Raw genomic sequence first — 57,671 nt, forward strand, 5'->3', positions numbered from 1 at the left:
GCGGTATTCCAGTCACATAGATGCTGGATGTACCGACGCCTTCGCGAGCAAGCCCGCTCCCACAGGGGTTATTCGGTACTGCCGAGGCCTTGCCAGTGTTTGAGGCCGATAAAGATAAAACGTAACTGCTGGGTAATTTTCGCCTGTGGCGTCAGATGCTCGGGCAGCGCCTCGGCAGGCGGATCAATGATGTCCGGCAAGGTCGCGAACACGCTTTTGACAATCAGGTCAGCCATGACGCTCAGGCCGGCGATGTCCAGGTGTTGCAGCTTCGGCATCAAGGACAAGTCGGCCGCCAGGTCCGAGCTAATGTCTTCGCGCAAGCGGCCAATGGCCTGGCGCACTGGCAACGAGCCGCCGTATTGCTCGCGAGCGAGAAACAGGAACTGCGAGCGATTGGCCGTGACCACGTCGAGAAAGATCCGCACCGAGGCGTCAATGATGCCGCCCATGACGAACTCGTTGTGGCGCACCAGGCGAATGGTTTCGCGGAAGGTCTGACCGACTTCACTCACCAGCACCAGGCCCAGTTCATCCATATCGGCGAAATGCCGGTAGAAACCGGTGGGCACGATCCCCGCGGTTCTGGCGACTTCGCGCAGGCTCAGGCTGCCGAATCCTCGGCCGCATTCCATCAAGTGGCGGGCAGCGTCCATCAGGGCGTTACGGGTCTGTTGTTTCTGTTCGGCGCGGGGCAGCATCGCAAGGGTGTTTTCTGGATAAGACAGCGGCGCACTCTAGCAAATCGGCTTTGCCGGCGTCGAATGACGATCGGGGGATCAAGCAGGGAAGTGAGGCATCTATAGCGTCAAAAGCCCAATCCGGGGATTGGGCTTTTTTTCAGGGCCGCCATGGGCTCAGCTCACAGCGCTGTTGCGTTCGATGACACGGTCACCACCACCTTCGGCCAGGGTTTGACCTTGTGGGGTGCGATCGGAACCATCGGCAGCCAGGGTTTGACCTTGTGGAGTGCGGTCGGAACCGTCAGCAGCCAGGGTTTGACCTTGTGGAGTGCGATCGGAACCGTCAGCAGCCAGGGTTTGACCTTGTGGGGTGCGATCGGAACCGTCAGCAGCCAGGGTTTGACCTTGTGGAGTGCGATCGGAACCGTCAGCAGCCAGGGTTTGGCCTTGTGGAGTGCGATCGGAACCGTCAGCAGCCAGGGTTTGACCTTGTGGAGTGCGGTCCGAGCCATCCTGGGTGATCAGGCCTTTTTCTTTCAGGCGATCATTGCCACCTTCGGCGACGGTTTGGCTGAACACCGAGTGGGTGGATTTGACTTGTGGGGTCGCCTGGTCAGCCGCTGGCAGGGCGAAAGCAGTGCTGGCCAGCATTGAGAGGGTAAGGCTAAGCAGTAATTGGCGTTTCATGATCGGGTGCTCCGTAGGAGGGCGATAAAGTGGGTACGAGGGCAATGCTACTCTTGATAAGTCGATACAAAAGTTCATAAACGCAATGGTAATAATCAACGGAATTGATTGTTCCGTGAGACAGCTCTAAATCGGGCGTTTCCGGCGGATGTTTTTGCGCTGAGATGGGTATTTTCCACTCACTTGCGCCATGTAAAAGTGCGGGGCCGGTAACGCTGGATTGGGGGGCATCCTGTCGTCGACCGATTATTTGAACGTTAAGCGGTATTTCGGTTAAACCTGCGCACCGTTTTTCAGTCGTAGATTCCATGGCAGGCCGGTTCTGGCCTAACGTTTCAAACGTGCGTCGCAGTCAGGGCGCTCAGTCGTATCAGGAGCCCTGTGCAATGAAGCGCACTCGTAAAGTTTTTATCTGGACCCTCGCCAGCCTGGTTGTCCTGCTGGCCGTATTGGTTCTGATCATCGCGTTCTTCGATTGGAACCGGATCAAACCACCGCTTAACGCCAAGGTTTCCGAAGAGCTGCACCGCCCGTTCGCCATCAACGGCAACCTCGCGGTGGTCTGGCAGCGTGAGCCCGGCGAAGGCGGCTGGCGCGCGTGGGTGCCGTGGCCGCATGTCGTGGCGCAGGACTTGAGCCTGGGCAACCCGGACTGGTCGAAGAAGCCGCAAATGGTCACCCTCAAACGCGTCGAGTTGCGCATCTCGCCCCTGGCCTTGCTGGCGCAGCGCGTGGTGATCCCGCGTATTGACCTGACCGAACCGAATGCCGACCTCCAGCGCCTGGCCGACGGCCGTGCAAACTGGACCTTCAAGTTCGACCCCAAAGACCCGAACGCCGAGCCTTCACGCTGGGTGGTGGACATCGGTGCGATCGGCTTCGACAAAGGCCACGTGATCCTCGACGACCAGAGCCTGAAGACTCAGCTCGACTTGATCATCGACCCGCTGGGCAAACCTATTCCGTTCAGTGACATCGTCGGTGACAAAGCCGCGAAAACCGCGTCGGAAAAGGGCGCCTCGCCGCAGGATTACGCGTTCGCGCTGAAGGTCAAAGGCCAGTACCACGGCCAGACACTCGCGGGCGAAGGCAAGGTCGGCGGCCTGCTGGCGTTGCAGGACGCGGCCAGACCGTTCCCGCTTCAAGCAAAAGTGAACATCGCTGACACCCGTGTCGAACTGGCCGGCACCCTCACCGATCCACTGAATCTCGGTGCCCTGGACTTGCGTCTGAAGCTGGCCGGCACCAGCCTGGGCAATCTCTACCCGCTGACCGGGGTAACCCTGCCGGACACACCGCCGTACGAAACTGACGGCCACTTGATCGCCAAGCTGCATGAAGCGGACGGTGCAGTGTTCCGTTACGAAGAATTCAACGGCAAGATCGGCCAGAGCGATATCCATGGCAGCCTGACTTATGTCGCCAGTCAGCCGCGCCCGAAGCTGAGCGGATCGCTGGTTTCCAATCAACTGCTGTTTGCCGACCTGGCTCCGCTGATCGGTGCCGATTCCAACGCCAAACAAAAGGCCCGCGGCGGCGAAAGCAACCAGCCGGCGGACAAGGTGTTGCCGGTCGAAGAGTTCAAAACCGAGCGCTGGCGCGATATGGACGCCGACGTCGAGTTCACTGGCAAGCGCATCGTCCACAGTGAAAAACTGCCGTTCAACGATCTCTACACCCACCTGATGCTCACTGATGGCGTGCTCAGCCTGGAACCCCTGCGCTTCGGTGTCGCCGGCGGTAACCTGGACGCTCAGATTCGCCTCAATGGCCGAACCGAACCGTTGGAAGGCCAGGCCAAACTCACCGCACGCAAGTTCAAACTCAAGCAGTTGTTCCCGACCTTTGAACCGATGAAAACCAGTTTCGGCGAACTCAATGGCGATGCCGACATCACCGGTCGTGGCAACTCGGTGGCCAAACTGCTGGGCACCGCCAATGGCAATCTGAAGATGCTGATCAACGATGGCGCTATCAGCCGCGAGTTGATGGAGCTGGCCGGGCTGAACGTCGGCAACTATGTGGTGGGCAAGATCTTTGGCGACAAGGAAGTGAAGATCAACTGCGCTGCCGCCGACTTCGACATCAAGACCGGACTGGCGACCACGCGTCTGTTCGTCTTCGATACCGAAAACGCGATCGTCTACATCGATGGCACCGCCGACATGGCGACTGAGCAACTGGACCTGACCATCACGCCGGAATCCAAGGGCTGGCGCGTGATTTCGTTGCGTTCGCCGCTGTATGTACGGGGCAAGTTCATCAAACCTGATGCCGGTGTGAAGGCTGTGCCGCTGATGCTGCGCGGAGCCGGAATGGTTGCACTGGGTGTGCTTGCCGCGCCTGCGGCGGGCTTGCTGGCGCTGATAGCGCCGAGCGCTGGCGAACCGAATCAGTGCGCGCCGTTGCTGGAGCAGATGAAGGCCGGCAAGGCACCCGTCACCGTCAAACCCACCCGGTAATCCGTTGGCGTCTGTTACGACGCCATCGCGGGCAAGCCATGCTCCTACAGATCTCGAGCCCGACACGAAACCTGTAGGAGCATGGCTTGCCCGCGATGGCGATTAACAGGCATTACAAATCTTTCAGAATGTCCGCCATGTCATCCGCGTCGTTCTCCTGTAGGAGCTGCCGAAGGCTGCGATCTTGGCAATAGACCAGACAATCGAGCTTCTTCCTGCAACCACGCAAAAAACGCCCGCACCGGCGGATGCCGTTCGCGCCCCGGCACGCACAGTGCAGCGTAACCGGCACCATCGACCTGAACCTCACCCTTGTAAGCCACCAGCAAACCACTGGCCACGGTCTCGGACACCAGAATATTGCTCGCCAGCACCAGGCCTTGCCCGGCAATCGCCGCTTGCAGGGCGTAATGCTCTTCGTCGTATTCACGAACCGCTGGCTGCCCGGCAAGCCAGGTCTCGCCGGATTGTGCGCACCAGGCTTCCCAGCCGTGGGCGTACAGTTTGGAGTTGTGCCAGCGCACGCTGATCAGCGTCGGCGCTTGGCTGGCGGCCAGGGCGACTTGCTCGGGCGAGCCATAGACGCCGAAGGATTCGTCGAACAGGCACAGGCCATAAAGGTTCGGGTAGTCATCGAGGCTGTAACGCACCACCAGATCGACGCTGGCGTCCTGATGCAGATCGATGACTTCGCAATGGGTATCGAGCCGCAGGCTGATGTTCGGGTGCCGGGCGTAGAACCGGCCCAGCCTGGGCACCAGCCACAAGGCAGCGAATGCGGCGGTGGTGGAGATCGTCAGGCTCGCGCCGCTGCGTTGCGGGCGCAAGGTATCGACACTTTGCGCCACTTCCAGCAAGGCACCGTGCAAGCTGTGGAACAGCCGTTCACCGCAGTCCGTCAGGCGAACTTGCCGTGGCAGTCGCTCGAACAGCGGCACACCGAGCCAGGTCTCCAGCGAGCGAATCTGATGGGAAACCGCCGTCGGTGTCACCGAGAGTTCTTCGGCGGCTGCCTTGAAGCTCAGCAGGCGCGAGGCGGATTCAAAGGCGCGCAGGGCGGTCAGCGGCAGCGAGGCAAACATTGAAAGCTCCATGGGTGAAATCAATTCATCCAGACTGATTTTTGCTCATTTGAAGAGGGGCGGCTGTGCGCTTCAAGCTGCAAGCCACCAGCAGTTTGAGTTTAGTCCTTCAGGAGATTCAGATGAGCACAATTCTTGCCATACATGCCAGCCCCCGTGGCGACCGTTCTCATTCCCGGCGCTTGGCCGAGGTGTTTCTTTCAGCTTGGCAGGCGGTCAATCCACAGTCGCACTTGACCCGTCGCGAAGTCGGTCGGGCGTTGATTCCGCCGGTCAACGAGGCGTTTGTGGCCGCCGCGTTTTACCCCGAGCCCGATGCGCGGCCGCTGTCGATGCAGGCCGACCTGGCGTTCAGCGATGAACTGGTGGGTGAATTGCTCGGTCACGATTTATTGGTGATTTCCACGCCGATGCACAACTTCAGCGTGCCCAGCGGCCTCAAGGCCTGGATCGATCAGATTGTGCGGTTGGGGCTGACCTTCAATCACACCCTGGACAATGGCGTCGCTCAATACGAGCCGCTGGTGCAGGGCAAAAAGGCGTTGATCGTCACCAGTCGCGGCGGGTTCGGTTTCGGGCCGGGTGGAGAACTTGAGGCAATGAACCATGCCGATCCGTTGTTGCGAACGGCATTGGGGTTCATCGGCATCACCGACATCACGGTCGTGGCCGCCGAAGGCGAAGAGTCCGAGGAACGCACCTTCCAGATCTCCGCCGCCGAGGCCGAGCAGCGTTTGCGGGCGCTGGCCAGGGAGTTCTAGATGGCCTGGCTGTTTTTGCTGATCGCCGCCGGCTTCGAGGTCACCTTTGCCATGGGCATGAAATACGCCGAGGGCTTCACCCGGCTCTGGCCATCGATGATCACCGTGGTGGCCGCGGTGGGCGGGATCTACTTCCTGACCCTGGCCATGCGCGAGTTGCCGGTGAGCATCGCTTACCCGATCTGGACCGCCATCGGCTCACTGGGCACGGTGTTTCTCGGGTTTGCGTTGCTCGGTGAAAGCCTGACGGCGGTCAAACTGGTGTCGGTCGGATTGATCGTGGCGGGGGTGGTGGGGCTGAAGTAGGGCGGGATGTCATAGACTGGTCGCCGAGTTGTCATCTTCGATGCCGATGCTTGGCTGATGTCTTGCATCCCGCCTGGCGTCACTTCACCGATCACAAGGATGTTCGCCCATGTCGCAAGGTTCCGCCCCGCGTTACCCGTTGGTGCTGGTCCCGGGAATGCTCGGGTTTATCCGTCTGCTGATCTATCCGTATTGGTTCGGGATCATTTCTGCGCTGCGCCGGGGTGGGGCGACGGTGATTGCGGTGCAGGTCTCGCCGATCAACTCCTGCGAAGTGCGCGGCGAGCAACTGCTGGCGCGGATCGAGGAAATCCTGCGGGAAACCGGGGCCGAGAAAGTCAACCTGATCGGCCACAGCCAAGGGGCGCTGACCGCCCGCTATGCCGCGGCCAAACGCCCGGACCGGGTCGCCTCGGTCACCTCGGTGGCAGGACCCAATCACGGCTCGGAGCTGGCGGATTACCTGCACAAACACTATCCGGGAAACAGCGCCAAGGGGCGTTTGCTCTGCGTTTTGCTGCGCTGGATCTGTGCACTGATGAGCCTGCTGGAAACCGGTTATCGCGGACCGAAATTGCCGGTTGATATCCATGCCTCCCATCATTCACTGACGACGGAAGGCGTGGCGCTGTTCAACCAGCGTTATCCACAGGGCTTGCCTGAAACCTGGGGCGGGCAGGGGCCGGAAGAGGTCAATGGCGTGCGGTATTACTCCTGGTCCGGGACCTTGCAGCCGGGCAAGACCAATCGCGGGCGAAACCTGTTCGATGGGACTAACCGCAGTTGTCGGTTGTTTGCCAGAACCTTCGTTCGAGAAGCCGGGCATTGCGACGGAATGGTCGGGCGTTACAGCTCGCATCTGGGGACAGTGATTGGGGATGAGTATCCGATGGATCACTTCGACATCGTCAATCAGTCGTTGGGTTTGGTGGGCAGGAGCGCGGAGCCGGTGCGGTTGTTTGTCGAGCATGCGGCGCGGCTGAAAGCGGCCGGGGTTTAGCCTTCAGACCGAGTTATCGTTCTTCGCGAGCAAGCCCGCTCCCACAGGGGAATGCATTCCAAATGTGGGAGCGGGCTTGCTCGCGAAGGCGCCAGATCAGGCAGCGACGACCTTACGCCCCAACACCGTGGTCCAGCGCTCCGAAAGAATCACCCCACCCAACGTCAACATCCCGCCCACCAAGTGATACATCGCCAACTGCTCATGCAGCACCACCGCCGCGATCAGCGCAGTAATCAACGGCAGCAGATTGAAAAACAGCGTAGTCCGGCTCGGCCCCAGGCGGATCACGGCCTGCATCCACGCCAATGGCGCAACCATCGAAGCCAGCAGGCAGGCGTAAAGCACCAGCGGAATGTTCTGCAGCGTCGGACCGATCTTCGGCGAAGCGAGGAACAGCGGAAACAGTACCGCCACGGCCACCCATACCTGCATGTACAGCAACACCAGCGGCGGTAAACGCAGCTGCCATTTTTTCAGCAGTGTGCTGTAGATCGCGTAGGCCAGGGTGGCGATCAGCATCATCGCGTCACCCAGGTTCACCCCGTGTTCGAGCAGCGCGCCAAGGCTGCCGGACGAGACGACCACCAATACCCCCGCGAACGACAGCACCGCACCGGCCAGTGCGCCGATGGTCAGGCGCTGGCCGAGGCTAATGATCGCCATGGCCAGCGACATCAGTGGCATCAGCGACAGGATGATGCCCATGTTGGTGGCCGAGGTCAGGCTCGCCGCGAAGTACGCCAGGCTTTGGTAAACCGCCATGCCGAGTACGCCGAGGACAAAGATCTTGCCCAGGTTCGGGCGGATCGTTGGCCAATGGGCGATCACCGGTTTGAGCATGAAGGGGGTGAACAGCAGTCCGGCAAGCAGCCAGCGGTAAAAGCCGATCTCGGCGGGGAAGATCGCCCCGGCCGACATCTTGGTGATCACGGTGTTGCCGGCCCAAATGAAAATGGCCAGCAGGGGATAAGCGTATTGCATCAGAGAAAACCAGAACGTTAATGAGGGGTGATTATCGCCTGTCTGGATACAAGCCTATACTTCGATCCAGACAACCTGCCCCTGATGACGGACAGCATGAACAGTAAACACATCGATCTGCTCGACTTCAGCGAACTGCCGGCCCCGGTGTACTTCCGTTATGCCGACTTTGATGCGCATCGTTATGCCTCGGCGCACCGTCATCCATGGGGCACGCTGGAGTATTCGGCCCACGGTGTATTGCACATGGAAATCGGTGGCAGCCGCTTCATGTCACCGCCGCAATACGCGGTATGGGTGCCGCCGCAGACCGAACACAGCTTCTATAGCCATCAGCCGATCAACTATCGCGCGGTCTGCCTGGCTCCGCCGATGTGCCAGGACCTGCCGCAACAGGCCTGCACCCTGGCCATCAGCGACATCCTTAAAGCGATCCTCAAAGACTTCGCCGGCCGCGATGTGAAGATTCCCGAGCACGAAGCCGACCAACGTCTGGCCCAGGTGTTGGTGGACCAACTGCAGCAGGCGCCGGTGCAGGAGTGTTATTTGCCCTACGCCAGCAGCCCTGGCTTGTTCGGGATACTCGAAGCCTTGCAGGCCGAGCCCGGTGATAACCGACCTTTGGCGGAGTGGGCCGCGCAGATCCATGTCAGCGAACGCACCCTGGCGCGGCGGTTCGTGCGTGAGTTGGGCATGAGTTTTGGCGAGTGGCGGCAGCGGTTGCGGTTTCTGGCAGCGATCGAAGCGCTGGACAGCCACCGCAGCATCCAGGAAATCGCCTTTGACATGGGCTACAGCACGGGCTCTGCGTTTATCGCGATGTTTCAACGCCAGGCAGGGTGCACGCCGGAACAGTATCGGCGACACCGGGGAGCCTGATGTTCCTGAGTAGTAGTGTTTCTTAAATAATACTGAATGAACGTTAATTGAATGTTGCGGTGTCGTGTGTTGTAGCGTTGTTTAGTTGACATCTGTTTTATTGCGAAGCCTCTTACAGGTTTTGTCGGAAATACACTCAATAAAATTTCTATGCTTCGCTGTATGCTCCAGTACGCATTTATTAACTTGCTTTGGAATCATCAATCATGGGGCATTCAGTTCTAGTTCGCGGACCGTCTGTATTAAGTACGCAAGAAACAAGTATTCATCATGAATTTATCAAAGAGGCTCTGCCCGCATGGGTGGCGGATGCCTCGTTGGAAAGAGTGCAGGCGCTGAAATTAGGGCTTTCCGGTATCCCTCGATGGAGTAAAGAGGCGTCTTCGGCATTGCACTCAAGTCTGAAAAAAACGATGGTGGCGAGTTGGAAAGCCCAAAATGATGTCGACCGAATGCTCGGTGAATTGCAGGATGTTTACGCGTTTGCCGAACCCTTGCTACAACAGGCATTGAAACAACAATACGGAGTCGACATCGATGTCAGAAGCACTTATTTGAAGTTGTTCTCTCCGGCAAAGTTGTCCCCGTGGGCGCATAACATTACGGGCGGTGTCAGTTCTAGAACCGTCTCCGTACTTGATGCAGCATTGCACAACTTTGCACTCAATGAAGTTCTGCTCTCTGACTCGCAGTTTATTTCCAGACCTGACGAACTGGGGCACTTTGAAGTACTGGACATCCGAAACAAGGTGTCTATCGAGCAGTTCAAAACAGTATGTCGGGAACTGGATATTGGCGCTCGATACAAAGAACACCTCGAAAGTTATTTGCGTCCCACCGATGGCCTGGCAAAAGGCGTGGTGCAGCACAGAATTATCAAAAGTCAGAAAGCCGCGCTGAGTGCCGCCATGGATTGGGCCTTGATGCGAAAAGATATCTCGGCCAACGGCTATCGGTTGGTGAAGGGCATAACCGAGGGGGTTAAAGGCCTGAAACTGGAAGGCATCCCGGTTCGTTACTATCACCTGACGATGCTGGACACACGGCTGCACGGCATTGTGCTGATCGCCGGTGATCTGGACGCTGCCGGTGCAGGGAGGCGACTCATTGCCTATGTGCCGAACGACCCTGATCATCCGTTGAAAGAGTATGCGTCGCTGGGCGAGTTCGCGCTCGAACTCACCCGCCAGTTGCGCGACGCGGGCCAGGCGCCCACGCGTGATGGCCTCCCAAACAGGCGCAGTTATCAGCAGTTCTTCAGCCGCTTTGTCGCCCATCAGCAACGCGGGCATTTCTTTGCCGAACTTAACAGCAAACTTGTCGTGATCACCCGGCATGAAAAGGAATGGGGCGTGGACCTGCCTGTCTGGCGAGAAACTGCCGTGGATAACCCACGCCTTCGTTTTGGGACCCTGAAGTTCGAAGAGGATAGCGAAACCCGTTTCAATGGCGACCTGTGGGTTTATCTCTACCAGGTCCAACAAAACAAAATCCTCAACGACGCACGGGAGATGGTGATTTCCACCGCCGATGCCGACCGCATGGAGCGTTGGGCCTGGTTCGACAATTTGGAGAAGATGCTGTCCGACGTTCTCAATGCCGCATTATTGGTCGTGACGCCGTTCGTGCCTTTTCTGGGCGAGGCCATGATGGCTTACATGGTTTATCAATTAGTCAGTGAAGTGGTCGAAGGTGTCGTTGACCTGGCCGAAGGTGTTTATCTGGAAGGGGCCGAGCACCTGATCGGCTTCGCTGAAAGTTTGATCCAGTTGGGCACGTTCGGCGCGGGCATGAAGCTCGGATCGGAGGTGGTGCTACCCAAGCTTTCTTCGTTCATCGAAGGGAGCAAGCCGGTCACCCTGGCCAACGGCGACAAGCGTCTATGGGGGCAGAACCTTGAGGCCTACCAGCGCGATCTTATGCTGTCCGCCGATTCAAAACCCGACGATCAATGGCTGCATCGGCATGAAGGCAAGCCGATCCTCAATCTCGATACGCGCTACTTCGAACTCAATAAAGACCCGCAGACTGGCAAGCACCGAGTGCAACATCCAGCCCGGCCGGACGCGTATCAACCGGTGGTCGAGAGTAACGGAGAAGGCGCCTTCGTGATTGAAGGAGAGCAGCCGCATTTGTGGGATGACGATACGTTGATGGCGCGACTCGGCCAGTCAATGAAAGGGTTGGCGGACGCATACGGCGACATTCGAACGGTCAGTCGCAGCGACGTCAACGCGATCCGCCGGATGTATGTCGACAAGGAGCGCGCTTTGCCCTTGCTGAGCGATACCGTGACGCGCTTCCGGATCGACCACGATATTCAGACATTTATTGAGCAGATTGGCAGTGATCATCCGCAAGACTATTTAAAAGCCGACCCTGCCTTTCAGTTCCGGTTGCTCGATGGCGTATGGCCCGGTAGGGCAATTGAGCTGGTGGGTGCTGACGGTCAGGTCCTTGAGGTGATTGGCCGTGCCGACGCGTCACCTGTTCGGATACGAAAGGATCGCTTGATCGACGGTGATTTGCTTAAAACGCTGTTGGCCCACCTTGATCAAGCTGAAACAAAAACACTGATGAACAACGAGTTCGGCGCACCGGTATTGGCCGCCGAGGTGAACGCGCGACAGCTGCGGCTTGAACTGGCGAAACTTGCCAAAAACAGGCGCACAGGGCTGTTCGAGGCGCGCTACCGTCAGCTTGAAAATGCCCGAAGTGCGAAGAGTGCCTTGGTGCGAAATATCCAGGACCGAGTGCCGGATTTGCCGGGCACCGTTGCGCAAGAGTTGCTGGCGATTGCCTCCCCCGAGGAGTTGCAGGATATCGCACGAGCGAAACTGTCCGACAGATTGGAAAACCTCGCGCGCTGGGCTCTTAGGGACGTACGAAGTGCCCGGGCTTATGAAGGGCTGCATCTGAAGTCAGTCGACAATCCTGATACCCGCAGGCTGGCCTTGCACTCGCTGGAAAACCTGCCCGGCTGGAATCCTGACGTGCGAATCGACGTTCACCGGTTCGAGTTGGGAGGTGCGTTGCTGGACAGCATTGGCAAGGAAGATGCCGCCATTCGACGCACCATCGTCGAACGGGAAGACCTGACCTTCCAGGCCTATGACGATGAGGGCAACGCCTTGAATGCCGGGTCGGACTTTTATTCATCGATCCTGCAGGCACTACCGGACGCCGAGCGTAATGCCCTGAACATTCACATAGGGCAAGGACGGCAACTGAAAGAGGCGATTCGTAACCGGGCATTGAAACCTTATCGGCTCCTGAAAGTCCTTACAGACCTTCCGGTGCTTGACCCGCTCACTTTCGATCCACAGGTCATGCGCCTGCGTGGTGGCGCGCCGACCGGCGAAGGTGAGGCGGTCGTGTTGCAGGCGATTGGGGATCTTTATCCGGAACATGTTGCAGGTGCGTTTGGTTCTTCCGTCTCGTCCTACGCAAAATATGACTACCTGCGTGGCTTGAAGCTGATAAAGGACAATTTCGAAGAGCACTTTTCTTCTCTTCGGCAGGCGTTGTATAACGCCAACACCGCCGAAGATGCGCAAGCCAATGCAAACGTCGTACAGAGCATCGAAGCGTTGCCGGACCTGAAGAGGCTGATGCTGGACGAGCAATTCAAGTCATTGATTGAGCAGATGTTCACCAGGGATGGCCTGATCCCGCTGCCCGAATCCGAGCGCAACCTGGCCATCAATGCCCGAAATCTGGAGCGCACCGGCCGGACGGATGAGTATCAGGCGCTGTTACGTTCAGTCCGGGAAAACGCTGTAACGCCAAGCCCTGAATTGGCCGATTTGCGCAGCTATGGCGAGTGGCTGTCCAGTGATGTCGTGACGTCCGACGAACCGATTGAGGTTTCGCCGCCAATCATGGAGAACCTGAAAATGGCACAGCGTGCAATCTGCCGCACCAAGGAGCTTATCCCCCTGTCCGGCAATCAATTGCCGAGCATGTGGGAGAAGGGCGGTTCGGCGATTGCGAAGATCAAGGGTCTTAGGGAGCTGAACCTGGAGGAAGGTGGTTTCACCGCAAAACTGACCATCGCTGAAGCGGCTCGTAAAGCCATTGAAATCAAGGGCGGCAATTGCTCGGAAAACTCGAAAGTGACGTTTTCGATCCTCGCCAGCCAGCCCCGGACATCGAGCATTCACATCGTCAAAGCCTCTGACTTCGATCATCAATATGTGGTCATAGGCGACTTGGCCAATCCCGGGACTCTGGTCGTCGCCGATTCCTGGCCGGAGTTCCCCGCGGCGCATCTGGCGAGCAAGGGCTACTTCGAGTTCGAAATGCCGCCGGTGGAGACACTGGCGCCCGGTCCGGCCGTCAGCGAATACAACTTTATCAATGAGGCGCCACCAGGCCCGGCGACGTTGCCTGTCGTTTCCGAAACGAACACGTTCAGGCAGATAAAAATGAACAAGCTGTACACATCCGGGGCGTACGCCCAATGGACATCATTAAAAGAGTTAGGCCAAACCTACCGTGTGGAGGACGGCACTCCGGTTTCATTCGAGCGATTGCCTGCCTCGGTCATTGAAAATCGGGTTGAGGCTTATCGCAACTACTTGAAAGCGTTCGACGACATCCTGCGTGCGCAGGAGGATGCTGAATAATCGCTGGCGGATGAAGCGGTAACAGGTCTTGTCTACACTTCCCTTGAGGTCGCGCCGCTCGGCGCGACAACAAGGAGAAAACTTCATGAAAATGTTGCGTGTCCCTTTGTTGATGATCGGTCTGCTGTTCTGCGCCCAGGGCTTTGCCGCCACCGAGCAACAGAACAAGATGACCACCTGCAATGCTGACGCCACCGCGAAAAGCCTCAAGGGAGACGAACGCAAAGCGTTCATGAGCAATTGCCTCAAAGCGGCCCCGGCCGCCAATGACGCAAAAACCCTTACCCCTCAGCAAGAGAAGATGAAAACCTGCAACGCCGATGCCGCCACTCAGGCGTTGAAAGGCGATGCGCGTAAAGCCTTCATGAGCGAATGCCTGAAGAAAAAATAATCATTGGGCGGCAAGATGTGGGGGCTGAGAGGGTCTCATCGCGAGCAGGCTCACTCCCACATTTGTCCTGCGGACACAGATCCATTGTGGGAGCGGGCTTGCTCGCGAAGGGGCCGGCAAGGGCACTGAAAACAGCCGCCACCGCCCCCACTAAGGTCGACCTACACAATCCCTAGTGCTGGCATCGGAACGCTGGCAGACTGCCAATCCTTTTACGCCGTTCGTTTTGAGGCTGTATGCCAACGTTTTCTCAACGCCAAGTCTTGCAACTCATCAGTTGGGTCATCATTTTCGGCGGTTTGTTGCTGGTGATCCCGCTGCGATTACTGCCGAGTTTGCTGGCCGGCCTGCTGGTGTTCGAACTGGTCAACATGCTCACCCCGCAATTGCAGCGCCTGATCGAAGGGCGGCGTGCGCGCTGGCTGGCGGTGGCGTTGTTGGGAACGCTAGTGGTCAGTGTGTTGACGCTGATCTTTGCCGGTGCTTTCAGCTTTCTGCTGCATGAAGCGGAAAACCCCGGCGCTTCTCTCGACAAATTCATGCACGTGGTTGATCGGGCGCGCGGGCAACTGCCGCCGTTCATCGACGCCTATCTGCCCGCCAGCGCCGCCGAATTCCGTGTGGCGATTGGCGAATGGGTGAGCAAGCACCTCAGCGACTTGCAACTGGTGGGCAAGGACGCGGCGCACATGTTTGTGACGCTGCTGATCGGCATGGTGCTGGGGGCGATCATTGCCTTGCAGCGCGTGCCGGACGTGACCAAGCGCAAGCCATTGGCCGCCGCGCTGTTCGAACGCTTGCACCTGCTGGTCCAGGCGTTTCGCAACATCGTGTTCGCCCAGATCAAGATTTCCCTGCTCAACACCTTCTTCACCGGGATTTTCCTGGCGGTGGTCCTGCCGACGTTCGGGATAAAGCTGCCGCTGACCAAAACCCTGATCGTACTGACATTCCTGCTCGGCCTGCTGCCGGTGATCGGCAACCTGATGTCGAACACCCTGATCACCATCGTCGGTTTGTCGCTGTCGATCTGGGTGGCCGTGGCGGCGCTGGGTTACCTGATTTTTATCCACAAGCTCGAATACTTTCTCAACGCACGCATCGTTGGCGGGCAGATCAGTGCCAAGTCGTGGGAGTTGCTGTTGGCGATGCTGGTGTTCGAGGCCGCGTTCGGCCTGCCGGGGGTGGTGGCGGGGCCGATTTATTACGCGTACCTGAAGAGTGAGTTGAAGCAGGTAGGGATGGTTTGATCCGCTGCTGATCTACTGTGGCGAGGGGATTTATCCCCGTTGGGTCGCGAAGCGGCCCCCGTTATCCAAAAAAGAAGGGGCCGCTTCGCAGCCCAACGGGGATAAATCCCCTCGCCACAGATAAATCCCCTCGCCACAGATAAATCCTCTCACCACAGGGTGTCAGGTCAGTCCATGTTGCCGTAGCGCTTCATCGCTTCAATCGCCAAGCCGCTGCCGATGCTGCCGAAGATGTTCCCTTCCACATGCCGCGCGTTCGGCAACATCGCCGAGACGCTGTTGCGCAGTGCCGGAATCCCGCTCGAACCGCCGGTGAAGAACACCGTATCGACCTGATCGACTCGCACATTGGCGTCGTTCAACAGCTGGGTCACGCTGTTACGCACGCGCTCCAGCAAGTTGTCGATAGCCGATTCGAACAGTGCCCGGCTCAGCTCCACACTCAACCCCGGTTCGATGCGGTCCAGCGGCACATGGCGGCTGTCGGCGTGGGTCAGCTGGATCTTGGTTTCTTCCACTTCCATGGCCAGCCAATGGCCGGCGCGCTGGTCGATCAGCTTGAACAGGCGATCGATGCCGCCGGTGTCTTCGATGTCGTAACGCATGCTGCCCAGCGCCAGGGTCGACTTTTGCGAGTACACCGAGTTGATGGTGTGCCAGGTCGCCAGGTTCATGTGGTGGCTGGTCGGCATGTAGGCGCCGCTCTTCATCCGGCTGCCATAGCCGAACAGCGGCATCAGGCCTTGCAGGCTCAGCTGCTTGTCGAAATCGGTCCCGCCGATGTGCACGCCGCCGGTGGCGAGGATGTCATCGTGGCGATTGTCGTGGGTACGGCGTTCAGGGGACAGACGCACCAGCGAGAAGTCCGAGGTACCACCGCCGATGTCGACGATCAGCACCAGCTCTTCTTTTTCGATGGTCGACTCATAGTCGAAGGCCGCCGCAATCGGTTCGTACTGGAACGAAACGTCCTTGAAACCGATGGCGCGGGCCACGTCCACCAGCGTGTTTTCGGCTTCCTGGTCGGCCATTTCATCGTCATCGACGAAGAACACCGGACGACCGAGCACCACTTCATCGAACTCGCGACCGGCGGCGGTTTCGGCGCGTTTCTTCAGTTGGCCGATAAACAACCCAAGTAAATCCTTGAACGGCATTGCAGTGCCGAGGACGCTGGTGTCGTGCTTGATCAGCTTGGAGCCCAGCAGGCTCTTGAGCGAGCGCATCAGCCGGCCTTCATAGCCTTCCAGGTACTCGTGCAGCGCGAGGCGGCCGTACACCGGGCGGCGTTCTTCCATGTTGAAGAAGACCACCGAAGGCAGGGTGATCTTGTCGTCCTCCAGCGCGATCAGCGTTTCCATGCCGGGGCGCAGCCAGCCGACGGTGGAGTTGGACGTGCCGAAGTCGATACCACAGGCACGGGCTGGAGATGCGTTTTTCATGTCTATCGAGTTCCGGTTAAAAAACGGCCGCGCAGTGTATGTCAGTGCGGCGCAGATTCGAAGGCCGACTATCCGCTAAATCTCCGCGATTAGCGCCTTGATAAGACGGCCAGATGCCCCAAACTTGTCTGCATTGGCCCTGGCAGCCCTCGGACGGTCGCAAGAACCGCCCACTGCTGCCGAAAAACTTCTGATGCGCTGCCACCTTGAGATCGATCAACCTGGCGGCTGCCAAAGAGCGCATGCTGCCGGTAGTGGCGCGATATCGATAACGGATGGTGATCCTTAGATGGACTTCAAAGACTATTACAAGATTCTCGGTGTGGAACCGACCGCGGACGATAAGACGATCAAGGCCGCCTATCGTAAGCTGGCGCGCAAATATCACCCGGACGTCAGCAAGGAAAAGGACGCCGAGTCCAAATTCAAAGACGCCTCGGAAGCCTATGAAGCGCTGAAAAGCGCCGACAAGCGCGCCGAATACGACGACTTGCGCAAATACGGCCAGCACGGTCAACCGTTCCAGGGCCCGCCGGGTTGGCAGGGGCGTGGCGCAGGCGGTTTCGGTGGTGGTCAGGACACGGGCGATTTTTCGGACTTCTTCAGTTCGATCTTCGGCAACCGTGGCCCTGGTTTTGGGGGTGGACATTCAGGCCGCAGCGCCGGGCGTCGAGGGCAAGACGTGGAAATGGAACTCGGGATTTTCCTGGAAGAAACCCTTTCGAGCGAATCGAAGAAGGTTACTTTCCAGGTGCCGCAGTACAACGCTGCCGGCCAGCATGTCAGCAACACCAGCAAAAGCCTGAACGTGAAGATCCCGGCCGGCGTGGCCGACGGCGAGCGCATCCGCCTCAAGGGCCAGGGTGCTCCGGGCACGGGTGGCGGGGCCAATGGCGACTTGTTCCTGATCATTCGCTTTGCGCCGCACCCCAAGTTCGACGTCGAAGGCGAGAACCTGATCATTACCTTGCCGCTGGCGCCGTGGGAGTTGGCATTAGGTACTGAGGTGGCAGTGCCTACCCTGACAGGCAAGATCAACCTCAAGATCCCGGCCGGCAGCCAGAACGGCCAGCGCATGCGCGCCAAGGGCCACGGTTTGCTGAACAAGGCCGGTCATCGCGGTTATCTGTTTGTACAGCTCAAGGCCGTCATGCCTAAAACCTCGGACGACGAGGTCAAGGCGCTGTGGCAGGAACTGGCGAAAAAAGCGGCTTTCAACCCGAGAGAAAACTTCTGATCCAAGAGACGGAGTAGCCCATCATGAGCAACCCCCTGATCGTTCAACTGGACCTGGCAGAGTTCTGCGAGGCGACCGACCTGCCGGACGTCTACGTGATCGAAATCGTCGAGCACGGCATCCTCGAACCTCAGGGCAAGCAGCCCAAGGATTGGCGTTTCAACGATTACGAGTTGGTGCTGGCCAAGCGTGCCGCCAAGCTGCGGCGCGACCTTGAACTGGAATGGGAAGGCGTCGCCCTGGCGCTGGACCTGCTGGAAGAGGTCCAGCAACTACGGGCCGAAAACCGCATGCTCAAGCAGCGGTTGGCTCGGTTGGTGATCGAGTAGTTCAACATCAAAAAATCTGGCCTTCTCGAGATTGATACTCTGTTAGTTGATGTATCGAAAAGGCGTGGCGGTATTTATATATACCCATCTCTTTAATATTCGAATGATTATTCAAGCATTGCCCGGAGCGTTCAGCAGGTTTTTAGTCTTTTGTTTTATTGGGCGGGATTTAAGCTGAGGGCTTATCAAGTTGTTTTGGATTGTCAGTTTATGGATGAGTTACAGGATGTAAGCGATGTTTCAAGTTCGCCAGTTTTACCGGCGAACAACAACGGTGTTCATTATGAACGTATCGTTCAGGCACTTCCTCCCGCTATAACAGCGACCCCGCCGGTCAGGATGTCGTTGCTCGCCAGCACCACGGTCCCGACACCGGGCTGGTACCTCAAAGCTTCCGCAATCGATCGGCAATACCTCAAGGAACTGATCGACAAACGCTGGTTGTTGCAGCGGTTGGTGGATGCACCGTTGCAAGACCTGCAACAGGACATCAGGGCCTTTGCCAAACCCTTGCTGTCGTTGTCGATGAGTTCGAACTTCAACAGCCATGAGGACGTCAGCCAACTGACCGTTAAGCTGTATGTGCCGGACCGGATCATCTTCGGTATCGATCGCGGCGCCAGCCATCTGCGCGAGTCCAGCCTCCTGGACGCGGCGCTGCATAATTTCGAGGAGCCGGAAACCGCCGCCGATTATTTCCGGACCGGCTCCGGGGTCTATCGCAGCAACTTCAGGGGAGAACCGTCGCTGATACCGTCGATGACGGTGAGTAAAATCGCCGCGCTGTGTCGTCGGCTGGACCTCGGCGGGCAGTATCAAGCGCATCTGCAAGCCCGGCTGCTGCCGGCCGATGCGCAGAAAAGGCAAACCCTGGAACGGGATGGCGCCGCCAGTGAAAAGGCGGCGTTCGAACTGGCCTCGCTGATCGCCCTGCTGAAAGACGACATCAGTTCCAACGCCTACGGGGTGCTGCGCCAGGTCCGCGAGCATACAAGCGATATCCGTTTTCACCATCGGCCGCTGCACCCGCATCGGTTGTCGCTGATGGGGTTCAAGTTGCACGGTGTGGTGTTGTTCAGCGCCGAGGGCGATGCGGGCCTGATCCAGGCGGCGGTGGAGGCCCTGGCGCCTGACGTGCGGGCTTCCTGGCTCGACTGGTCGAGCGTGTTGTCGGTGATGTCACCGGGCCTCGACCTGGACAAGTTCAAACTGCTGCAGGCGTTTTTCGCCAATGGCCCGGCCGGGGTCAGCGAAGAGATGCTGCGCCAGCGCGACATTTACCGGCAAAGCCGCTTGAGCGGCCCGGTGATTGCCTATGTGCCGGACGACCCGCAGCACCCGCTGAAAGAGTACGCCTCGCTGGCGGACTTCATGAAAACGCTGATCCGCCAACTGCGCGAGCCGGACTATCAAGCGTTCTTCAGCCGCTTCGTGGCGCACAAGGACCAGGGCCGGTTCTTTGCCCGGGTCCGCGAGCGCCTGAGCCGGATCACCTGGCAGCAGCGCGAACCGCTGGACATGGGGCCGTGGTGGCGGGAAACCGCGGTGGAGAACCCGAATGCCGAACCCGTCACCCACCGGCTGGCGGGTGAGCTGTGGCCGCAGCTGTATCGGCTCAAGCGCGACAAGGCACTCAGCGACGCGCGGGCAATTGCCGTCCCGACCGGCGATGAGGACGCCGCCACGCGCTGGAAGCGCCTGAGCAGCTACCTCGACATCGGCTGGAACGTCTTCAACTTTGCCGCGATGCTGGTGCCGGGGCTGGGCGAAGCCATGCTGGCGCTGATGGTGGCGCAGATGGCCGAAGAGTTGCTGGAAGGCATCGAAGACTGGAGCAAGGGCGACCGCGACGAGGCGTCGGCGCACATCAACGGGGTCATCATCAACTTTGCGCAACTGGCCCTGATGAGCGCCGGGCACGTGATCCCGCAGGCGGCCCGGCTCCCGGTCAAACCCAGTGCGCTGATCGACAACCTCAAACCGGTGGAGCTGCCCACGGGCAAGACCCGCCTGTGGAAACCGGACCTGACGCCGTACGAACATCCGGTGACGCTGCCGACCGAGGCCAAACCCGATGACCTGGGGCTGTATCGACACAACGATCAGCAATGGCTGCGCCTGGAACAAAAGCATTACCAGGTGCGCCAGGACTCGGCGACGGGCGAGCATCGCCTGCAACATCCGACCCGGCCCAACGCTTATCAACCGGCGGTGGAGCATAACGGCGCCGGCGCCTGGAAAGCTGAAACCGAGCAACCGCTGGCTTGGGACACGACTCGCCTGATGCGTCGACTGGACGACTCTTTGGAGGATTACTCGGCCGCCACCCTGGCCAAAATCCAGAAGGTGAGTGGCGTTGAAGAGGGCGTGTTGCGCCGGCTGCATGCCGAGCATGAAACGCCGCCGGCGCTGCTGCGCGATACCCTCAAACGCTTCAAAACCTACGCCGACGCGGAACGCTATCCCGAGCAAATCCTGGCGAATCAGGTGCCGGAGGAGATGTCCGGTTTTCTGCCGGCGACTCTGGTCGAGCTGCCACGCTGGCCGGAGTCCCGAGCCCTGGAAGTGTTCGAAGGCGATGATCGCACCGGGGTGTCCGTCAAACATGGCAACGCCATGGCCACTGGACCACAAAGCATCAAGATCAGCCGCTCGGAGTTGGTGGCCGGGAAACTGCCTGAGCGAGTGATTGACTCCCTGAACCCGACCGAGCTGCGGGAAATGCTTGGCCAGCAGGTCGCCAATGACACGCCCTCACGGATCGACGCGCTGCGCAGCCGATTGGCCATGCAGGCGCGCAAACAACACAAGCGCCTGTTCGACGCGCTATACAAGAGCCGGGATGTGTCCGACAGCGCGCAGGTGCGTTTGCTGGTGGACGATTACCCGCAACTGCCCGGCAGCGTTGCGCAAGAATTACTCGACAACGCCGAGCCCGCCGACCTGAAACACCTGGCCGAGAAACAGCGCCTGTCGCTGCGTTTGCGCCAGCAGGCACGCCGGGCCCAGGAGCGCGTGCGCTTGAACCGGGCGTATGAAGGGCTTTACCTGGATGAACTGGAAAGTACCGATACTCGCCGGCTCGAACTGGCCACGCTGGCCAGCCTGCCCGGATGGTCGACGCAAGTCCGGATCGAAATTCGTCATTTGGGATTTTCCGGGGATCTGCTCGCAAGCGTAGGGGCGGCGGATGCGCCGATCCGTAAAGTGCTGGTGCGGGACGAAGATGGCCTTTACCAGGCGCGTGACGCGAGTGATCACCACCTGCACGGCACCGACGACCTCTATGCCTCGGTGTTGCATGCCCTGCCGGATACCGAGCGCAACGCGCTGGGTTATGACATTCACGAAAGTGCACGGCTCAAGGATGCGGTGCGGCGTTCACCACTCAGCCACGAGCAATTCGAACCGATCCTGATTGAGCAGCCGATTCGTAAACCGTTGTACGACTCGCAAACCATGCGCTTGCCAGGCGGCATGTTGGGGTATTTGCGTGAACTCGCCGGCGGGCGTGGGGAGCAAAGTTCCCAGGCGCGGATCAGAAAACTCTACCCCGCTTTCACGGAGGAAGAGTCCACTGCGTTGCTGGAGCGTTTCAACCAACAAGGGATTCCGGTCGACATGCAGCTCGAAGAGCTTGAACTTGAGTTCGAACGGTTGAATTCAACGCTGAAGCGATGGGTGAATTCGCCGACCCGGGATTTTCGTTTGAGTCCCAGTGGCATCGGGGAGTGGAATGCCAGGAATCAATTCTCCCGAAAAATCAGGCAGTGCTGGCAGCGTACCGGGCCAAAACAGTTTGACTCGCTCGGCAATGTGGTTGGGCAGAAGCTCGACCTGAGCAGCTTTCCGCTGAACCTGCATTTCAAAAAAATGCCGGCGCTGGAGGGCAATTTCGACCATGTCACGTACCTGAAACTATATAACGCCGGTATTACCGATGCGGAACAGTCCTTTCTAAAGCCGTTTCGCAAGGTGCGAGCCCTGGACCTTGGTCGCAATAAACTGACCACTTTGCCGCGACACATCGCCGACATGCCGCACCTCAATTTCCTCGAACTCACGGGAAACCGGATTGTACTGAGGCCCGCCGATGTCGAAATGCTCGGCCGTTGCACGAAGCTGCAAACACTGGCGCTGGCCGGCAATCCGTTGAGTCTGCTGCCGAACATCGGTCGCATGCCCGACCTGCACACACTGCTTCTGTACGACACCGGAGCGACCACCTGGCCACCGGGGCTGTTCGACCTTCCGCGCCCCCGGCATATCTATCTGGACCTGCAGCGCAACCTGCTCACACACATACCCGAAGTCACGTCAGGTTCGGTCGACGCGGAGTTGCTGGCACGTACGTTGCTCAGCCGCCAACCGCCCTTTATGTCCCCCGAAAACCTGGAGCTGCTCAAGGAATACATCAGGTCAACAGGACTGGACCCTGACCGCCCGTATCCACCCCGGGGCGTGCGTGACACCCTGGACTGGCAGCAAGGTATTACCTTTGACGAGTGGGTAGAGAAACAAAAGCTCTGGGATGCGCTTGAAGACGAGTTCAACTCGACCGGTTTCTTCGACGAGATCAGGCGCCTGACCCAATCGGCGGACTTCACCGCCGGTGGCGCCTATCGAACCGATCTGACGGCCAAGATGTGGCGGATGATCGAGACCATGGCCAGGGACGCTGAACTGCGCACGAAGTTTTTCACCGAAGCTTCGATGCGCACCCAATGCGTGGATGGCGCGACCCAGCTATTCAATGTTCTGGGGGTTGATGTGCTGGTCCAGGAAGCCCTTGAACTGGGCAACCCCAGTTTGACTGAAGCGCAGTTGATCGAGTTGGCCAGGGGTAAGAGCCGCCTGGATGAAATCGAGCGAGTCGCCCGTCGCCATATCATCGACCGCGAGGCCGCGGGTGAACGTTTTCGACGCGTCGACGGCCAAGGCAATGTCAGCGGAACCATTGACGAGGTCGAGGTTCACCTCGCGTTCATGACGGACCTGGCAGAACGGCTTGACCTGCCCTGGCAGGCGCGTGGAATGCAGTTTCGCCAGATCGCGGGCGTTACCGGCGAAATGATCGAAAACGCCTATCAGCGGGTCTTGGGGCTGGAGGAGGGTGATCTGCTGCGTGATTCGATTGCCGAGCAGCCATTTTGGCGGACCTATGTGCAGCGTTCGAATCGCGCACGTTTCAGGGCGTTTGATCGCAAGACGGTAGCGACGACCGAGTTCAAGGTTGCTCTTGACGAACGAGCCTCCCGCACGGACCTGACACTGGAAGAGCGAGAGAAGCTGAAGGAAGAAATAAGGATACTGGCCGCCGAACTCGGTAAACCTGAAAGTGCCTTTGCGCCGGGGCAAGTCGTGACCGATGAAGCGTTTGCCGCCGAGCTTGACCTGATCAAGGAGGAGCGTGAAACCCTTCTCAAACAACTGACTCAGCAAGCCATGGACCGGGCAAAACTGCAACGGGTTGAACCTCCGCTCTTTACGGTGGACACCAAGAGCTGACCAGCTGCTGGCTGAAACCCCCGCTTCAAGAAACGGGTGATACAACAGAAAAACCCTGAATGCGTGTTGGCGCACTCAGGGTTTTTTCTTGTGCCTTGAACCTTCAGAACAGGAAATAGCGCTGCGCCATGGGCAACACGTCAGCCGGTTCACACCACAGCAGAACCCCGTCGGCCTTGACTTGATAAGTCTGCGGATCGACGTCGATGTTCGGCAGGTAATCGTTGTGGATCAGGTCGGTTTTCTGCACCTCGCGACAGCCTTTGACCACGGCGATTCTTTTCTTCAATCCCAGCGCTTCGGGCAATCCGGCGTCTTGTGCCGCCTGGCTGATGAAGGTCAGGCTGGTGGCATGCAATGAGCCGCCGTAGCTGGCGAACATCGGGCGGTAGTGCACCGGTTGCGGTGTGGGGATCGACGCGTTCGCATCGCCCATCAGGCTGGCGGCGATGGCACCACCCTTGAGGATCAGCGTCGGTTTGACGCCGAAAAACGCCGGACGCCAGAGCACCAGATCGGCCCATTTGCCCACTTCCACCGAACCCACTTCATGGCTGATGCCGTGGGTGATTGCCGGGTTGATCGTGTACTTGGCGATGTAGCGTTTGGCGCGGAAGTTGTCGTTGCCTTCACCATCACCGGGCAACGGGCCGCGCTGTTTTTTCATCTTGTCGGCGGTCTGCCAGGTGCGGGTGATCACCTCGCCAACGCGGCCCATGGCCTGGCTGTCGGAGCTGATCATCGAGAACGCACCGAGGTCGTGGAGGATGTCTTCGGCGGCGATGGTTTCGCGACGGATGCGGCTTTCAGCGAAGGCCACGTCTTCGGCAATGCTTGGGTCCAGGTGATGGCAGACCATCAGCATGTCGAGGTGTTCGTCGATGGTGTTGCGGGTGAACGGCCGGGTCGGGTTGGTGGAACTCGGCAGCACGTTGGCAAAGCCGCAGGCCTTGATGATGTCCGGCGCATGACCGCCGCCCGCACCCTCGGTGTGATAGGTGTGGATGGTGCGGCCCTTGAACGCGGCGAGGGTGGTTTCGACGAAACCGGACTCGTTGAGGGTGTCGGTGTGGATGGCCACTTGTACATCGTACTGGTCGGCGACGTTCAGGCAGTTGTCGATGCTGGCCGGGGTGGTGCCCCAGTCTTCGTGCAACTTGAGGCCGATGGCACCGGCCTTGACCTGTTCGATCAACGGCTCCGGCAGGCTGGCGTTGCCCTTGCCGGTGAAGCCAATGTTCATCGGGAACGCATCGGCGGCCTGGAGCATGCGCGCCAGGTGCCACGGGCCGGACGTGCAGGTGGTTGCATTGGTGCCCGTGGCCGGGCCGGTGCCGCCGCCGATCATGGTGGTGACGCCGCTCATCAAGGCTTCTTCGATCTGTTGCGGGCAGATGAAATGGATGTGCGTGTCGATGCCACCCGCAGTAAGGATCATGCCTTCACCGGCGATGACTTCGGTGCTGGCGCCGACGGCGATGGTCACGTTCGGCTGGATGTCCGGGTTGCCGGCCTTGCCGATGGCGGCGATGCGCCCGTCCTTGAGGCCGACATCGGCCTTGACGATGCCCCAGTGGTCGATGATCAGCGCGTTGGTGATCAGCGTATCCACGACCTCTGCAGCGAGCAATTGGCTTTGACCCTGGCCGTCGCGGATGACTTTGCCGCCGCCGAATTTCACTTCTTCACCGTAGGTGGTGAAGTCTTTCTCGACTTCGATCCACAGCTCAGTGTCGGCCAGACGGACCTTGTCACCGACGGTGGGGCCGAACATGTCGGCGTAGGCCTGACGGGAAATCTTCATTCGTTCGCCTTGAGATTCAATTGAATTTGAGACTGTTCGCTTCGCTCACAGATTCGCGAGCAAGCCCGCTCCCACAGTTGACCGCATTCCCCTGTGGGAGCGGGCTTGCTCGCGAAGGGGCCAGCGCAGACACCGCATTACTTACAGGTCACCCATGATCCGCCCGGCAAACCCGAACACCCGGCGATGCCCGGCCAGGTCTACCAACTCGACCTCGCGGCTCTGCCCCGGCTCGAAGCGCACGGCGGTGCCCGCGGGGATGTTCAGGCGCATGCCGCGGCTGGCGGCGCGGTCGAAGGTCAGGGCGTCGTTGGTTTCGAAAAAATGGTAATGCGAGCCAACCTGGATCGGCCGGTCGCCGCTGTTGGCCACCTTCAGGCTGACGGTGCGGCGGCCCACGTTGAGTTCGATATCACCGGGCTGGATCTGGTATTCACCGGGAATCATCAATGGGCTCCTTGGAGAATCTTGTAGTAGAGGGCGGTCGGTTTGTACTGGCCGCTCGGGTCGCAGGCATAGTCGGGAATTTGACCGGCCTTGGTGTAACCCAGGGCTTTGTAGAAGTCTTCGGCGGGGGAGCCGGCCTCGGTGTCGAGGTAGAGCATGCCGCGCTTGTGCTGAAGGGCGGCTTGTTCCAAAGCACTCATCAACTGTTGCCCCAGGCCGCGTCGACGGGCGTGTTCACGTACCAACATTTTTTGCACTTCAGCGCGGTTCAGGCCATTGGCTTTCTGACACAGGGTCAGCTGCACACTGGCCTGCACTTGCTCGTCCTTGACCACCACCCACAGCAGCACGTTGCCCTTGTTCAGGTTGTCCTGAACATCATCGAAATAGGCACGGGCCTGGGTGGCGTCCAGATCGGCCATGAACCCGACGCTGGCGCCATAGCCGACGGCGTCGAGCAGCAGATCAATCAAACCCTGACGATAGTGCGCAAAGCTTTCAACATTGACGCGGCGCAGTTGGGCGGCGTTCATGGCAAATTACTCCTTGTTGGCGGTCGGCGGCTCCGCGCCAGGATTGAGGGTCAGTTGCATAAAAGTCAGGTCCAGCCAGCGACCGAACTTGGTGCCCACCTGGGGCATTTGGCCGGTCGTCACGAAACCGGCTCGTTCATGCAGGCGAATAGAAGCGGCGTTACCGCTTTCGATGGCGGCGACCATCACATGTTTGTCGCAGCCTTTGGCGCGCTCGATCAACGCGGTCATCAATTGCGGGCCGAGACCATTGCCACGCTGATCGCTGCGCACGTAAACCGAATGCTCGACGGTGTGACGGAACCCGTCGAACGGCCGCCAGTCACCGAATGAAGCGTAGCCCAGCACCGTGTTGTCGCCGTCGACAATCACCAGAATCGGGTAGCCCTGGGATTGGCGGGCGCTGAACCAGGCCTGGCGGTTACCCAAATCCACGGCCTGTTCGTTCCAGATGGCCGTGGTGTTGAGCACGGCGTCGTTGTAGATGTCGCGGATCGCCGGCAAGTCGGCGTGCGCTGCATCGCGGATGTGGTAAGTCATGGCGCGCCCTCAGGCGATCGGTTGGTGGACGGTGACCAGTTTGGTGCCGTCGGGAAAGGTCGCCTCGACCTGGATCTCCGGGATCATTTCCGGGATGCCTTCCATCACTTGTTCGCGGCTGAGCAGGGTGGTGCCGAAGTGCATCAACTCGGCCACGGTCTGGCCGTCGCGGGCGCCTTCGAGCAGCGCTGCGGAAATGAAGGCCATGGCTTCCGGGTAGTTGAGTTTCACGCCGCGCGCCAAACGCCGCTCGGCCACGAGGCCGGCGGTGAAGATCAACAGCTTGTCTTTTTCGCGTGGGGTCAGGTCCATCGTTTGGAATCCATATCGGCAGATAAAAAAGGTATTCGGATCTGTAAACACGAAACCCCTGTGGGAGCGAGCCTGCTCGCGATGAGGTCGTCACATCCAGTGAAGATATTGGCTTTGAGACCGCCATCGCGAGCAGGCTCGCCCCCACAGAAAAGCAATTCAGGTGCTCCATATTCTGGGGGGGACGGCTTCGCGGACGAGCAATGCCGGCCGAAGCAGTTGCCACAAATCAATCAGCCACCCCCTCGCCAACAACGCTTCACTGGCCAGGCAGCGGGCGACTAAAAGCCCGGGCAACTGGGTCAGATCTCCGCGCACGTCATGGGGCAGCGAGCGGCATTTCTCCAGTAAATCGCTATCGATGTCGCCGGTCACCAACAGGGTCGCAAACACCGGCTGCCCATCCAGGCCAATCGGCGAATCCAGCAAACCATCGCCTCCGACAATGCGCTGGCGTTCATGCCAGAGCAACTGACCGTCGCGGCGGATGTCCAGCTGCGCCTGAAAATGCCCGAGGTCGAAACGCTCGCCGCTGGCCGGGCGACCCAGCGCCACAACATCCCAGTAAAACAATCGCGCATCGCCTTCCAGATCAATCGAGGTGCTGAGCTCAGCCTGAGCGGCGCTGAAGATAATGGTTTCCTGTGGCAGCCACTCCAGTGTCGCGCCGGTGGCTACTTTCAAGTCGAGCTTCTGATAAGCGGGCCCCGCCGCGCGATACCACTTGGCCGCGCCGGGGCTGGTGATTTGCGCCCAGGCATCACGGCCGACACTGGCCGAGATGTCCAGCCGATCGCCACCGGCAATCCCGCCCGGCGGGTGCACGATGATGTGCTGGCAAACCTCGGGTCCTTCGGCATACAGATGCTTCTGCACCCGCAGCGGGCCTTTGTGCCGGCGCTGAACCGGGCGCGTGCTGTCGCCGAATCGGGCGTAGCCGAGTTCCAGCTCGGCGTGCCAGCTCGGGGTAAATACGGCAGTGGGAACAGGTAAATTCATGATGTCTAATTATCGTCGGGACGCTACAGACTAGATCGTAACCAGACCGCGCACACCCTCGGCCTCCATATTTTCCCCGCGACCCTGTTGCACGATCTCACCCCGAGACATCACCAGGTACTGATCGGCCAGTTCGGCGGCGAAATCGTAGAACTGCTCCACCAGCAAAATCGCCATATCACCACGTGCCGCAAGCTTCTTGATCACCGCGCCGATTTCCTTGATCACCGAGGGCTGGATGCCTTCGGTGGGTTCGTCGAGAATCAGCAGGCGTGGACGGCTGGCCAACGCTCGGCCGATCGCCAATTGCTGCTGTTGGCCACCGGACAAATCACCGCCGCGGCGCTGCTTCATCTGCAGCAGCACCGGAAACAGCTCGTAGATGAACGCCGGGACTTCCTTGGCTTCAGCGCCGGGGAATCGCGACAGGCCCATCAACAGGTTTTCTTCCACGGTCAGTCGGCCGAAAATTTCCCGACCCTGCGGCACGTAAGCGATCCCGGCATGAACCCGCTGGTGTGGCTTGAACGCGGTGATCGTTTTGCCTTCCCAATTCACCGCGCCTTCTTTGGCCGGCAACAAACCCATCAGGCACTTGAGCAGGGTGGTCTTGCCCACACCGTTGCGCCCGAGCAGGCAGGTGACTTCACCGACCTTCACCTCAAACGTCAGGCCCCGCAGGATGTGACTACCGCCGTAATACTGGTGCAGCTTGTCGACTTGCAGCATGTTCCAGATCTCCTCAGATCCCCTGTGGGAGCGGGCTTGCTCGCGAATGCGGACTGGCATTCAACATATTCGCTGCCTGATACACCGCTTTCGCGAGCAAGCCCGCTCCCACATTGGATAGGTATTTGCAGGTCTATCGGCCTAAATAAACCTCGATCACGCGCTCGTTGTCCTGCACCTGCTCCAGCGATCCTTCGGCCAGCACGCTGCCCTGGTGCAACACGGTGACGTGGTCGGCGATGGAGCCGACGAAGCCCATGTCGTGTTCCACCACCATCAGCGAATGCTTGCCCGCCAGGCTCTTGAACAGTTCGGCGGTGAATTCGGTTTCGGCGTCGGTCATGCCCGCCACCGGTTCGTCGAGCAGCAGCAGTTGCGGGTCCTGCATCAGCAACATGCCGATTTCCAGAAACTGCTTCTGACCGTGGGACAACAAGCCCGCCGGGCGATTGACCGAGGGGGTCAGGCGAATGGTGTCCAGCACTTCGCCGATGCGATCTTTCTGCTCGCCACTCAGGCGCGCCCGCAGGCTGGCCCACACCGATTTGTCGGTTTTCTGCGCCAGTTCCAGGTTTTCAAAAACGCTCAAGGCTTCGAACACTGTCGGCTTCTGGAACTTGCGACCGATGCCGGCCTGGGCGATTTGCACTTCGCTCATCTGCGTCAGGTCGAGGGTTTCGCCGAACCAGGCCTTGCCGTGACTGGGCCGGGTCTTGCCGGTGATCACGTCCATCAGCGTGGTCTTGCCCGCGCCGTTGGGGCCGATGATGCAGCGCAATTCGCCGACGCCGATGTACAGGTTCAGATCGTTCAGCGCCTTGAAGCCATCGAAGCTGACGCTGATGTCTTCCAGGGTCAGGATCGTGCCGTGGCGCGTGTTCAGGCCGGGGCTGGCGCGCTGGCCGAGGCCAATAGCGTCACGGCTGCTGCCGGCGTCCCGGTTGGGTTCCAGTGGTGGAAAAAACGCCGGTTCGAGCATGAATTCAGCCGTTGCAGTCACTCTCATTGCTCACCTCTTTTTTTCAGCAACCCGATCACGCCTTTGGGCAGGTACAAGGTCACGACGATGAACAGCGCGCCGAGGAAGAACAGCCAGTATTCCGGGAACGCCACGGTGAACCAGCTCTTCATGCCGTTGACCACGCCGGCACCGAGCAGCGGGCCGATCAGCGTGCCGCGACCACCCAGCGCCACCCACACGGCGGCCTCGATGGAGTTGGTCGGCGACATTTCACTTGGGTTGATGATCCCGACTTGCGGCACATACAACGCGCCGGCCAGGCCGCACAACACCGCGCTCAACACCCAGACGAACAACTTGAAACCGCGTGGATCGTAGCCGCAGAACATCAGGCGGTTTTCCGCATCGCGCAGGGCGGTCAGCACCCGGCCGAACTTGCTCTGCGCCAGCCGCCAGCCGATAAACAGGCTCGCCACCAGCAACACCACCGTGGCGAAAAACAGCACCGCGCGAGTCCCCGGTTCCGTGATGCCGAAGCCCAGAATGGTGCGGAAATTGGTGAAGCCGTTGTTACCGCCAAACCCGGTTTCGTTGCGGAAGAACAGGAGCATCCCGGCGAAGGTCAGGGCCTGGGTCATGATCGAGAAATACACGCCCTTGATCCGCGAGCGGAAGGCGAAGAAGCCGAACACCAGCGCCAGCAACCCTGGCGCCAATACCACCAGACACATCGACCAGAGGAAGCTGCTGGTGCCGGTCCAGTACCACGGCAATTCAGTCCACGACAGAAAGGTCATGAACGCTGGCAAGCCATCGCCCGAGGCCTGGCGCATCAGGTACATGCCCATCGCATAACCGCCGAGGGCAAAGAACAAACCGTGACCAAGGGATAACAGGCCGGCGTAACCCCAGACCAGATCCAGCGCGAGGGCGACGATGGCGTAGCACAGAATCTTGCCCACCAGCGTCAGCGTGTAGGCCGAGACGTGAAACGTGCTGTCCGGCGACAACAACGACAGCAGCGGCAACGCCAGCAACAGAGCGAGGATCACCGCGCCAACAGCGATCGTGACTTTGGGGCCGGCTTTTTGTGTTGCGGTAACGAGCAGGGGCTGATTCATCAGTCGATCACCCGTCCTTTCAGTGCGAAGAGGCCTTGCGGACGTTTCTGGATAAACAGAATGATCAGCGCGAGGATCAGGATCTTGCCGAGAACGGCACCGATCTGCGGTTCGAGAATCTTGTTGGCGATGCCGAGGCCGAACGCGGCCAGCACGCTACCGGCCAATTGGCCGACGCCACCGAGCACCACCACCAGGAATGAGTCGATGATGTAGCTCTGGCCGAGGTCCGGGCCGACGTTGCCGATCTGGCTGAGGGCTACGCCACCAAGGCCAGCGATGCCCGAACCGAGGCCGAAGGCGAGCATGTCCACGCGCCCGGTCGGCACGCCACAGCAGGCCGCCATGTTGCGGTTCTGGGTGACGGCACGCACGTTCAGGCCCAGGCGAGTCTTGTTCAGCAGCAGCCAGGTCAGCACCACCACAAACAGCGCGAAGGCGATGATCACGATGCGGTTGTACGGCAGCACGAGGTTGGGCAACACCTGAATCCCGCCTGACAGCCAGGCCGGGTTCGCGACTTCAACGTTCTGCGCGCCGAACACCAGTCGCACCAGCTGAATCAGCATCAGGCTGATGCCCCACGTGGCGAGCAGGGTTTCCAATGGGCGGCCGTAGAGGTGGCGAATCACCGTGCGTTCCAGCGCCATGCCGATGGCGGCGGTGACGAAAAACGCCACCGGCAACGCGATCAGCGGGTAGAACTCGATGGCTTGCGGGGCGAAGCGCTGGAATATCAGTTGCACCACGTACGTCGAGTAGGCGCCGAGCATCAGCATCTCGCCGTGAGCCATGTTGATCACGCCGAGCAGGCCGAAAGTGATTGCCAGACCGAGTGCGGCAAGCAACAGGATCGAACCCAGCGACATGCCGCTGAAGGCCTGGCCGAGGATCTCGCCGATCAGCAGTTTGCGTTTGACCTGGGCCAGACTGGTTTCGGCAGCGGTGCGTACGCCCGCGTCGGCTTCGACACCGGGTTGCAGCAGACTTTCGAGGCGGGTGCGAGCCAGCGGATCACCGGTTTCACCGAGCAGGCGCACAGCGGCGAGGCGTACGGCCGGGTCGGTGTCCACCAGTTGCAGATTGGCCAGCGCCAGGCTCAACGCGGCGTGTACGGTTTCATCTTTTTCGCCAGCCAGTTGCTGGTCGAGGAATTTCAACTGCGCCGGTTTGGCGCTTTTCTGTATTTGTTGCGCGGCGGCCAGACGGGTTTTGGCGTCGGTCGCGAGCAATTGATGGCTGGCCAGCGCGGTATCGATAAGACCCCGCAGGCGATTGTTCAGGCGCAAGGTTTTCGGTTGGCCGTCGACGCTCAACTCGCCTTGTTGCAGGGCGTTGATCAGTTCGATGCGGGCGGCATCGGGCTGCGCGGCCCAGGCTTCCAGAAGCCTGGCTTGCTGCATGGGATTGGCGACGACGAAGTCTTCGGCGTCGCCAGAATGCGCGGCCATCGGCAGTAAGAGCGCGAGGGCGAGGATGAAACGGTAAAGGGCAGTGGGCATAAAGAGTCGCCTTGCGCGGACTATGTGGGAGCGGGCTTGCTCGCGAATGCGGTGTGTCAGACACATGGATGTTGGATGTGCCGCCGTCTTCGCGAGCAAGCCCGCTCCCACAGGGATTTGTGTCGGGCCCGGGCTTGGGGCTCGGTCCGACAACCAGTGACTCAGTTGCTCTTCACCGCATAATCCGGCTTCTTGTCGTTACCCGAGATGTACGGGCTCCACGGTTGAGCACGGATCGGCCCTTCGGTCTGCCACACCACGTTGAACTGACCGTCCGCCTGAATCTCGCCGATCATCACCGGTTTGTGCAGGTGGTGGTTGGTCTTGTCCATGGTCAGCGTGTAACCCGAGGGCGCAGCAAAGGTCTGGCCGGCAAGGGCTTCGCGGACTTTGTCGACGTCGGTGGACTTGGCTTTCTCAGCCGCTTGCGCCCACATGTGGATGCCCACGTACGTGGCTTCCATCGGGTCGTTGGTCACCGCTTTGTCGGCGCCCGGCAAGTTGTGTTTCTTGGCGTAGGCTTTCCAGTCGGCGACGAATTTCTTGTTCGCCGGGTTCTCGACTGACTCGAAGTAGTTCCATGCAGCGAGGTTGCCCACCAGCGGTTTGGTGTCGATGCCGCGCAGTTCTTCTTCGCCGACCGAGAACGCCACGACCGGAACGTCGGTGGCTTTCAGGCCCTGGTTGGCCAACTCTTTATAGAACGGCACGTTGGAGTCGCCGTTGACGGTGGAGATGACCGCTGTCTTGCCACCGGCCGAGAATTTTTTGATGTTGGCCACGATGGTTTGGTAATCGCTATGACCGAACGGGGTGTAGACCTCTTCGATGTCCTTGTCCGCCACACCTTTGGAGTGCAGGAACGAGCGCAGGATTTTGTTGGTGGTGCGCGGGTAGACGTAGTCGGTTCCCAACAGGAAGTAACGCTTGGCGCTGCCGCCTTCTTCGCTCATCAGGTATTCCACCGCCGGGATCGCTTGCTGGTTCGGCGCGGCGCCGGTGTAGAACACGTTCGGCGACATCTCTTCACCTTCGTACTGCACCGGGTAGAACAGCAGGCCGTTGAGCTCCTCGAACACCGGCAACACCGATTTACGCGACACCGACGTCCAGCAACCGAACACCACGGCGACTTTGTCCTGGGTCAGCAACTGACGGCCCTTTTCGGCGAACAGCGGCCAGTTCGATGCCGGGTCGACCACCACCGGTTCCAGCATCTTGCCGTTCACGCCGCCCTTGGCGTTGATCTCATCGATGGTCATCAGCGCCATGTCTTTGAGCGAGGTTTCGGAGATCGCCATGGTCCCGGACAACGAATGCAGAATACCGACCTTGATGGTCTCGGCGGCCTGGAGGCTCCAGGTCATGCCCATCGCGGCAATGCTTGCCGAGAGTGTGAAAGCCTTGATCAAGCTGCGACGCTTCATTGTGCGATCTCCATGAACTTATGAATTTTCTTGGTTGGCAGATGCGGACTACTGAAGGGTCTTTAGCAAGGGCTGTGCCTAACACCGCAAGTGCTTTTGCGCGGGGGTGAAAACGTTCGGCGCAGCTACTTGTTGCACCGTGAACGGGCATAAAAACGCTTGCGTGCACGGCGATGCGTCCAAGTGGTGCCGAGCGCACGAAGTAGTAACTATGTACCGCCTGCGCAATACTTTGCGGTGCGAGAGTGAGGACACCCTTGAATGACTCAATGGAGTTCCACTGCATGGACGAACAACCCCAACAACTCGCGTCGACCCCGTCGGGATCGGCACTGAACCTATTGGAAAGGGCGTTTCTTTCCGCAGACGATGCCGCTCGTTATGCCCATGAGCGAATCGGCCGCCACCGTAACCGCGGGTATTACGGCTATATCCTTCAGCGAAACGATCACCGGTTTGTGCTCACCGACCTGACCGGGCATCCGGTCAGCATGACTTCCCATCACAAGGTGATCCCCGACAAGCATGTCTTGCACAGTCGTTTCTATTCGCATCCTGCGCTTTCGACGCTCGACGTCGCCAAGGTTACTCAACTGAAGTGGACTGTCGAAGATGCCGCGACCAGCCTGTTGATGTTCAGCGTTGACGAACTGCGCAACAGCCTGCGGAGCGGTCTGCCGGCTTATCTTTCAGGGGCCGAAAACAGCCTGATCGGTTTCACTCCCGACAGGCTTGGTACGTCGAGCCTGCTGGCGCAACTGGGCACCGAGGCCGCACCTGGCGTGTTTGCCCTGGGAATGAAGACGGGAGTCATCAAACCGGAGCAATTCGTCGAGGAAGCGGCGGCGGCCGGCGATTTACAAGTCCTCGTCAGCAACGGTCGCTGGCGGCCTCGGGGAAGAATAACCGGCCCTGTCGCGGCCGGTCCGTGGGAACGTAGCGTGCCGCAGCGGGTGTCGTTTGGTGCGGTTTCCCGGTCAGCCGATGAGGCGGCACTGGAGCGCTACGCCAAAGACACCGAGCTGCATGACGAAGAACGAACCTGGTTCGGATTCATCCTCAAACAACAAGGCAAGGAAGAATACATCGCCACTGAACTGGTCCCGGTCAGCGATGGGAGAGACAAGCTTTACTCGTTGCGCAGCCTGTTTGGCATTTCCCGCAAGGCCGGGGACTATGACTATCCCGAGTCATTCAAGCTCCACGCTTTTTACTATTCGCGCCAACGGGTCAAGCACGCCCGCGACCCGGCCAGGCGCTGGCTGGCGCACCACTTCATTGTGCCCAGGGATCTGTTTGTAGTGGTTTATGACTCCAACAAACGTCCGGTGCTGGACCCGGACAGGGTCATTCCTCTCTACGTCTCGACTCAGGACGGAGCCCTGCTCAAATACGTCCCGCGCAAGGGCACCAAGCTGTTCGACAACGACACCCCCGGCATGGGGCTGGAGGAGATACAGAAAAATTTGGCCAGTGGTGTGCTGACCCCGACGGGTTTTGTCCGAGTGGTCGCCAACAGCGGTGTGTTGCAGGTGATGCGCACCAATGTCTGCTGGGACAGTAAAGGGGTGGTCGACAAGTACTGGCAGTCGAGCATGAACCTGCAACGGCGCACCCTAGGCCCGGTATTTCTGACGGCTGATGATGCGGCTCTGCAGGTGCGTTCGCAAATACCGAGCGGTAGCGCCAAGGCGTTTGGCGGTGTGATCCTGAAACGAGCCGATGGTTTTTTTGTGGCCACCGATCCGATCGCTATCCTGCGAGAAGACTTTGATATCCCGTGGGTCTTCCCGGACGAAGCCGTGACGCTTGGCCAGTTTCCGGCGGGGTGTTCGATCGTTGCGCGCTATCGCTCCCGAGTGCCTCGCGAGTTGCCGGTGCTGCTGTCGAAAGTCGACAAGGAGGTGTATCTCAACATGCTCTCCGCCGATGTCGCGTACACCGCATTCACCCGGGAAGGGCAAACGTACGATGAATACTTTCTGGCGCCGGACGGCGCGACCATTCGCTATCGGGCCGGGTTATGGGCACGATTCAAAGCCGACCTGGCCATTGCCCTGGGCACTTCGGGCAAGCCGGGGCGAGAGCTGGATGCCGCATCGATCAAGGAGCAAATCTATCGGGGGCTGCTGTCACCGACAGACTGGGTAAAAAGCCTGGCGAAGTCCGGTTACCTGCAAGTGGTTTCAGGGAGCCCGCTATGGGGCCCGGCTCGTACAGTGACAGAATTCGAAGCCTATCCCCCGGCCGCCTCGGTAACTTCCGGCTATGCACGAGCGGTTGCCGAGCCGGCCTGCAGCCCGATGTACCTTCGAGAACAGGATGCGGCCTGTTTCGCTCATGAACGTGCACGCAATCGTTCAGCGACAGGTTTTGGATTCATTCTGAAAAATACCCGTACCGGCGCCTTCATTGCGACTCTGCCCATTGACGTGCAAGGCACATGGTTAGCGTATGAGCGTATCTTTCCCGGTGTACTGCCTTCTTCTCACGTCAGCAGCGCGATTCACCTGTGCGCGGGGCAAGTGCCGCAAAAGCTGTCGGACGATGATTACCGGCATTTCCTTTCCCCCGTGGACGTCAGTCTGGCCCGTGACGCTGCGCGAACGCCCCATGGCTTCAGACCGATTTATTTCTCCTGCGCCGATGGTGCCTTGTTGCGATTGTTGCTCAGCCCCTTCGACCCGGACCTTTCGCGGGACAAATTCGGCCAGTACGAATTCAAGGACAATCCGTTTGCCGCGCTTGAGCACGCACAGCGTGACTGGAAGGACATCGGTGAGGGCAGGTTCAGGCTGAGCAGTTACATCCAGCGAATGGCCAAGTCCGGAGAACTGGAGGTCCTGGTGACCAGCGCCTATTGGTCCCGAAAAGGCAAAGTGGGCCAGAACTGGCGGCCCCGCATGCCTTCTGTTTCCGTCGATGAGCAGTGGGCCAACAGCCCTGCGCCAGCCTTGGGGCCGATGTTCCATCATCCTGACGACGCGGCCCTTTATGCGCAGTCGCGGCTGGGCAGTCACGAGAGTCAAACGACGGTGCACGCCAGCGGGATTTTGAGCCGCCCCGGCAGCAATTCCTTTGTGGCACTGGAGCCCATTGCAGACCCTGGGTATCCCAATGAAGCCATCAAGCGAATTTTCCGTATTGCGAGTGATCCCTTGACCTCATCGCGCAATAAGCCGCCACGTTTTCCCGACGGCTACACATTGGTGGCCGGTCATCAGCTTTTCCAGGCAGCAGGCTCGACACTGGCCGAACGCTCCGATGCAACTGACGCAAACTTTGCCTCTCCAGCCCAGGTGCATGCGCACACCCATGCCTTGAAAGCCAAAGGGTTCGATATCAACGCCTACTACTATTCGACGCGTTATGGAGCATTGCTTAAATACACGCCAACCTATTCACCCTCGGAGCGAACATTGCTGCTGACCCAGCCTGTTCAGCTCGTCGAAGGCAAGTGGGCCACCGTGCTGTCGACCGATGTGTTTATTACCCGTCTGGCGGACATCGGCAATTTGCAGGTGCTCAAGCCTGCGTATTTCTGGAATCAGGCCAGGCGCCTGGGCTCCGACTGGAGCCTCAGACGCCAACAGGTTCAGGATATCTTCCCCCACCCCACGAGGGATGAGTTGTAAAGAGGGGGCGGTCACAACCGTTGGCATCAGCGCCTGCGCATCAGACCGATAAAAAACAACCCGCCAATCGCCGCCGTGGCCACGCCGATCGGCAAATCCTCGGGGGCGATCAGGGTGCGGGCGGCGACATCGACCCACACCAGAAACACACTGCCCAACAGCACGCACACCGGCAGCAATCGCCGGTGTTCGGCCCCGACCAGCCGACGTGCGATATGCGGCACCATCAGCCCGACAAACCCGATAGACCCGCTGATCGACACCAGCACCCCCGTCATCAGCGACGCAATCAAAAACACCCGCAAACGCACGGTGCGAGCATTGAGGCCAAGGGTTACGGCGGTCTGTTCGCCGGCCATCAACGCATTCAACGGTCGAGCCATGCCCAGCAGCAACACCAGCCCCAGCAATACGCTGGCCGCCGGCACCGCGAGCAATTCCCAGCGCGCCAAACCCAGCCCGCCGAGCATCCAGAACATCACTGCCGAACTCGCGCGATGGTCGCCAAGAAACAGCAGCAGATTGGCGATCGCCATCATCACAAAGGACACCGCCACGCCGCATAACAGCAGTCGATCACTGTCCAGACGCCCGTTGCGGTTAGCAATCATCAGCACGATCAGCATGCTCAGTAACGCGCCGATAAACGCGGCGATCGGCAAGGTCAGCAGACCAACCATTTCACCGACATGCAGCACCACGATCACCGCACCGAGGGTCGCGCCGGAGGTGACCCCGAGCAAATGCGGGTCGGCCAGCGGATTGCGCGTCACCGCTTGCAGCACCGCACCGATCAGCGCCAGCCCGGCACCCACCAGCGCACCCAATAGCATGCGCGGCACGCGAATCAGCCAGACGATGTGTTCCTGTCCGGCGGCCCAGTCCGGCACGCCGACACCGAACATCTTGTGCAACAGAATCCGCCCCACCACCTCCACCGGCACCCGCGCCGGGCCAAAGCCCAGCGACACCACGCACGACACCAGCAATAACGCGCCGAGGGCCACCAGCAACAAGGCGTAACGACGATTGATCATTCGCCGCGCAAACCCTTGGCCAGGGTTTCGACCGCCAGCACGTTGTCGATCCCCGGCGTGGCCTGCACATACGGAATCACGATGAAGCGCCGGTTCTTGATCGCGTCCACCGATTGCAGCGCCTGGTTTTTCAGCAGAAATTGCTCTTTCTGTTCGGCGGTGACTTCGCCGTAATCAACGATGACGATCACTTGCGGATTGCGCTCGACCACGTTCTCCCAATTGACCCGGGTCCAGCTCGCTTCGACGTCATCCAGAATATTGCGCCCGCCAGCGGCGTCGATCAGCGCTTGCGGCATACCGAGGCGACCGGACGTCATGGCCCGGTCCTCACCGCTGTCGTAGAGAAACACCCGAGGTTTGTCTGCCGGCAGATCCTTTCGCACTTCGGCGATCTGCGATTGCATCTGGGCGATCAAGGCATTGGCGCGATTCTGCACGTCGAAGATTTTGCCGAGGTTGCGCAGGTCGTTGTAGGTGTCTTCCAGGCTGGCTGGCGGACGCTTCATCACGAACGCGCAGGACTCGGTCAGCTCGTAGACATCGATGCCCAGCGGCTGCAACGTTTGCGGTGTGAGGTCACCGCCCACACGCATGCCGTAATCCCAGCCAGCGAAGAAGAAATCAACGTTGGCGTTGAGCAGGGTTTCCACCGACGGGTACTTGGCCGCCAGCTCCGGCAAGCCGTCGAGGATGGTTTGCATCTCGGGCGTGACCGACTTCCAGCCGGTCACACCGCTATAACCGGCCATGCTGGATTTCAGGCCTAGGGCGAGCATCATCTGGGTCATGTTGATGTCGTGGCTGACCGCGTGTTTCGGTGCTTGCTTGAAGGTCACTTCGCGGTTGCAGCTCTGAATCGTCAGCGGGTAACGCGTGGCATCGGCAAATGCTTGGGCATTGCCCAGCAACAGAGCGGCGCAAAGCAGGGAACGCAAAGTCATGGTTGGGTGATCCAGGTCATTCGTGGGTAGCCGTGCAAGGGATGTTCATCGATCAGCGCTTCGACGCCGAACACGTCGCGCAGCAGTGGCGCGGTCAGGACTTCTTTGGGCGTGCCGCTGGCGACGATGCGGCCATGATTGATCACGTACAGCCGATCACAGAAAGCAGCCGCCAGATTGAGGTCGTGGATGCTCGCCAGGGTGCCGATCTTCAGGCGTTTGACCAGCTGCAGCAGTTCGAGCTGATAACGCGGGTCGAGGTGATTGGTCGGCTCGTCGAGGATCAGCATTTGCGGTTGCTGAGCCAGGGCGCGGGCGAGGATCACGCGCTGTTTTTCACCGCCGGAGAGGGTGACGAAGGCATGATCCTCGAAGCCTTTCAGACCGACTGATTCGAGGGCCTGGGTGGCGAGTTTTCTGTCCTCCAGGGTGTCGCCGTCGAACAGGCCTTTGTGTGGGGTGCGGCCCATGACGACGACTTCGTCGACGGTGAGGCCGAAGGCGTCGGGGAATTCCTGCAGGACCACGGCGATGCGTTGCGCGCACCAGCGCGAGGATTGCTTCCAGACGTTGTGGTGGTCGAGCTTGACCTCGCCGCGCTCGGGTTTGCTGAAGCGCCAGGCACAGCGCAGCAGACTGGTTTTGCCGCTGCCGTTGGGCCCGATCAGACCGACGAACTCACCGGGGAGCACGTGCAAGGTTGCATCACGCAGTTGAAACTGGTGATGACAATGGCGGTGGCCCAGGGGTGTCCAGGCGAGGTTCGTGAGGTTCAGCGAGGTCATGCATTTGCTCTGAGATATTGGTGATGCTGATGACGCTTTCGCGAGCAAGCCCGCTCCCACTCTGGAATGCGATCTAATGTGGGAGCGGGCTTGCTCGCGAAGGGGCCATTGGATCAGAACGGCATTTTGCGTTACACAGTAACACTGAAAATGACCGGGAGATAAGCGCGGGAAGTCTACAGATCCCTCTAAGCCGCGCATCTCGCCTGTTTCATGATGAAGGTGAGGCCGATTCAGTTTGCCGATTGAATCGCGACAGCAGCACCCGATCGAGCAGCCAGACCACCACCAGGGACGCGCCCACCAACGGGAACACCACCGCCAATGCAAACATGATGACCATCGCGGTTTTCCATTTCGGCAAGTCGTGGCGCAGCGGCGGAACACCGAATTTTCCTAGTGGACGGCGCTTCCACCAGATCACCACACCGCTGACGGCGCTGAGCAGAATCATCAGGCAGATCAGCAGGATGATGATCTGGTTGAGCGGGCCGAACATCTTGCCTTCGTGCAGCATCACGCCGATTTCTGTTGCCCGGGCGACGGTGCCGTACTGCTCGAAACGCACGTCGGCGAGGACATTGCCGGTGTACTGATCGATATGCAAGGTGGCGTCGTTGCGCGGGTCGTCGGCGAACACGGCGATGGTGAACACGCCAGTGGCGGTGGCCGGGAAAGTGATGCTGTAGCCCGGTTCGACCTGGCGTTGCACGGCGATGTCCTGCACGTCTTGCAGGCTGATGGTCGGTGCGGCGGGACCCGCTTGCGTGCCGCTGTGGGCCATGTGTTCGGCGTGGTCGCCGGACATCGACATCGGTGTGTTTTCCATGGCCCAAGGCACGGTCTGGCGGGTGGCGGTATTGAGGCTGCGGGCCTCGACATCGGACTGGGGCACGTTGTCCCACATCGCGGCCGGAAAGACGTTCCACACTTGCGCGTATTGCTTGCCCCAGAACCCGGTCCAGGTCATGCCGCTGAGCAGCATCACCAGCAGCAACGACGCGCCCCAGAACCCGGTCACCGCGTGCAGGTCACGCCAGAGCACTCGACCGCGACTGCTCAAGCGTGGCCACAGGATGCCGGCCGCCTGGCCGCGCGGCCACCACAGAAAGACGCCGGAGACCACCAGCACCACGCCCCAACCGGCGGCCAGTTCGATCAGTCGATCACCGACGGTGCCGATCATCAATTCGCCATGAATCGCTCGCGCAACGGCTTGCAGATTCTTTTTCGCGTCTTGCTCGCCGAGGACATCGCCGTGGTAGGGATCGACGAAAACGTTGAGCTCGTTACCGCCATCGAGCACGACAAATTGCGCGCTGCGTTCGGCGTTGACCGGCGGCAAATACTGCTTGATCGTGGCTTGAGGGTAAGCCTCTTTCACCCGCTTGAGCAGGTCATCGGCCGGGACGCTGTGATGCCCGGCCGGGACGTTCAGCAGGCTGGCGTACATCAACGGGTCGAGTTGCGGCTTGAACAGGTAAATGATCCCGGTCAGGGCCAGCATCACCATGAAAGGCGCGACGAACAGACCGGCATAGAAATGCCAACGCCAGGCCAGGTTGTAGAAATTCGGTTTGGGCTGTTTCATCACGTGTGCTCCGCTAGGCTTGGGTCTTTTAGTTGTTGGGTAATTGATCGCAAACAAGGGTTGAACACCGGCCCCCTGTGGGAGCGAGGTTGCTCCGGACGGCGCTCCGACGATGCTTTAGAAGCTCATGTCCACCTTGGTCCAGAGCGTGCGCCCCGGTTCTTTAATGGCTTGCGGGTCATTGGCCGGGTAGCCGAAACCGGCGTTGCCGGCCAGGTTCAAGTGCTCGGCGTACGCCTTGCCGAACAGGTTGTCGACGCCGGTGCTGACCTTCCAGTTTTGGTTGATCCGGTACGCGCCATTGAGCGAGAACACGCCAAACCCCGAGGTCTTGTCGAAGTCCTTGCCGACCACGTTGCCCTTGTTCTGGTCGATGCGGTTTTGCGCCGCAACCACCCGCCACAAGGCCCCGGCGCTCCAGTTGTCTTCGCTGTAGGTCAGGCCGAAACGTGCGTCCAGCGGCGGCATTTGCGGCAGTGCGTTACCGTCGCTGCTGTTCTTGCCCCAGGCATAGGCCAGGGTCGCATCGGCTTTCCAGTGGCTGGTCAGCTTGTAGGCCGCACCCAATTCGCCGCCCATGATCCGCGCGTCGATGTTCTGTGCTTGCGAGGTCATGCCCATCATTGTTGGCGTGTAGTTGAACAGGATGTAGTCGCGCACCTGCCCGACGTAACCCGAGGCCCAGGCTTCGAGGTCTTCGGTCTTGTATTGCAGGCCGAAGTCGAGCTGGGTGGTTTTTTCAGGCTTGATCGAATCGAAGGCATTCACCGAGCCGGCGGGGCCGGATTTGGGTGAAAACAGCTCCCAATAATCCGGGAAACGCTGGGTGTGACCGAGGCCGGCATACAGCGTGGTCGGGCTATCGGCCAGGTCATGCTCGTAACGGACGAAGCCGCTTGGCAGTGTGTCGGCACGGGTGTCGTCGGCGGTCGGGTTGGGGCGCGCCATCATTCCCGAGCCAGTGGTCTGCCGCAAATCCTTGGCCGAGGCACGGTCCAGGCGCGCGCCGGTAATCAGCCGGTCACGGTCGGCGGCGTACCAGGTCAATTCGCTGAACACGCCGTAGTTGTGGAAGTCGGCATCCTTGTTGCGCGGCAAGTCCTTGTAGACGTCAATGCCCATGGCGCTGCGCTGGCGATGTTCGCTGGTCTGCGCATCGATGCCGCTGATCAATTGCACGTCGGCCCAGCGCCACGTGGCTTTGATCCGTGCGCCGAGGGTTCGACGGTCGACGTTGGAGGCCATGGGACCGGCCATCATGCCGGTGCCGGACGGCGTGCGCAGGGTGTAGTTGTCCATCACGTGGTCGGCGTAGTTGTAGTAAACCTGCGCCTCGACCTTGTCCAGCACGTCGCCGATGTTCGACTGCTCGAAACGCAGGCCCAGGCTTTCGCGCTTGAACTGCGAGCCGTCCATGCCGCGACCGGCGTAACGCGCTTCGCCATCGCCCTTGCCGGCGGTGAGTTCCAGCAGGGTGTCGGCGTCCGGGGTCCAGCCCACTGCGACGTCGCCGTTCCATTTGTCATAGCGCGACGGCACAGTGTCGTTGTTACCGTCCCGGTAGTCGTCGGCCTGCGCGGTGTTGCCGATCACTCGCACGTAACCCAATGGCCCGCCGGCAGCCGCGTCCACCACTTTGTCGAAACGGCCGTTGGAGCCCGCCAGCACGCTGGCGTTCACTCGCGTGCCGAGTTCGCCGAAGCTTTCCGGCTCGCGGTCGAAGAGGATGGTCCCGGCCGACGCGCCTGGTCCCCAGAGCACAGTTTGCGGGCCTTTGATCACGGTGAGTTTGTCGTAGGTTTCCGGCGAGATGTATGAGGTCGGTGCATCCATTCGGCCGGGGCAGGCGCCGAGCAACTGGCCGCCGTTGGTGAGGATGTTCAGCCGCGAGCCGAACATGCCGCGTAGCACCGGGTCGCCGTTGGTGCCGCCATTGCGCACCAGGGCGAAGCCGGGGATGGTTTTCAGGTAGTCGCCACCGTCGCTGGCCGGCACCGGTTGGCGCGGATCCTTGGGGTTGGTGACGATGGTCAGGGGCGAACTCGGCGCGATGGCGGTGATCACCGTTGGGCTCAATTCTTCACTGTGGCCGGCGTGTTCATCGGCCAGCACCATGGGGGTCAGCAGTGCCCCGCAAAGGAAGGCGGTGGCGTGCCTGAAGCGAACGCGAGATTCGTTCAGGGCAAAAGAAGCCTGGGCAGCGCTCAAGCGTGTGTCAGCGGAAAACCTGGACATGACATTTTCCATCGAACAGTCGTAAACGACACGGCCGGCAGCCTGCGCATTCCTTGTGGGAGTGAGCCTGCTCGCGATGAGGGAGGGTCAGCCAACATCAATGTTGAATGACCCATCGCGATCGCGAGCAGGCTCGCTCCCACAGGTTGCTGTGGCTGTCTTCGAAACCGTGTGAGATCGGAGGTGGGTGTTTACGCGGCGATGGGCGGAGCGCGGGTGCGGGCGCCGGGGAAAAAGGTTTGCCGGGCGTGGCCCAGGCGAGGGGAGGGTGTGGTGAAGGTGGTGGCTTTGGGCGTGTCGAATGCGACGAAGGACTGGCCGCCAGTCAGCGCCGGGCAATTGAACAGCAGGCTGCAATAGCCGCATTTTTCCCAGAGTGCATGGTGGTCGGCTTTTGGTGGACAGTGCTCGGCCGCGGCTTGCGCGCCGTGATCGGCGTGCTCCATTGCCGACATGTCCATCGACATCGACATCGAGGCGCGTTGATCCATCGGCATCGACTGAGAAATCAGCGGGCCGATAAAGATCATCAACATGGCGAACAGGCTGATCCAGCTGCCGCGCGTCAGGCTTAACGGCTGACGACGGTGTGCGGATGACCTGGCGCTAAGCGGGCGCATGGGCGTTTTTGCTCAGTCGCTTACTGGGCGTGGGCGTGCGTCTGCATGCTTTCCGGCGGCTTCTTCTGCACCGAGACGTCCACCGTTACGGCGCCGGACTTCTCGAAATGCATCGTCAGCGGGAAGCGTTTGCCGTCGCTCAGCAGGCTGCGGTCCTTCAGGTTTACCAGCATTACGTGGTAGGCCATCGGTGCAAAAGAGACGTTGCCACCGGCAGGAATGTCGACGCTCGGCACCTGCTGCATTTTCATCAGGTCGTTTTGCATGACGTGCTCGTGCAACTGGGCTTCGCCTGCAATGGGCGAGTCGACGCTGAGCAGTCGGTCGGCGGTTTTACCGCTGTTGTGAATCACGAAATACGCCGCCACCGTTGGCGCGTTGGGCGGCAACTCCTGCGACCACGGATGGGCGATCTCAAGCTCGCCAGCCTTGTATTCGTGAGCATTGGCAAAACAGGCAGGCAGCAGCAATACAGCCAGGACGATGAGTTTGTTCAACATGGCAGTTCTCCAGAACGATTCGAAACGCAGGTCAATTGCGAGAAGGAATCACACCAGAGGGGACGCGCGGGGGTTGAGACTCGGCCATTGCTGGCGCGGTGTCGGTGTATCGAGAGAGGTATCAGGCAGGCTGCGATTGGCCTCGAAATGTGCGAAGTACAGTTGCGGTACATGCCCCGGCAGCGCCACCAGTGGCGCAGAACCTGAACAGCACCAGCAATGTTGCATGGTGGAGTGGTCGTCACTCTGAGGAGCTTTCTGTTCGATATCGCCCAGGGAAATCGCCACCAACTTCGTGCCGCTGGACGAGCAGAAACTGCCCCACAACAATTGCTCGGCAGGCGATTTCGCCGTCTGCGCCATCGCTCCCGTCATCGGCATGGCGAGCATGTTGAACAGCACTGCGAAGCAGGCGATCCAGGCAAATGCGAGCCGTTGTCGGGACATGGGGCAAATCCGGTTGGGTGGGGGATCAAGCGCGGCTATTTAGCCTGATCAGGGCCGATAAGTAAAAAAGCGGCGTGCGGTGTGGTGTCGCAGTGCAATCAGAGAGCGCTGGCATGCAGGCGCAGGCCTAATGCTTTCATCACTTTCATGATAGTCGCGAATTCCGGGTTGCCAGTGCTGCCCAATGCTTTGTACAGACTTTCACGACCCAGCCCCGCGTCACGGGCAATCTGTGTCATGCCCTTTGCTCGGGCTATGTCGTTAAGGGCTGCACGTATGAGCACTCCGTCGCCAGCATCTTCTTCAAAACAGGCGTCCAGGTAAGCCGCCATTTCTTCTGGTGTTTTTAGAAATTCGGCGGCATCGAAACGGGTGAATTGTTCGGCCATGATTTACTCCTCATTACCGATGTTTTGCGCCATTTGAATGGCGCGTTTGATGTCTCGTTTTTGAGTCGACTTGTCACCGCCCACCAACAGCAGATAAACCACTTCACCTCGGCGGGTGAAATACATCCTGTAGCCAGGACCGTAATGCACACGCATTTCATAAACAGCTCCACCCACCGGTTCGCAATCACCAAAATTTCCATGCTCGGCAGCTCGGAGTCTGGCAATGATGCGAGCTTTGCCAATGATGTCTTTCAGTGAGTCGAGCCAGTCAGCAAATGCTCGGGATCGTTCGAAGTCGATCATGTTTGATCGTATTCCTTGGGATACAGGTTGGCAAGTCGCACTTTACTCGGGGCGAATTTACTCGTCCTTAGAAAGTAAGGTCGGTGTGCTTGTTAGGATCAGAGGGCTCGGACTATAGGATCGAAGCCATGGAGTGGATAGCCGGCTCCGTCCGAGAGTGTTGCCGGCAAAGTGGCAAGGTTATGGAGATCTCAGGAATCGTCTTACACCGATAGGGCTTTCAGTACTTCACTCACCGACCCAAACTCCCGATCAACCCCCCCCGGCAACTCTGGCCGCTGCAAAACAATCACCGGCACCCCACGCTCCCGTGCCACTTCCAGCTTCGGCTCGGTCGCGGTGCTGCCGCTGTTCTTGCTGATCAGTACATCAATCTGCCGACGTTCAAACAGCGCACGTTCATCTTCGATCAGAAACGGCCCACGCGCGCCGATCACTTCGCAGCGTTCATTGCCCGGGTAAACGTCCAGTGCGCGCAAGGTCCAGAATTGCTCTGGCGGGATTTCATGCAGATGCTGCAAGGGTTCGCGACCGAGGGTGAACAACGGTCTGCGGAAAGGTTTGAGGGCCTCGATCAACCCGGCCCAGTCGCTGACATCTCGCCAGTCATCGCCGGCCTGTGGTTGCCAGGCCGGGCGCCGCAGGGCCCAGCAGGCAATACCGCTCAACCGCGCAGCGGTAGCGGCGTTCTGGCTGATTTGTGCGGCGTAGGGATGGGTGGCGTCCAGCAGCAGGTCGATCCCTTCATCCCGAATGAACTGCGCCAGCCCTTCGGCACCGCCGTAGCCGCCAACGCGAACCTGACAGTCAAGATCTGTCGGCACACGCCCCACGCCGGCCAGGCTATAGATGTGTTCCGGCCCGAGGGTCCGGGCGATGGCCAAGGCTTCCGTCACGCCACCCAGCAACAACACGCGCTTCATTGAAAAGCTCCCGCATGGCCAACAATCCCGCCCTGGCGATCGATGGCGAACACTTCGACCTGAACCTGCGTCGGCACCACGCTGCGGGCAAAGTCCAGCGCGTGCTGACACACCGCATCACCCAGCGCGATCCCGGCAGCGCTGGCCATTGCCAAGGCTTGCTGGCTGGTGTTGGCCTCGCGAATCCCTTGCTGCAACGCCTCATCGGCGCCAATCGCCGCCGCCCACTCGGCCAGTAGCGGCAGGTCGATGCTCGAATGCCGACTGTGCAAGTCCATGTGCCCGGCGGCCAGTTTGCTGATCTTGCCGAAGCCGCCGCAGAGGCTGAGTTTATCCACAGGCACTTTGCGCAGATGTTTGAGCACCGCACCGACGAAGTCGCCCATTTCGATCAGGGCGATTTCCGGCAAGTCGTAGACCCGGCGCATGGTGTCTTCGCTGGCGTTGCCGGTGCACGCGGCGATGTGCAGGTAGCCGTTGGTTTTGGCGACGTCGATGCCCTGATGGATCGAGGCGATGTACGCGGCGCAGGAAAACGGCCGGACGATGCCGCTGGTGCCGAGGATCGACAAACCGCCGAGAATGCCCAGGCGCGGATTCATGGTTTTCAGCGCCAGGGCTTCGCCGTCCTCGACGTTCACCGTGACCTCGAAACCACCCCGGTAATCAAGCTCTTCGGCCAGCAGCGTCAGGTGGTCGGTAATCATCTTGCGCGGCACCGGGTTGATCGCGGGTTCGCCGACGCCCAGCACCAGCCCCGGCCGGGTGACGGTGCCCACGCCCCGGCCGGCGCTGAAGCGGATGCCTGGCTCGCTGTGCAGGCGCACCTGGGAAAAGAGTAGGGCGCCGTGAGTCACGTCGGGGTCGTCGCCGGCGTCCTTGATCGTTCCGGCTTCGGCGCCGTCATTCATCAGCCGACAGAATTCCAGGCGCATCTGCACCCGTTTGCCTTTGGGCAGAATGATTTCGACGGCGTCCGCTTCGACGCCACTGAGCAGCAGGCGTGCCGCCGCAAGGCTGGTGGCGGTGGCGCAGCTGCCGGTGGTCAGGCCGCTGCGTAGCGGGGCGGGTTGTTCGGCGGTTTCGTCACGCATCGAGGGGTTTCGTCACGTCCAGCAAGGTAATCGGCAGCGCCTGACGCCAGGTGTCGAACTCGCCCAAGGGTTGCGCCTGAGCGACGTGGATGCGGGTCAGTTCACCGCCATGCCGTTCGCGCCAGGCCATCAGGGTCACTTCGCTTTGCAGGGTGACTGCGTTGGCGATCAACCGGCCGCCGGGTTTGAGTTGCGCCCAGCAAGTGTCGAGCACGCCTTCGCGGGTGACGCCGCCGCCGATGAAAATTGCGTCCGGGCGTTCCAGTCCGGTCAAGGCTTGTGGCGCACTGCCGCGAATCAATTGCAGGCCGGGCACGCCCAAGGCATCGCGGTTGTGTTCGATCAACAACTGCCGACCTTCATCCGCTTCGACGGCCAGCGCCCGGCAGCTCGGATGAGCGCGCATCCACTCGATGCCGATCGAACCGCTGCCGGCGCCGACGTCCCACAGCAGTTCGCCGGGAACCGGAGCGAGGCGCGCGAGGGTCATGGCGCGCACATCGCGCTTGGTCAGTTGGCCGTCGTGCTTGAAAGCGGAATCCGGCAGGCCGGCCAGTCGGGACAGGCGCGGCGTGTTCGGTTCGGCGATGCATTCGATGGCGATCAGGTTCAGATCGGCGATCACAGGGTTGTTCCAGTCATTGGCGACACCCTCGATGCGTCGTTCGGCTTCGCCGCCCAGATGTTCCAGCACGGTGAGGCGACTCGGCCCGAAACCACGCTCACGCAGCAGCGCCGCGATGACCGCCGGGCTCTGGCCGTCGTTGCTCAACACCAGCAAGCGAACACCGCTGAACAACTGCGCATTGAGTGCGGCGATGGGGCGAGCCACCACCGAGAGCGTGACCACATCCTGCAGCGGCCATCCCATTCGCGCCGCCGCCAGCGAGCAGGAGGAGGGCGCCGGCAGTATCAGCATTTCATCACGGGACAGATGCCGGGCCAGGCTTGCGCCCACGCCAAAGAACATCGGATCACCGCTGGCCAGCACACAGACCGGTTCGCCGCGCAGCGCCAAAACCGGCTCAAGGCAGAAAGGGCTGGGCCACAACTGGCGCTCGCCACGGATGCACACCGGCAGCAAATCCAGTTGTCGCTGACCGCCAATGATCCGCGAAGCGCGCAGCAGAGCGTGCCGGGCGTTTTTGCCCAGGCCCTTGAAGCCGTCTTCGCCGATTCCTACTACTGTCAGCCACGGTGACATCTATAGCCCTCAAATATAGTCCTCAAACGGACTGTTCCGACGGGCAGGCTTTTCATGCCGTCGAACAAAGCAGGCATAATACCGCGCCTTCGCCCGCGAAGCGCCTTTCCCACACAGCCGGTCGCCCCCTTGAACGAACGCCCGATGTCCACCGCTTTACGCCCCTCGGCTTGCCCGGGGTTGCTGCGTATCGTCCCGGCGCTGGATGGCGGCATCTGTCGGATCAAATTGAACGGCGGCTCGATCAGCGCAGCCCAGGCTGAAGCGGTGGCCCGCGCGGCTGAACAGTTTGCGGGGGGCGTGATCGAGGCGACCAATCGGGCCAACCTGCAGATTCGCGGGATCGGCAGCGAACAGACAGCACTGATCGACAGCCTGCTCGCCGCTGGATTGGGTCCGCGTACCGCGACGGGCGACGATGTACGCAATCTGATGCTCAGCCCGAGCGCCGGGATTGATCGGCGCATGCTCTTTGATACGCGTGAGCTGGCGGAACAGATCCTTGTCACCCTGCAAAGCCACGAACGTTTCCACGAACTCAGCGCCAAGTTTGCGGTGCAACTCGATGGCGGCGAGGCGTTGGCGATGCTCGAGCACCCGCATGATCTGTGGTTGTCTGCGGTTGAGCGAGGTGGCGAGTGGTTGCTGGTGTTCGGTTTCGCGGGTTGCCCCACGGACAGGCCCGCAGGCGCGGTGCCACTTGAGCAGGGGCATGCACTGGTCGTTGCGGTGCTGGAGTTGTTTCTTGAACTGGCGCGTCCTGATCAAACGCGGATGCGTCATTTGCTGGCCGAATACCCGTTCGCAGCGTTTCTTGCTCGTTTGGCCGAACGAGTGTCCTTGAAGTCGATCACCGATTGGCGGCGTTCATTGAGCCCGGATGCTCTGCACATTGGCGTTCATCCGCAGGCTGGAACCGAATATGTCTATATCGGTGCCGTACCTCCTTTGGGGCGGCTCGATCCCGTCATGCTCAGAGGCGCGGCACAACTGGCGCGCGAGTTCGGCGACGCGAGCCTGCGTTTCACCCCATGGCAAAGTCTGTTGCTGCCCAATGTTCGAAAAGAACGGGCGCCCGAAGTCATTGGGCGTCTGGAGCAACTGGGCCTGCTGTGCAAGGCCGGTCAGCCCTTGTCACGGTTGATCGCCTGCACGGGTTCCGCTGGCTGCGGCAAAGGCCTGACCGATACCAAGAGCGACGCCTTGCAATTGGCGGCGCTGTTGCGACGTCACGATCAAACGGTGCATTTGTCTGGCTGCCCGCGTTCCTGCGCCGCCGCCCATCGGGTGCCGGTCACGTTACTGGCCGTCGCCCCCGGTCACTACGACCTCTATTTTCGCGATGCAGCGCAGCCGGGTTTCGGCGCGCTGCACGCACGCAACCTTACTATTGAAGCGGTCGCAGCCTTGCTCGACGCCCGCTCACGGAGCTCCCTTGATGCTTGATTACATCCGCGACGGTCAGGAGATCTATCGCAACTCCTTCGCGATCATTCGTGCCGAGGCCAACCTTGCGCGTATTCCGCCCGATCTGGAGAAACTCGCGGTCCGTGTGATCCACGCCTGCGGCATGGTCGACGCCATCGACGGCCTGCAATTTTCCGAAGGCGCGGGCAAGGCCGGGCGTGATGCGCTGGCCGCCGGTGCACCGATCCTGTGCGATGCGCGGATGGTCAGCGAAGGCGTGACCCGCACGCGTTTGCCTGCGAACAACGAAGTCATCTGCACCCTGCGTGATGACAGCGTTCCGGAGCTTGCCCGTGAGCTGGGCAACACCCGCTCCGCCGCCGCGCTGGAGCTATGGCGCCCGCACCTTGAAGGCAGCGTGGTGGTGATCGGCAACGCGCCCACCGCACTGTTTTATCTGCTGGAAATGCTCGACGCCGGCGCACCGAAACCGGCGCTGATCCTCGGCTTCCCGGTGGGCTTCGTTGGCGCCGCCGAATCCAAGGCAGCGCTCGCGGCGGACAGCCGTGGCGTGCCTTTCGTCATCATGCAAGGCCGGCTGGGCGGTAGCGCCATGGCCGCCGCCGCCGTCAATGCCCTCGCCACGGAGATCGAATGATGCAGCAACCTGGACGTTTGATCGGCCTGGGCGTCGGCCCCGGTGATCCGGAACTGATTACCGTCAAAGCCCTGCGCCTGCTGCGCGAATCGCCGGTGGTGGCGTACTTCGTCGCCAAGGGCAAAAAGGGCAATGCTTTCGGCATCATCGAGGCGCATTTGCAGGACGCGCAAACGCTGCTGCCGCTGGTGTATCCGGTGACCACCGAAGCGCTGCCGGCGCCGTTGTCGTACGAACAAGTGATCAGCGATTTCTACGATGCGGCCGGCGAAGAACTCGCCGCGCACCTGGACGCTGGCCGTGACGTTGCGGTGATCTGCGAAGGCGATCCGTTCTTCTACGGCTCCTACATGTACCTGCACGATCGACTGGCCGAGCGCTATGAAGCCGAAGTCGTGCCGGGTGTTTGCTCGATGCTTGGCGGTGCCTCGGTACTGGGCGCGCCGCTGGTGTATCGCAATCAGAGTTTGTCGGTGTTGTCGGGCGTATTGCCTGCCGACGATCTCAAGCGTCGTCTGGCCGATGCCGATGCGGCGGTCATCATGAAGCTGGGGCGCAACTTTCCCAAGGTCCGTCAGGTGCTCGAAGAACTCGGGCTGGCGGGGCGTGCGCTGTACGTCGAACGCGCGACCATGGCCAACCAGAAAATCGTCCCGCTGGATCAGGTCGAGCCGATGTCCTCGCCGTACTTCTCGCTGATCATTGTGCCCGGCGAACGGTGGCAAGGCTGATGGCCCGTCCAGTTCCGGCGATTGTCATTCTGGGCAATGGCAGCCTCGCGACTGCGCGCAAGATTGCGCAGCTGTACCCTGGCGCATTGATCCATGGTCTGGCTGAACGGGTGGACGGCGCGGACCGCGTCTATCACGAATTCGGCGCCACCTTGCGTGAGCTCTATCAGCAGGACACGCCAATTATCGCCTTGTGTGCGGCGGGCATCGTGATCCGCACCCTGGCGCCGCTACTGCTGGAAAAAGGCGCCGAGCCGCCCGTGCTGGCCGTGGCTGAAGACGGCAGCGCCGTGGTGCCGCTGCTCGGCGGCCTCGGTGGCGTGAACGTCATGGCGCGCGAGATTGCTGCCGGTCTCGAGGTGGCTGCAGCGATCACCACCAGCGGTGAATTGCGCTTCGGCACCTGCCTGCTCAATCCACCCAGCGGCTACGCCCTCGGCGATCTGGAACTGGGCAAGCGCTTCGTCTCGGATTTGCTCGCCGGCCAAAGCGTACGCATCGAAGGGGCTGCGCCGTGGCTGGCGCAGGCGCAGTTGCCGCAAGATCCTCACGCGCAGTTGTCGATCCATGTCGGCCATGCCGAGCGTGCGCCTGCGGCCAATGAATTGATGATCTACCCGCGCAATGTGTTGGTGGCGGTGAGCGGTGAGGTCGCGGATCTGTCAGGCGTCATTCGCGCGACCCTGCATCAAGCGAACATCGCCGTGCAATCGGTGGCGTGCCTGCTGGCCAGCGACCTGCACATGGCCAATTCGGCGCTGCGCGAAGCGGCACTAGAGCTGGGCGTGACGCTGCGTTTTGCGTCGGTCAGCGGCGGCGTTAGCGAGTTGTCCCGCCACACCGTGCCGAACGCGACCATCGTGTCAGCGGATACCGGCATTGCCATCGCGGTGGCCACTGAGCCGCTGGACGCTGCGCAGATCGGCCGGGCACGCGGTCGTTTGGCCGTCATCGGTCTGGGCCCTGGTGCCGCCGAACTGATGGTGCCAGCGGTCAAGGCCGAGCTGGCCAGGGCCACCGACGTACTCGGATACGAAACCTACGTGCGCATGGCCGGACCGTTCCGCGAAGACCAAGTGCTGCATTGCACTGACAACCGCGAAGAGATGCAGCGCGCCCGCCACGCCTTCGAGCTGGCGGCGCAAGGCCGTTCGGTGATTGTGGTTTCATCCGGTGACCCCGGTGTGTTCGCCATGGCGGCGGCGGTGCTTGAAGCGTTGCATGAGTCGAGCGAGCCGAGCTGGCACAGCGTCGACCTGGAGATCCTGCCGGGTGTCTCCGCTTCGCTGGCGACCGCTGCGCAGGCCGGTGCGCCGCTGGGCCATGACTTCTGCGTGATGTCGCTGTCGGACAACCTCAAGCCCTGGGCAATCATCGAGAAGCGCCTGGACCTGGCCGCCGAAGCCGATCTGGCGCTGGCGTTCTACAACCCGATCTCCCGTGCGCGGCCGTGGCAACTGGGCCAGGCGCTGGAAATCGTCGGCCGGCATCGCACACCGGAAACGGTGGTGGTGCTGGGCCGCGACATTGGCCGTCCTGGCCAGACGTTGCGGGTCACAACGCTCGGCGAACTGACCCCTGATCAGGTCGATATGCGCACCATGGTGCTGATCGGTTCGTCTACCACTTGCGTGTTCCCTCGTGCCGAGGGTGGTGAGTGGGTGTATACGCCGCGGTGGTATGGCATCAAGCCTGCCTCCTGAACACAGCGGCCCCGCGAGGGCCGCTTCTCACTTCATACATTCCCGTCTGCTGTCGGCACTTTCCCTTTGGCGTTGATGCGTCGTTTATTTCACCAGTCGTTGTGGGATTTATGAATCTCGCCACGAAGAATTAATACTGTTTTCTGTCGCTGCTTTCTTCCGTTATCCAATACTTTCTTTGCAGTCGAACACTTCGGCGTTGCGCATGAGTCACAATACCGGCTGTTTGCTGATGGTTCGCGCGATGTTGTTTGTCTAAGTGCGCTTATTTAGGTCTGCAATATAAGGTTTTATTTTTTTCAAATTTGATTGTATTGAAATTAATTGAATTTCTTCGGGTTTGAAGTGGCTGTTTTTACGATTTAGTTTTGTCTCATGTGAAGCAATTGCTTCGCGTATTGATCTGGTCTCGTTCAAAAATACAAAAGAGCTGCCATTGTCGTTGAGCGGTATTTGCGCGGCTGGCTTTCGGAACTTAATTGCATGTATTGAAGCTGGAGAGTCTCTTGTCTAATAATTATTTGGATGTGTCGTATGTCGGAGAGTATGTAAGGTTTGCAAAACTTTTTAATCTTGAAGATCTTCAACAGGCGTTGATTTCGCACAAAGGTACCGAGGAGTATGACGCCATCCTCAGGTATTACTCTGGCTGCATCGATTTGCTCGATTCGCCCAGGATGCTGGAGCCGCTGGGCCTGTTGAAGCAGGCTTTGGCATCTTTGGTCGGGCCTGAGAGTCGACAACGACGAACGACTGAATCGCTTCCTCCCCAGAGCCCTGCCCCCGATGTGGTAGACATCTACGAACGGCTCGAAGGTTTCGAGGCTCGTTTGTCGAACGGTGCGCAGCTGTTGCAAACGCCCAAAACCAATGTTCCTGACAATCTGCACTTTGTCTGGCTCGGCGGCGGTTTGGGCGATATCCAGCGCGACTACATCAATATCTGGAAACAGACCGTGGCTGGGCAGGGTTACACCCTCAAGCTCTGGTACGACAGCGATGCATTGCTGGCTTACGAAACCAATCGGATTATTGTCGAGGCCGCCAAGGCTGACGCCATGCTTAATGGCGGGCAGACCAGTAGTGACGCTTTTGAACTAGGCGACAAGTATGAAGAGCGGGCCATCGTTCTCAAGCAGCAAATGTTTGCGCACATTAATAAAGCGGTAGAGAGCGGTGAGAGCGCCGACAACGCCAGGATCGATCTGTTGGTGAGAGCCTATAGCCAAGATGAAGCACGGTTGAAGGTTCTAAGGGAAAAGAACCGTCAGAGTCTGTTGTCGTTGGGCGAGGGCGGTATTGTCCTTCGCGATCTCGCCACCGAGGCGACATCGTTGTACTTGCAGGACATCTACGCGCGAGAAATACGCTTGCGTGGCAACTTTGCTGCCGCCTCCGACATTGTCCGCGTCGAGGCGCTGTTGGCCGACGGTGGCAGTTATGCCGATGTCGACAACCTGCCTCCACTGTTGGAATCGTTGGGTGGGGTGGACATCAGTCGGTTTGAGCCGAATGCACGCCTGGGTGTTTTGCAGTTGATACTTGACCACAGTCCTGAGTGGATGCCGGGGCGGCAGGTTATACGCAGCAAGTACAAAAACTATTTCGAGCGAATTCCCCAGGAGCACCGTGAGGCGCTGGAGCGTTTTGCCAAGAGCAAGCCCGATCTCGCCAGTGTTTTCCGGCGCCCGGTTGAACGTCAGGTGCGACCTGATGGACTGCGTGCCGTCGTCGACCAAGGTGAGTTGAGTAACGCGTTCATGATGGCTCATCCCGGGGCAGCGATGCTCAAGACCATTCTTGACCGTTTCAGGCTGAACTATGAGGTGGTGAATGCCACCATTCGGTTAGTCACTGAAAGAAAGATTGCGCTTAACGACTTTCAGGCTATCCATGAGGTTGCCAATGAAGTGGTCGAGAAAAGGTTCGGGCGTTTATTTGAATTATCACCGGCGGAGGAATCAGCGGGCAGGGGGTTGGTCAGAGCTGCCTCTGATTACTACAGCGACGGTATCCGTCCACTGGGTGACGTGACGATTCATCTGACCGGACCTGCGGCGATGCGCAATGGGCTTGCGGATTACGAGAAGATGCATTTCACCCCACGGGGCGCTGAAGCTTCGAGAGCTGAAGTCGCCATACCCGCCATCGCCACCGTCAACCGGGCGACCGAGGAAGAGCTGGATCACTCCTGGATGGAGAACGAGAGCAACTTGGCTCAATGGCTGAATAGAGAACAGCAGCATTGGCAGGCCGGGCAGTTCAAAAACCGCTATGTCGGCGATGTCGCACAACTGCTCAAGTACCAGAGCATTGATTTCGATGAAGGCTGGCCGGTGATCGAAGGTCGTCATGTGTTGATCACTGATCTGTTGCAGCAACTGGCCGATGATCTCGGAGAGCCATTTCGCAAGGCAATGAGTCAGCGCCGCAACGGCAGCGTGACGTTTGAAAAACCATGGTCCCTGAGCTTCGATGAACGGCAAGCAATCATTGCTCAGGATGTCAGAAGCCATCCCCTGACTCCCCCTGCGGACGCAGCGACACAAAACCTGTCGGTGGATGAACTGCTGAGTCAGACCGCTAAAGACCCGCTTATCAGTATGAAATTAAACCCGCTGCAATATCTGTTGCTGGGGGGGCTGTTGGGGGTCAATACACTGGATAAAAAGCATTTTGATGCCGCCAGTGCAACGCTTGAAAACCTTGCCAACTCGATGTCGGACATGGGGGTCATCCACCGTTACGGAGCCATTGAACAGGAGCTGTTCAAGCAAAGTCATCCGGCTTTCCTTGCCGGATTGAAGGGGGCTTCCAATCCGTCCGTGGCCCTGTCTGAAACCAGTGTCGATCTCAAGAAGCAGGCGCTCGCACGCCCACTGACCCTGCTGGAATGGGGACGCTCGGTCGCCAGAATTCAGCATGTGGCGAAACTCGAGTACCGCCACAAGGTCGGCGAACGAATCAATGAAGTGCTGGAGAGCTTCCCTTACGGTAGTTACAAAGAATTGCCACAGGACTTGTTGCTCGAAGGCGTGGGTGACCGGGTTGCCGGACGCTGTTACCCATTAGCGCTGGCGATGGCCGCAGCGCTCCACAAAGGCAACAATGCGGCAAGCACGTTGAGAGAACGCTTTTACCTGGCTGTCGGCGAGCCTGAGGCCGCGGACTCAAAGGCGTTTGTGAGCATGATCGAGGAGTTGCGTGACGCGCCTGTCAATGACATAGGCAAGCCACTGATGCGTTCTGATCTGGCTCAGATCGTAGCGCTACTGGAAGAAAAAACGGCCAGCACGACTGTAATGCTCAATTCGGATAACCACTCGATGCTAGTGGCGAAAATCTTTGAAGGCGAGCGCAGCAATTACCTGCTCTTCGATCCGAATATAGGGATCCTCGAGATGGTTACGTCGTTGGCGTTCAGTAACGCACTGACGCACATTCTCCTGCGCAAAAAA

The 57,671-nt window shown here is 59.9% G+C and carries 46 protein-coding genes (1 of these 46 running past the window's edge); 17 read left to right on the forward strand and 29 right to left on the reverse strand.

Going from position 1 to position 57,671, the window contains the following annotated elements:
• Positions 1 to 68: 68 nt before the first annotated feature.
• Positions 69 to 701, reverse strand: a complete 633-nt coding sequence (locus KGB03_RS18360; protein ID WP_046054906.1) for a TetR family transcriptional regulator — start codon at positions 699 to 701, stop codon at positions 69 to 71.
• Between the two features lie 156 nt (positions 702 to 857).
• Complete coding sequence (locus tag KGB03_RS18365) at positions 858 to 1,370, reverse strand: hypothetical protein (RefSeq protein WP_218539038.1); 513 nt, start codon at positions 1,368 to 1,370, stop codon at positions 858 to 860.
• Positions 1,371 to 1,756: 386 nt separating this feature from the next.
• Here KGB03_RS18365 and KGB03_RS18370 point away from each other — a divergent pair, with 386 nt between their 5' ends.
• Positions 1,757 to 3,832 carry an AsmA family protein gene (locus KGB03_RS18370; RefSeq protein ID WP_218539037.1) on the forward strand — a complete coding sequence of 692 codons (2,076 nt, stop codon included), beginning with the start codon at positions 1,757 to 1,759 and terminating at the stop codon, positions 3,830 to 3,832.
• 140 nt (positions 3,833 to 3,972) lie between these two features.
• Here the strand turns inward: KGB03_RS18370 and KGB03_RS18375 are convergent, their stop codons facing one another.
• The gene (locus KGB03_RS18375; RefSeq protein ID WP_218539036.1) at positions 3,973 to 4,926 is read right to left on the reverse strand and encodes a LysR substrate-binding domain-containing protein; all 954 of its coding nucleotides are present in this window, start codon (positions 4,924 to 4,926) and stop codon (positions 3,973 to 3,975) included.
• Between the two features lie 110 nt (positions 4,927 to 5,036).
• On the opposite strand from KGB03_RS18375, the gene KGB03_RS18380 reads away from it, so the two are divergent.
• The 3 genes from KGB03_RS18380 (at position 5,037) to KGB03_RS18390 (ending at position 6,981) form a co-directional block, all read left to right on the forward strand.
• Complete coding sequence (locus tag KGB03_RS18380; RefSeq protein ID WP_192409999.1) at positions 5,037 to 5,675, forward strand: FMN-dependent NADH-azoreductase; 639 nt, start codon at positions 5,037 to 5,039, stop codon at positions 5,673 to 5,675.
• Positions 5,676 to 5,981: a DMT family transporter gene (locus tag KGB03_RS18385; RefSeq protein ID WP_008157366.1), complete on the forward strand. Its 306-nt coding sequence runs from the start codon at positions 5,676 to 5,678 to the stop codon at positions 5,979 to 5,981.
• 109 nt (positions 5,982 to 6,090) lie between these two features.
• Positions 6,091 to 6,981 (forward strand): lipase family alpha/beta hydrolase, encoded by an 891-nt coding sequence (locus KGB03_RS18390; RefSeq protein ID WP_218539035.1) that lies wholly within the window; start codon positions 6,091 to 6,093, stop codon positions 6,979 to 6,981.
• A 96-nt stretch (positions 6,982 to 7,077) separates the two neighbouring features.
• On the opposite strand, the gene KGB03_RS18395 is transcribed toward KGB03_RS18390, so the two are convergent.
• Positions 7,078 to 7,965, reverse strand: a complete 888-nt coding sequence (locus KGB03_RS18395) for a DMT family transporter (protein ID WP_223528088.1) — start codon at positions 7,963 to 7,965, stop codon at positions 7,078 to 7,080.
• Positions 7,966 to 8,061: 96 nt separating this feature from the next.
• Here KGB03_RS18395 and KGB03_RS18400 point away from each other — a divergent pair, with 96 nt between their 5' ends.
• From KGB03_RS18400 to KGB03_RS18415, 4 genes are all read left to right on the forward strand, one after another.
• Positions 8,062 to 8,844 (forward strand): AraC family transcriptional regulator, encoded by a 783-nt coding sequence (locus KGB03_RS18400; protein WP_192410002.1) that lies wholly within the window; start codon positions 8,062 to 8,064, stop codon positions 8,842 to 8,844.
• A gap of 206 nt (positions 8,845 to 9,050) precedes the next feature.
• Positions 9,051 to 13,472 (forward strand): dermonecrotic toxin domain-containing protein, encoded by a 4,422-nt coding sequence (locus tag KGB03_RS18405; protein WP_223528091.1) that lies wholly within the window; start codon positions 9,051 to 9,053, stop codon positions 13,470 to 13,472.
• Positions 13,473 to 13,557: 85 nt separating this feature from the next.
• On the forward strand, positions 13,558 to 13,863 hold the full coding sequence (locus KGB03_RS18410; protein WP_111449226.1) for a PsiF family protein: 306 nt from the start codon (positions 13,558 to 13,560) through the stop codon (positions 13,861 to 13,863).
• A gap of 236 nt (positions 13,864 to 14,099) precedes the next feature.
• Positions 14,100 to 15,113, forward strand: a complete 1,014-nt coding sequence (locus KGB03_RS18415) for an AI-2E family transporter (RefSeq protein WP_111449225.1) — start codon at positions 14,100 to 14,102, stop codon at positions 15,111 to 15,113.
• Between the two features lie 167 nt (positions 15,114 to 15,280).
• Here the strand turns inward: KGB03_RS18415 and KGB03_RS18420 are convergent, their stop codons facing one another.
• A complete protein-coding gene (locus tag KGB03_RS18420) occupies positions 15,281 to 16,555 on the reverse strand; it encodes an Hsp70 family protein (RefSeq protein WP_111449224.1) in 1,275 nt (424 codons plus the stop codon).
• 289 nt (positions 16,556 to 16,844) lie between these two features.
• On the opposite strand from KGB03_RS18420, the gene KGB03_RS18425 reads away from it, so the two are divergent.
• The 3 genes from KGB03_RS18425 (at position 16,845) to KGB03_RS18435 (ending at position 23,629) form a co-directional block, all read left to right on the forward strand.
• Complete coding sequence (locus tag KGB03_RS18425; protein WP_218539032.1) at positions 16,845 to 17,792, forward strand: DnaJ C-terminal domain-containing protein; 948 nt, start codon at positions 16,845 to 16,847, stop codon at positions 17,790 to 17,792.
• Positions 17,793 to 17,815: 23 nt separating this feature from the next.
• Complete coding sequence (locus KGB03_RS18430; protein WP_111449223.1) at positions 17,816 to 18,121, forward strand: chaperone modulator CbpM; 306 nt, start codon at positions 17,816 to 17,818, stop codon at positions 18,119 to 18,121.
• A gap of 339 nt (positions 18,122 to 18,460) precedes the next feature.
• Positions 18,461 to 23,629 carry an NEL-type E3 ubiquitin ligase domain-containing protein gene (locus KGB03_RS18435; protein WP_223528094.1) on the forward strand — a complete coding sequence of 1,723 codons (5,169 nt, stop codon included), beginning with the start codon at positions 18,461 to 18,463 and terminating at the stop codon, positions 23,627 to 23,629.
• A 103-nt stretch (positions 23,630 to 23,732) separates the two neighbouring features.
• On the opposite strand, the gene ureC is transcribed toward KGB03_RS18435, so the two are convergent.
• From ureC to urtA, 11 genes are all read right to left on the reverse strand, one after another.
• Complete coding sequence (gene ureC, locus KGB03_RS18440; protein WP_111449221.1) at positions 23,733 to 25,433, reverse strand: urease subunit alpha; 1,701 nt, start codon at positions 25,431 to 25,433, stop codon at positions 23,733 to 23,735.
• 141 nt (positions 25,434 to 25,574) lie between these two features.
• A complete protein-coding gene (locus KGB03_RS18445) occupies positions 25,575 to 25,880 on the reverse strand; it encodes an urease subunit beta (protein WP_008146494.1) in 306 nt (101 codons plus the stop codon).
• Positions 25,880 to 26,413 carry a GNAT family N-acetyltransferase gene (locus KGB03_RS18450; protein WP_111449220.1) on the reverse strand — a complete coding sequence of 178 codons (534 nt, stop codon included), beginning with the start codon at positions 26,411 to 26,413 and terminating at the stop codon, positions 25,880 to 25,882. Before KGB03_RS18450 ends, KGB03_RS18445 begins: the two co-directional genes overlap by 1 nt.
• A gap of 6 nt (positions 26,414 to 26,419) precedes the next feature.
• Positions 26,420 to 26,953, reverse strand: a complete 534-nt coding sequence (locus tag KGB03_RS18455) for a GNAT family N-acetyltransferase (protein ID WP_111449219.1) — start codon at positions 26,951 to 26,953, stop codon at positions 26,420 to 26,422.
• Positions 26,954 to 26,962: 9 nt separating this feature from the next.
• Positions 26,963 to 27,265: an urease subunit gamma gene (locus KGB03_RS18460; RefSeq protein ID WP_218538669.1), complete on the reverse strand. Its 303-nt coding sequence runs from the start codon at positions 27,263 to 27,265 to the stop codon at positions 26,963 to 26,965.
• Between the two features lie 159 nt (positions 27,266 to 27,424).
• Positions 27,425 to 28,264: an urease accessory protein UreD gene (locus KGB03_RS18465; protein ID WP_223528097.1), complete on the reverse strand. Its 840-nt coding sequence runs from the start codon at positions 28,262 to 28,264 to the stop codon at positions 27,425 to 27,427.
• 30 nt (positions 28,265 to 28,294) lie between these two features.
• Complete coding sequence (gene urtE / locus KGB03_RS18470; RefSeq protein WP_218538667.1) at positions 28,295 to 28,993, reverse strand: urea ABC transporter ATP-binding subunit UrtE; 699 nt, start codon at positions 28,991 to 28,993, stop codon at positions 28,295 to 28,297.
• Between the two features lie 133 nt (positions 28,994 to 29,126).
• Positions 29,127 to 29,999 (reverse strand): urea ABC transporter ATP-binding protein UrtD, encoded by an 873-nt coding sequence (urtD, locus tag KGB03_RS18475; protein ID WP_223528100.1) that lies wholly within the window; start codon positions 29,997 to 29,999, stop codon positions 29,127 to 29,129.
• Positions 29,996 to 31,075: an urea ABC transporter permease subunit UrtC gene (gene urtC, locus KGB03_RS18480; RefSeq protein WP_102615308.1), complete on the reverse strand. Its 1,080-nt coding sequence runs from the start codon at positions 31,073 to 31,075 to the stop codon at positions 29,996 to 29,998. The genes urtD and urtC overlap by 4 nt, the downstream gene beginning before the upstream one ends.
• Positions 31,075 to 32,577 carry an urea ABC transporter permease subunit UrtB gene (gene urtB, locus KGB03_RS18485; protein ID WP_223528103.1) on the reverse strand — a complete coding sequence of 501 codons (1,503 nt, stop codon included), beginning with the start codon at positions 32,575 to 32,577 and terminating at the stop codon, positions 31,075 to 31,077. The genes urtC and urtB overlap by 1 nt, the downstream gene beginning before the upstream one ends.
• 161 nt (positions 32,578 to 32,738) lie before the next feature.
• Complete coding sequence (gene urtA, locus KGB03_RS18490; RefSeq protein ID WP_218538664.1) at positions 32,739 to 34,004, reverse strand: urea ABC transporter substrate-binding protein; 1,266 nt, start codon at positions 34,002 to 34,004, stop codon at positions 32,739 to 32,741.
• Positions 34,005 to 34,288: 284 nt separating this feature from the next.
• Between urtA and KGB03_RS18495 the strand changes: the two genes are divergently transcribed.
• The gene (locus tag KGB03_RS18495; RefSeq protein ID WP_223528106.1) at positions 34,289 to 37,639 is read left to right on the forward strand and encodes a DUF4329 domain-containing protein; all 3,351 of its coding nucleotides are present in this window, start codon (positions 34,289 to 34,291) and stop codon (positions 37,637 to 37,639) included.
• Positions 37,640 to 37,665: 26 nt separating this feature from the next.
• Here the strand turns inward: KGB03_RS18495 and KGB03_RS18500 are convergent, their stop codons facing one another.
• The 13 genes from KGB03_RS18500 to cbiE all read right to left on the reverse strand — a co-directional run bounded on the left by KGB03_RS18500 (position 37,666) and on the right by cbiE (position 49,714).
• Positions 37,666 to 38,676 (reverse strand): FecCD family ABC transporter permease, encoded by a 1,011-nt coding sequence (locus tag KGB03_RS18500; protein ID WP_223528108.1) that lies wholly within the window; start codon positions 38,674 to 38,676, stop codon positions 37,666 to 37,668.
• Positions 38,673 to 39,620, reverse strand: coding sequence for an ABC transporter substrate-binding protein (locus KGB03_RS18505; RefSeq protein WP_223528111.1), 948 nt, complete (start codon positions 39,618 to 39,620; stop codon positions 38,673 to 38,675). The genes KGB03_RS18500 and KGB03_RS18505 overlap by 4 nt, the downstream gene beginning before the upstream one ends.
• On the reverse strand, positions 39,617 to 40,405 hold the full coding sequence (locus KGB03_RS18510; RefSeq protein WP_223528114.1) for an ABC transporter ATP-binding protein: 789 nt from the start codon (positions 40,403 to 40,405) through the stop codon (positions 39,617 to 39,619). Before KGB03_RS18510 ends, KGB03_RS18505 begins: the two co-directional genes overlap by 4 nt.
• Before the next feature lie 211 nt (positions 40,406 to 40,616).
• Positions 40,617 to 41,996 carry a PepSY-associated TM helix domain-containing protein gene (locus tag KGB03_RS18515; RefSeq protein WP_223528116.1) on the reverse strand — a complete coding sequence of 460 codons (1,380 nt, stop codon included), beginning with the start codon at positions 41,994 to 41,996 and terminating at the stop codon, positions 40,617 to 40,619.
• 117 nt (positions 41,997 to 42,113) lie between these two features.
• Positions 42,114 to 44,231, reverse strand: a complete 2,118-nt coding sequence (locus tag KGB03_RS18520) for a TonB-dependent copper receptor (protein WP_223528119.1) — start codon at positions 44,229 to 44,231, stop codon at positions 42,114 to 42,116.
• A gap of 191 nt (positions 44,232 to 44,422) precedes the next feature.
• Positions 44,423 to 44,851 carry a DUF2946 domain-containing protein gene (locus KGB03_RS18525; RefSeq protein ID WP_223528122.1) on the reverse strand — a complete coding sequence of 143 codons (429 nt, stop codon included), beginning with the start codon at positions 44,849 to 44,851 and terminating at the stop codon, positions 44,423 to 44,425.
• A gap of 20 nt (positions 44,852 to 44,871) precedes the next feature.
• Positions 44,872 to 45,351, reverse strand: a complete 480-nt coding sequence (locus tag KGB03_RS18530) for a copper chaperone PCu(A)C (protein ID WP_074873399.1) — start codon at positions 45,349 to 45,351, stop codon at positions 44,872 to 44,874.
• Between the two features lie 48 nt (positions 45,352 to 45,399).
• A complete protein-coding gene (locus KGB03_RS18535; protein ID WP_223528125.1) occupies positions 45,400 to 45,798 on the reverse strand; it encodes a DUF2946 domain-containing protein in 399 nt (132 codons plus the stop codon).
• Positions 45,799 to 45,896: 98 nt separating this feature from the next.
• Positions 45,897 to 46,187, reverse strand: coding sequence for an addiction module antidote protein (locus KGB03_RS18540; RefSeq protein ID WP_074873403.1), 291 nt, complete (start codon positions 46,185 to 46,187; stop codon positions 45,897 to 45,899).
• Positions 46,188 to 46,190: 3 nt separating this feature from the next.
• The gene (locus KGB03_RS18545) at positions 46,191 to 46,493 is read right to left on the reverse strand and encodes a type II toxin-antitoxin system RelE/ParE family toxin (RefSeq protein ID WP_074873405.1); all 303 of its coding nucleotides are present in this window, start codon (positions 46,491 to 46,493) and stop codon (positions 46,191 to 46,193) included.
• Between the two features lie 203 nt (positions 46,494 to 46,696).
• Entirely contained in the window at positions 46,697 to 47,416 is a 720-nt protein-coding gene (locus tag KGB03_RS18550; RefSeq protein WP_223528128.1) for a cobalt-precorrin-6A reductase, read from the reverse strand.
• On the reverse strand, positions 47,413 to 48,510 hold the full coding sequence (locus tag KGB03_RS18555; protein ID WP_223528131.1) for a cobalt-precorrin-5B (C(1))-methyltransferase: 1,098 nt from the start codon (positions 48,508 to 48,510) through the stop codon (positions 47,413 to 47,415). Before KGB03_RS18555 ends, KGB03_RS18550 begins: the two co-directional genes overlap by 4 nt.
• Positions 48,503 to 49,714: a precorrin-6y C5,15-methyltransferase (decarboxylating) subunit CbiE gene (gene cbiE, locus KGB03_RS18560; protein ID WP_223528134.1), complete on the reverse strand. Its 1,212-nt coding sequence runs from the start codon at positions 49,712 to 49,714 to the stop codon at positions 48,503 to 48,505. Before cbiE ends, KGB03_RS18555 begins: the two co-directional genes overlap by 8 nt.
• A gap of 144 nt (positions 49,715 to 49,858) precedes the next feature.
• Here cbiE and cobG point away from each other — a divergent pair, with 144 nt between their 5' ends.
• The 5 genes from cobG to KGB03_RS18585 all read left to right on the forward strand — a co-directional run.
• Complete coding sequence (gene cobG, locus KGB03_RS18565) at positions 49,859 to 51,160, forward strand: precorrin-3B synthase (protein ID WP_317851236.1); 1,302 nt, start codon at positions 49,859 to 49,861, stop codon at positions 51,158 to 51,160.
• On the forward strand, positions 51,153 to 51,779 hold the full coding sequence (locus tag KGB03_RS18570) for a precorrin-8X methylmutase (RefSeq protein ID WP_008153772.1): 627 nt from the start codon (positions 51,153 to 51,155) through the stop codon (positions 51,777 to 51,779). The genes cobG and KGB03_RS18570 overlap by 8 nt, the downstream gene beginning before the upstream one ends.
• Positions 51,779 to 52,510 (forward strand): precorrin-2 C(20)-methyltransferase, encoded by a 732-nt coding sequence (locus KGB03_RS18575; protein WP_111449200.1) that lies wholly within the window; start codon positions 51,779 to 51,781, stop codon positions 52,508 to 52,510. Before KGB03_RS18570 ends, KGB03_RS18575 begins: the two co-directional genes overlap by 1 nt.
• Positions 52,510 to 54,213, forward strand: a complete 1,704-nt coding sequence (cobJ, locus tag KGB03_RS18580) for a precorrin-3B C(17)-methyltransferase (RefSeq protein WP_223528139.1) — start codon at positions 52,510 to 52,512, stop codon at positions 54,211 to 54,213. The genes KGB03_RS18575 and cobJ overlap by 1 nt, the downstream gene beginning before the upstream one ends.
• Positions 54,214 to 54,719: 506 nt before the next feature.
• On the forward strand, positions 54,720 to 57,671 hold part of the coding region annotated (locus tag KGB03_RS18585) for a TcdA/TcdB catalytic glycosyltransferase domain-containing protein (protein WP_317851237.1) (this coding region is incomplete at its 3' end). 980 nt of the annotated region lie beyond the right edge of the window; 2,952 of 3,932 annotated nt are visible.

Source organism: Pseudomonas sp. BF-B-26 (genome assembly GCF_019956495.1).
In the GTDB taxonomy this organism is placed as follows: Bacteria; Pseudomonadota; Gammaproteobacteria; order Pseudomonadales; family Pseudomonadaceae; genus Aquipseudomonas.

Excerpts from the sequence above, each read along its gene's own strand:
- KGB03_RS18455 (WP_111449219.1), bottom strand. The coding sequence starts at position 26,953 with ATGACTTACCACATCCGCGATGCAGCGCACGCCGACTTGCCGGCGATC.
- KGB03_RS18540 (WP_074873403.1), bottom strand. The coding sequence starts at position 46,187 with ATGGCCGAACAATTCACCCGTTTCGATGCCGCCGAATTTCTAAAAACA.
- KGB03_RS18370 (WP_218539037.1), top strand. The coding sequence starts at position 1,757 with ATGAAGCGCACTCGTAAAGTTTTTATCTGGACCCTCGCCAGCCTGGTT.
- KGB03_RS18385 (WP_008157366.1), top strand. The coding sequence starts at position 5,676 with ATGGCCTGGCTGTTTTTGCTGATCGCCGCCGGCTTCGAGGTCACCTTT.
- KGB03_RS18415 (WP_111449225.1), top strand. The coding sequence starts at position 14,100 with ATGCCAACGTTTTCTCAACGCCAAGTCTTGCAACTCATCAGTTGGGTC.
- KGB03_RS18400 (WP_192410002.1), top strand. The coding sequence starts at position 8,062 with ATGAACAGTAAACACATCGATCTGCTCGACTTCAGCGAACTGCCGGCC.
- KGB03_RS18465 (WP_223528097.1), bottom strand. The coding sequence starts at position 28,264 with ATGAATTTACCTGTTCCCACTGCCGTATTTACCCCGAGCTGGCACGCC.
- KGB03_RS18575 (WP_111449200.1), top strand. The coding sequence starts at position 51,779 with ATGCAGCAACCTGGACGTTTGATCGGCCTGGGCGTCGGCCCCGGTGAT.
- KGB03_RS18555 (WP_223528131.1), bottom strand. The coding sequence starts at position 48,510 with ATGCGTGACGAAACCGCCGAACAACCCGCCCCGCTACGCAGCGGCCTG.
- KGB03_RS18375 (WP_218539036.1), bottom strand. The coding sequence starts at position 4,926 with ATGGAGCTTTCAATGTTTGCCTCGCTGCCGCTGACCGCCCTGCGCGCC.
- KGB03_RS18460 (WP_218538669.1), bottom strand. The coding sequence starts at position 27,265 with ATGGACCTGACCCCACGCGAAAAAGACAAGCTGTTGATCTTCACCGCC.
- KGB03_RS18510 (WP_223528114.1), bottom strand. The coding sequence starts at position 40,405 with ATGACCTCGCTGAACCTCACGAACCTCGCCTGGACACCCCTGGGCCAC.
- KGB03_RS18360 (WP_046054906.1), bottom strand. The coding sequence starts at position 701 with ATGCTGCCCCGCGCCGAACAGAAACAACAGACCCGTAACGCCCTGATG.
- KGB03_RS18365 (WP_218539038.1), bottom strand. The coding sequence starts at position 1,370 with ATGAAACGCCAATTACTGCTTAGCCTTACCCTCTCAATGCTGGCCAGC.
- KGB03_RS18505 (WP_223528111.1), bottom strand. The coding sequence starts at position 39,620 with ATGACTTTGCGTTCCCTGCTTTGCGCCGCTCTGTTGCTGGGCAATGCC.
- KGB03_RS18495 (WP_223528106.1), top strand. The coding sequence starts at position 34,289 with ATGGACGAACAACCCCAACAACTCGCGTCGACCCCGTCGGGATCGGCA.
- KGB03_RS18520 (WP_223528119.1), bottom strand. The coding sequence starts at position 44,231 with ATGTCCAGGTTTTCCGCTGACACACGCTTGAGCGCTGCCCAGGCTTCT.
- KGB03_RS18570 (WP_008153772.1), top strand. The coding sequence starts at position 51,153 with ATGCTTGATTACATCCGCGACGGTCAGGAGATCTATCGCAACTCCTTC.
- KGB03_RS18500 (WP_223528108.1), bottom strand. The coding sequence starts at position 38,676 with ATGATCAATCGTCGTTACGCCTTGTTGCTGGTGGCCCTCGGCGCGTTA.
- KGB03_RS18550 (WP_223528128.1), bottom strand. The coding sequence starts at position 47,416 with ATGAAGCGCGTGTTGTTGCTGGGTGGCGTGACGGAAGCCTTGGCCATC.
- KGB03_RS18380 (WP_192409999.1), top strand. The coding sequence starts at position 5,037 with ATGAGCACAATTCTTGCCATACATGCCAGCCCCCGTGGCGACCGTTCT.
- KGB03_RS18450 (WP_111449220.1), bottom strand. The coding sequence starts at position 26,413 with ATGAACGCCGCCCAACTGCGCCGCGTCAATGTTGAAAGCTTTGCGCAC.
- urtE (WP_218538667.1), bottom strand. The coding sequence starts at position 28,993 with ATGCTGCAAGTCGACAAGCTGCACCAGTATTACGGCGGTAGTCACATC.
- KGB03_RS18515 (WP_223528116.1), bottom strand. The coding sequence starts at position 41,996 with ATGAAACAGCCCAAACCGAATTTCTACAACCTGGCCTGGCGTTGGCAT.
- KGB03_RS18430 (WP_111449223.1), top strand. The coding sequence starts at position 17,816 with ATGAGCAACCCCCTGATCGTTCAACTGGACCTGGCAGAGTTCTGCGAG.
- cobJ (WP_223528139.1), top strand. The coding sequence starts at position 52,510 with ATGGCCCGTCCAGTTCCGGCGATTGTCATTCTGGGCAATGGCAGCCTC.
- KGB03_RS18445 (WP_008146494.1), bottom strand. The coding sequence starts at position 25,880 with ATGATTCCCGGTGAATACCAGATCCAGCCCGGTGATATCGAACTCAAC.
- urtC (WP_102615308.1), bottom strand. The coding sequence starts at position 31,075 with ATGAATCAGCCCCTGCTCGTTACCGCAACACAAAAAGCCGGCCCCAAA.
- KGB03_RS18535 (WP_223528125.1), bottom strand. The coding sequence starts at position 45,798 with ATGTCCCGACAACGGCTCGCATTTGCCTGGATCGCCTGCTTCGCAGTG.
- KGB03_RS18410 (WP_111449226.1), top strand. The coding sequence starts at position 13,558 with ATGAAAATGTTGCGTGTCCCTTTGTTGATGATCGGTCTGCTGTTCTGC.
- cbiE (WP_223528134.1), bottom strand. The coding sequence starts at position 49,714 with ATGTCACCGTGGCTGACAGTAGTAGGAATCGGCGAAGACGGCTTCAAG.
- ureC (WP_111449221.1), bottom strand. The coding sequence starts at position 25,433 with ATGAAGATTTCCCGTCAGGCCTACGCCGACATGTTCGGCCCCACCGTC.
- KGB03_RS18545 (WP_074873405.1), bottom strand. The coding sequence starts at position 46,493 with ATGATCGACTTCGAACGATCCCGAGCATTTGCTGACTGGCTCGACTCA.
- KGB03_RS18525 (WP_223528122.1), bottom strand. The coding sequence starts at position 44,851 with ATGCGCCCGCTTAGCGCCAGGTCATCCGCACACCGTCGTCAGCCGTTA.
- cobG (WP_317851236.1), top strand. The coding sequence starts at position 49,859 with ATGTCCACCGCTTTACGCCCCTCGGCTTGCCCGGGGTTGCTGCGTATC.
- KGB03_RS18425 (WP_218539032.1), top strand. The coding sequence starts at position 16,845 with ATGGACTTCAAAGACTATTACAAGATTCTCGGTGTGGAACCGACCGCG.
- urtD (WP_223528100.1), bottom strand. The coding sequence starts at position 29,999 with ATGAGAGTGACTGCAACGGCTGAATTCATGCTCGAACCGGCGTTTTTT.
- KGB03_RS18405 (WP_223528091.1), top strand. The coding sequence starts at position 9,051 with ATGGGGCATTCAGTTCTAGTTCGCGGACCGTCTGTATTAAGTACGCAA.
- KGB03_RS18530 (WP_074873399.1), bottom strand. The coding sequence starts at position 45,351 with ATGTTGAACAAACTCATCGTCCTGGCTGTATTGCTGCTGCCTGCCTGT.
- KGB03_RS18395 (WP_223528088.1), bottom strand. The coding sequence starts at position 7,965 with ATGCAATACGCTTATCCCCTGCTGGCCATTTTCATTTGGGCCGGCAAC.
- KGB03_RS18420 (WP_111449224.1), bottom strand. The coding sequence starts at position 16,555 with ATGAAAAACGCATCTCCAGCCCGTGCCTGTGGTATCGACTTCGGCACG.
- urtA (WP_218538664.1), bottom strand. The coding sequence starts at position 34,004 with ATGAAGCGTCGCAGCTTGATCAAGGCTTTCACACTCTCGGCAAGCATT.
- urtB (WP_223528103.1), bottom strand. The coding sequence starts at position 32,577 with ATGCCCACTGCCCTTTACCGTTTCATCCTCGCCCTCGCGCTCTTACTG.
- KGB03_RS18390 (WP_218539035.1), top strand. The coding sequence starts at position 6,091 with ATGTCGCAAGGTTCCGCCCCGCGTTACCCGTTGGTGCTGGTCCCGGGA.
- KGB03_RS18435 (WP_223528094.1), top strand. The coding sequence starts at position 18,461 with ATGTCGTTGCTCGCCAGCACCACGGTCCCGACACCGGGCTGGTACCTC.